This is a genomic window from Staphylococcus equorum (assembly GCF_001747895.1).
GTDB classification, from domain to species: Bacteria; Bacillota; Bacilli; order Staphylococcales; family Staphylococcaceae; genus Staphylococcus; species Staphylococcus equorum_A.
In genome coordinates, this window is the sequence record NZ_LNNB01000020.1 from 1 (window position 1) to 57,671 (window position 57,671).

Annotated in this window: 57 protein-coding genes (1 of these 57 running past the window's edge); 47 read left to right on the forward strand and 10 right to left on the reverse strand. The window is 33.3% G+C overall.

The genetic code is table 11. From position 1 onward, the window contains the following. Positions 1–311: 311 nt before the first annotated feature. The 4 genes from rocF to glmM all read left to right on the forward strand — a co-directional run bounded on the left by rocF (position 312) and on the right by glmM (position 4,480). Positions 312–1,217, forward strand: a complete 906-nt coding sequence (rocF, locus tag AST02_RS09895; protein WP_046466187.1) for an arginase — start codon at positions 312–314, stop codon at positions 1,215–1,217. 137 nt (positions 1,218–1,354) lie between these two features. Beyond that, positions 1,355–2,161: a diadenylate cyclase CdaA gene (gene cdaA / locus AST02_RS09900; RefSeq protein WP_046466186.1), complete on the forward strand. Its 807-nt coding sequence runs from the start codon at positions 1,355–1,357 to the stop codon at positions 2,159–2,161. Between the two features lies 1 nt (position 2,162). Continuing rightward, a complete protein-coding gene (locus AST02_RS09905; protein ID WP_046466185.1) occupies positions 2,163–3,095 on the forward strand; it encodes a CdaR family protein in 933 nt (310 codons plus the stop codon). A 29-nt stretch (positions 3,096–3,124) separates the two neighbouring features. After that, entirely contained in the window at positions 3,125–4,480 is a 1,356-nt protein-coding gene (glmM, locus tag AST02_RS09910; protein ID WP_069817656.1) for a phosphoglucosamine mutase, read from the forward strand. Between the two features lie 98 nt (positions 4,481–4,578). On the opposite strand, the gene AST02_RS09915 is transcribed toward glmM, so the two are convergent. The 4 genes from AST02_RS09915 to AST02_RS09930 are packed head-to-tail and all read right to left on the reverse strand — an operon-like array spanning position 4,579 to position 9,742. After that, positions 4,579–5,682, reverse strand: coding sequence for a mannitol-1-phosphate 5-dehydrogenase (locus tag AST02_RS09915; protein WP_069817657.1), 1,104 nt, complete (start codon positions 5,680–5,682; stop codon positions 4,579–4,581). Beyond that, positions 5,682–6,116: a PTS sugar transporter subunit IIA gene (locus tag AST02_RS09920; protein WP_046466182.1), complete on the reverse strand. Its 435-nt coding sequence runs from the start codon at positions 6,114–6,116 to the stop codon at positions 5,682–5,684. The genes AST02_RS09915 and AST02_RS09920 overlap by 1 nt, the downstream gene beginning before the upstream one ends. A 5-nt stretch (positions 6,117–6,121) precedes the next feature. After that, positions 6,122–8,152: a BglG family transcription antiterminator gene (locus tag AST02_RS09925; protein WP_069817658.1), complete on the reverse strand. Its 2,031-nt coding sequence runs from the start codon at positions 8,150–8,152 to the stop codon at positions 6,122–6,124. Between the two features lie 36 nt (positions 8,153–8,188). Beyond that, positions 8,189–9,742 carry a PTS mannitol transporter subunit IICB gene (locus tag AST02_RS09930; protein ID WP_069817659.1) on the reverse strand — a complete coding sequence of 518 codons (1,554 nt, stop codon included), beginning with the start codon at positions 9,740–9,742 and terminating at the stop codon, positions 8,189–8,191. A gap of 665 nt (positions 9,743–10,407) precedes the next feature. Between AST02_RS09930 and glmS the strand changes: the two genes are divergently transcribed. The 5 genes from glmS to AST02_RS09955 all read left to right on the forward strand — a co-directional run bounded on the left by glmS (position 10,408) and on the right by AST02_RS09955 (position 15,845). Next, positions 10,408–12,213 (forward strand): glutamine--fructose-6-phosphate transaminase (isomerizing), encoded by a 1,806-nt coding sequence (gene glmS / locus AST02_RS09935; protein WP_069817660.1) that lies wholly within the window; start codon positions 10,408–10,410, stop codon positions 12,211–12,213. A gap of 301 nt (positions 12,214–12,514) precedes the next feature. Beyond that, positions 12,515–13,465 (forward strand): DNA/RNA non-specific endonuclease, encoded by a 951-nt coding sequence (locus AST02_RS09940; protein WP_069817661.1) that lies wholly within the window; start codon positions 12,515–12,517, stop codon positions 13,463–13,465. 257 nt (positions 13,466–13,722) lie between these two features. Further along, positions 13,723–14,082: a DUF2200 domain-containing protein gene (locus AST02_RS09945; RefSeq protein ID WP_069817662.1), complete on the forward strand. Its 360-nt coding sequence runs from the start codon at positions 13,723–13,725 to the stop codon at positions 14,080–14,082. Positions 14,083–14,140: 58 nt separating this feature from the next. Beyond that, the gene (locus AST02_RS09950) at positions 14,141–14,923 is read left to right on the forward strand and encodes an ABC transporter ATP-binding protein (RefSeq protein WP_069817663.1); all 783 of its coding nucleotides are present in this window, start codon (positions 14,141–14,143) and stop codon (positions 14,921–14,923) included. Positions 14,924–14,990: 67 nt separating this feature from the next. After that, on the forward strand, positions 14,991–15,845 hold the full coding sequence (locus tag AST02_RS09955; RefSeq protein WP_069817664.1) for an HAD family hydrolase: 855 nt from the start codon (positions 14,991–14,993) through the stop codon (positions 15,843–15,845). Between the two features lie 212 nt (positions 15,846–16,057). On the opposite strand, the gene AST02_RS09960 is transcribed toward AST02_RS09955, so the two are convergent. Further along, positions 16,058–17,197: a hypothetical protein gene (locus AST02_RS09960; RefSeq protein ID WP_069817665.1), complete on the reverse strand. Its 1,140-nt coding sequence runs from the start codon at positions 17,195–17,197 to the stop codon at positions 16,058–16,060. A 131-nt stretch (positions 17,198–17,328) separates the two neighbouring features. On the opposite strand from AST02_RS09960, the gene AST02_RS09965 reads away from it, so the two are divergent. Then, the gene (locus AST02_RS09965) at positions 17,329–18,060 is read left to right on the forward strand and encodes a metallophosphoesterase family protein (protein ID WP_046466173.1); all 732 of its coding nucleotides are present in this window, start codon (positions 17,329–17,331) and stop codon (positions 18,058–18,060) included. A gap of 105 nt (positions 18,061–18,165) precedes the next feature. Here AST02_RS09965 and czrB read toward each other — a convergent pair whose 3' ends face one another. Both czrB and AST02_RS09975 read right to left on the reverse strand, forming a co-directional pair. Beyond that, the gene (gene czrB / locus AST02_RS09970; protein WP_069817666.1) at positions 18,166–19,137 is read right to left on the reverse strand and encodes a CDF family zinc efflux transporter CzrB; all 972 of its coding nucleotides are present in this window, start codon (positions 19,135–19,137) and stop codon (positions 18,166–18,168) included. A gap of 21 nt (positions 19,138–19,158) precedes the next feature. Beyond that, positions 19,159–19,455, reverse strand: coding sequence for an ArsR/SmtB family transcription factor (locus AST02_RS09975; protein ID WP_046466171.1), 297 nt, complete (start codon positions 19,453–19,455; stop codon positions 19,159–19,161). Between the two features lie 152 nt (positions 19,456–19,607). Here AST02_RS09975 and AST02_RS09980 point away from each other — a divergent pair, with 152 nt between their 5' ends. From AST02_RS09980 to AST02_RS10020, 9 genes are all read left to right on the forward strand, one after another. Continuing rightward, on the forward strand, positions 19,608–20,264 hold the full coding sequence (locus AST02_RS09980) for an NAD(P)-binding oxidoreductase (RefSeq protein WP_069817667.1): 657 nt from the start codon (positions 19,608–19,610) through the stop codon (positions 20,262–20,264). A 141-nt stretch (positions 20,265–20,405) separates the two neighbouring features. Next, a complete protein-coding gene (locus tag AST02_RS09985) occupies positions 20,406–21,104 on the forward strand; it encodes a FadR/GntR family transcriptional regulator (RefSeq protein ID WP_046466169.1) in 699 nt (232 codons plus the stop codon). A 775-nt stretch (positions 21,105–21,879) separates the two neighbouring features. Beyond that, complete coding sequence (locus AST02_RS09990) at positions 21,880–22,818, forward strand: type I phosphomannose isomerase catalytic subunit (RefSeq protein WP_046466168.1); 939 nt, start codon at positions 21,880–21,882, stop codon at positions 22,816–22,818. A gap of 20 nt (positions 22,819–22,838) precedes the next feature. Beyond that, a complete protein-coding gene (locus tag AST02_RS09995; RefSeq protein ID WP_046466167.1) occupies positions 22,839–23,069 on the forward strand; it encodes a hypothetical protein in 231 nt (76 codons plus the stop codon). A 247-nt stretch (positions 23,070–23,316) separates the two neighbouring features. Next, positions 23,317–24,297 (forward strand): YeiH family protein, encoded by a 981-nt coding sequence (locus AST02_RS10000; protein WP_141714412.1) that lies wholly within the window; start codon positions 23,317–23,319, stop codon positions 24,295–24,297. Positions 24,298–24,369: 72 nt separating this feature from the next. Continuing rightward, positions 24,370–25,737 (forward strand): EVE domain-containing protein, encoded by a 1,368-nt coding sequence (locus tag AST02_RS10005; protein WP_046466166.1) that lies wholly within the window; start codon positions 24,370–24,372, stop codon positions 25,735–25,737. Positions 25,738–26,060: 323 nt separating this feature from the next. Beyond that, on the forward strand, positions 26,061–26,444 hold the full coding sequence (locus tag AST02_RS10010) for a thiol-disulfide oxidoreductase DCC family protein (RefSeq protein WP_069817668.1): 384 nt from the start codon (positions 26,061–26,063) through the stop codon (positions 26,442–26,444). Positions 26,445–26,463: 19 nt separating this feature from the next. Next, on the forward strand, positions 26,464–27,327 hold the full coding sequence (rbsK, locus tag AST02_RS10015) for a ribokinase (RefSeq protein WP_069817669.1): 864 nt from the start codon (positions 26,464–26,466) through the stop codon (positions 27,325–27,327). Between the two features lie 182 nt (positions 27,328–27,509). Beyond that, positions 27,510–27,959: a Dps family protein gene (locus AST02_RS10020; protein ID WP_046466163.1), complete on the forward strand. Its 450-nt coding sequence runs from the start codon at positions 27,510–27,512 to the stop codon at positions 27,957–27,959. Between the two features lie 372 nt (positions 27,960–28,331). On the opposite strand, the gene deoD is transcribed toward AST02_RS10020, so the two are convergent. Then, the gene (gene deoD / locus AST02_RS10025; protein ID WP_002507045.1) at positions 28,332–29,042 is read right to left on the reverse strand and encodes a purine-nucleoside phosphorylase; all 711 of its coding nucleotides are present in this window, start codon (positions 29,040–29,042) and stop codon (positions 28,332–28,334) included. Between the two features lie 177 nt (positions 29,043–29,219). Between deoD and deoC the strand changes: the two genes are divergently transcribed. The 4 genes from deoC (at position 29,220) to AST02_RS10045 (ending at position 32,804) form a co-directional block, all read left to right on the forward strand. Further along, on the forward strand, positions 29,220–29,882 hold the full coding sequence (gene deoC, locus AST02_RS10030; RefSeq protein WP_046466162.1) for a deoxyribose-phosphate aldolase: 663 nt from the start codon (positions 29,220–29,222) through the stop codon (positions 29,880–29,882). 71 nt (positions 29,883–29,953) lie between these two features. Then, positions 29,954–31,255, forward strand: coding sequence for a pyrimidine-nucleoside phosphorylase (locus AST02_RS10035; RefSeq protein WP_069817670.1), 1,302 nt, complete (start codon positions 29,954–29,956; stop codon positions 31,253–31,255). Between the two features lie 11 nt (positions 31,256–31,266). Further along, positions 31,267–32,451: a phosphopentomutase gene (deoB, locus tag AST02_RS10040; RefSeq protein ID WP_069817671.1), complete on the forward strand. Its 1,185-nt coding sequence runs from the start codon at positions 31,267–31,269 to the stop codon at positions 32,449–32,451. Next, on the forward strand, positions 32,451–32,804 hold the full coding sequence (locus AST02_RS10045) for a DoxX family protein (RefSeq protein WP_002507049.1): 354 nt from the start codon (positions 32,451–32,453) through the stop codon (positions 32,802–32,804). The genes deoB and AST02_RS10045 overlap by 1 nt, the downstream gene beginning before the upstream one ends. Positions 32,805–32,933: 129 nt before the next feature. Here AST02_RS10045 and AST02_RS10050 read toward each other — a convergent pair whose 3' ends face one another. Next, positions 32,934–33,404: an S-ribosylhomocysteine lyase gene (locus AST02_RS10050; RefSeq protein WP_002507050.1), complete on the reverse strand. Its 471-nt coding sequence runs from the start codon at positions 33,402–33,404 to the stop codon at positions 32,934–32,936. Positions 33,405–33,679: 275 nt separating this feature from the next. Between AST02_RS10050 and AST02_RS10055 the strand changes: the two genes are divergently transcribed. The 3 genes from AST02_RS10055 (at position 33,680) to AST02_RS10065 (ending at position 36,845) form a co-directional block, all read left to right on the forward strand. Beyond that, positions 33,680–34,864, forward strand: coding sequence for a M20 family metallopeptidase (locus AST02_RS10055; protein WP_069817704.1), 1,185 nt, complete (start codon positions 33,680–33,682; stop codon positions 34,862–34,864). Further along, complete coding sequence (gene ldmS / locus AST02_RS10060; protein ID WP_046466157.1) at positions 34,861–36,054, forward strand: L-aspartate--L-methionine ligase LdmS; 1,194 nt, start codon at positions 34,861–34,863, stop codon at positions 36,052–36,054. Before AST02_RS10055 ends, ldmS begins: the two co-directional genes overlap by 4 nt. A gap of 125 nt (positions 36,055–36,179) precedes the next feature. Further along, complete coding sequence (locus AST02_RS10065; RefSeq protein WP_046466156.1) at positions 36,180–36,845, forward strand: DUF2750 domain-containing protein; 666 nt, start codon at positions 36,180–36,182, stop codon at positions 36,843–36,845. Positions 36,846–37,021: 176 nt separating this feature from the next. Here AST02_RS10065 and coaW read toward each other — a convergent pair whose 3' ends face one another. Then, complete coding sequence (gene coaW / locus AST02_RS10070; protein WP_069817672.1) at positions 37,022–37,819, reverse strand: type II pantothenate kinase; 798 nt, start codon at positions 37,817–37,819, stop codon at positions 37,022–37,024. 91 nt (positions 37,820–37,910) lie between these two features. Between coaW and AST02_RS10075 the strand changes: the two genes are divergently transcribed. From AST02_RS10075 to atpB, 21 genes are all read left to right on the forward strand, one after another. Next, on the forward strand, positions 37,911–38,279 hold the full coding sequence (locus tag AST02_RS10075) for a VOC family protein (RefSeq protein WP_069817673.1): 369 nt from the start codon (positions 37,911–37,913) through the stop codon (positions 38,277–38,279). A gap of 77 nt (positions 38,280–38,356) precedes the next feature. Then, on the forward strand, positions 38,357–39,217 hold the full coding sequence (locus tag AST02_RS10080) for a GNAT family N-acetyltransferase (protein WP_069817674.1): 861 nt from the start codon (positions 38,357–38,359) through the stop codon (positions 39,215–39,217). A 109-nt stretch (positions 39,218–39,326) separates the two neighbouring features. Further along, positions 39,327–39,866 carry a DNA-directed RNA polymerase subunit delta gene (gene rpoE, locus AST02_RS10085; protein ID WP_069817675.1) on the forward strand — a complete coding sequence of 180 codons (540 nt, stop codon included), beginning with the start codon at positions 39,327–39,329 and terminating at the stop codon, positions 39,864–39,866. A 334-nt stretch (positions 39,867–40,200) separates the two neighbouring features. Then, on the forward strand, positions 40,201–41,811 hold the full coding sequence (locus tag AST02_RS10090) for a CTP synthase (protein ID WP_046466151.1): 1,611 nt from the start codon (positions 40,201–40,203) through the stop codon (positions 41,809–41,811). A 367-nt stretch (positions 41,812–42,178) separates the two neighbouring features. Continuing rightward, positions 42,179–43,039, forward strand: coding sequence for a class IIb fructose-bisphosphate aldolase FdaB (fdaB, locus tag AST02_RS10095; protein ID WP_046466150.1), 861 nt, complete (start codon positions 42,179–42,181; stop codon positions 43,037–43,039). A 316-nt stretch (positions 43,040–43,355) separates the two neighbouring features. Beyond that, entirely contained in the window at positions 43,356–44,615 is a 1,260-nt protein-coding gene (locus tag AST02_RS10100) for a UDP-N-acetylglucosamine 1-carboxyvinyltransferase (RefSeq protein ID WP_046466149.1), read from the forward strand. 87 nt (positions 44,616–44,702) lie between these two features. Next, complete coding sequence (locus tag AST02_RS10105) at positions 44,703–45,026, forward strand: winged helix-turn-helix transcriptional regulator (RefSeq protein ID WP_002511426.1); 324 nt, start codon at positions 44,703–44,705, stop codon at positions 45,024–45,026. A 272-nt stretch (positions 45,027–45,298) separates the two neighbouring features. After that, a complete protein-coding gene (locus AST02_RS10110; protein ID WP_069817676.1) occupies positions 45,299–46,726 on the forward strand; it encodes an aldehyde dehydrogenase family protein in 1,428 nt (475 codons plus the stop codon). A 182-nt stretch (positions 46,727–46,908) separates the two neighbouring features. Further along, positions 46,909–48,225 carry a transcription termination factor Rho gene (gene rho, locus AST02_RS10115; protein ID WP_046466147.1) on the forward strand — a complete coding sequence of 439 codons (1,317 nt, stop codon included), beginning with the start codon at positions 46,909–46,911 and terminating at the stop codon, positions 48,223–48,225. A gap of 143 nt (positions 48,226–48,368) precedes the next feature. Then, a complete protein-coding gene (locus AST02_RS10120; RefSeq protein ID WP_046466146.1) occupies positions 48,369–48,626 on the forward strand; it encodes a type B 50S ribosomal protein L31 in 258 nt (85 codons plus the stop codon). A gap of 205 nt (positions 48,627–48,831) precedes the next feature. Next, positions 48,832–49,431, forward strand: coding sequence for a thymidine kinase (locus tag AST02_RS10125; protein WP_002507065.1), 600 nt, complete (start codon positions 48,832–48,834; stop codon positions 49,429–49,431). Then, positions 49,431–50,507, forward strand: coding sequence for a peptide chain release factor 1 (gene prfA / locus AST02_RS10130; protein WP_069817677.1), 1,077 nt, complete (start codon positions 49,431–49,433; stop codon positions 50,505–50,507). The genes AST02_RS10125 and prfA overlap by 1 nt, the downstream gene beginning before the upstream one ends. Further along, complete coding sequence (prmC, locus tag AST02_RS10135) at positions 50,494–51,330, forward strand: peptide chain release factor N(5)-glutamine methyltransferase (protein ID WP_069817678.1); 837 nt, start codon at positions 50,494–50,496, stop codon at positions 51,328–51,330. Before prfA ends, prmC begins: the two co-directional genes overlap by 14 nt. Before the next feature lie 93 nt (positions 51,331–51,423). Further along, complete coding sequence (locus AST02_RS10140) at positions 51,424–52,467, forward strand: L-threonylcarbamoyladenylate synthase (protein ID WP_069817679.1); 1,044 nt, start codon at positions 51,424–51,426, stop codon at positions 52,465–52,467. Further along, the gene (locus AST02_RS10145; RefSeq protein WP_046466142.1) at positions 52,464–52,886 is read left to right on the forward strand and encodes a low molecular weight protein arginine phosphatase; all 423 of its coding nucleotides are present in this window, start codon (positions 52,464–52,466) and stop codon (positions 52,884–52,886) included. Before AST02_RS10140 ends, AST02_RS10145 begins: the two co-directional genes overlap by 4 nt. Positions 52,887–53,035: 149 nt before the next feature. Beyond that, a complete protein-coding gene (locus AST02_RS10150; RefSeq protein WP_069817680.1) occupies positions 53,036–53,560 on the forward strand; it encodes a TIGR01440 family protein in 525 nt (174 codons plus the stop codon). Positions 53,561–53,583: 23 nt separating this feature from the next. Then, positions 53,584–54,822, forward strand: coding sequence for a serine hydroxymethyltransferase (glyA, locus tag AST02_RS10155; protein WP_069817681.1), 1,239 nt, complete (start codon positions 53,584–53,586; stop codon positions 54,820–54,822). A gap of 18 nt (positions 54,823–54,840) precedes the next feature. Next, on the forward strand, positions 54,841–55,470 hold the full coding sequence (gene upp / locus AST02_RS10160; RefSeq protein WP_002507072.1) for a uracil phosphoribosyltransferase: 630 nt from the start codon (positions 54,841–54,843) through the stop codon (positions 55,468–55,470). 22 nt (positions 55,471–55,492) lie between these two features. Further along, positions 55,493–56,626, forward strand: a complete 1,134-nt coding sequence (gene wecB, locus AST02_RS10165; protein ID WP_046466139.1) for a non-hydrolyzing UDP-N-acetylglucosamine 2-epimerase — start codon at positions 55,493–55,495, stop codon at positions 56,624–56,626. Positions 56,627–56,779: 153 nt separating this feature from the next. Further along, positions 56,780–57,130, forward strand: a complete 351-nt coding sequence (locus AST02_RS10170; RefSeq protein WP_069817682.1) for an ATP synthase subunit I — start codon at positions 56,780–56,782, stop codon at positions 57,128–57,130. A gap of 28 nt (positions 57,131–57,158) precedes the next feature. After that, positions 57,159–57,671, forward strand: the 5' portion of a protein-coding gene (gene atpB, locus AST02_RS10175) for a F0F1 ATP synthase subunit A (protein ID WP_046466137.1). 210 nt of this gene lie beyond the right edge of the window; only the first 513 of its 723 coding nucleotides appear in the window; it begins with the start codon at positions 57,159–57,161; the stop codon falls past the right edge of the window.

Sequence of the window (57,671 nt, forward strand, 5' to 3'; positions counted from 1 at the left end):
TTCGAGCCCACTATGGCTCACTCTATAGCATTTCTCTTATGAGAAATGCTTTTTTTGTGTTGAAAATTAAAACTTCTGAAAATCTTTAAATGGTAATATAATAAAGAAATGTCAAAAAAATTCCTATACATTTTTATGATTAGAATAGTATGTAAAAGGCAATATAAGACCTTTTTATGAATTATAAATCATTATACTGGTTTTATATGTAAAATGACGATTTTATAAAAAAATTATGATATTACATTAACTTGAAACATAAAGCGCTTTCGATTATTCTAGTAACAGATGAAAACAAAGGGGTTTTTAACATGAATAAAAAAATAGAAATAATTGGAGCACCATCAACATATGGTCAAAGGAAATTAGGGGTTAACTTTGGTCCAGATGCTATACGATATGCAGGCATTGTTGATCGTATTAGAGCGATAGGTTTATCCGTTGTAGATTCTGGTAATATTGAAGTACCAGCAATTGATTTAGATAAGTTTAATTCAGAGCAAGAAGGCTTACGAAATTTAGACGAAATTATTACTGTTTCTAACAACTTAAGTGAAGCAGTATCAAATAGTATTGAAAAAAATAATTTTCCATTGATTCTTGGAGGAGATCATTCAATTGCTATAGGTTCAATATCTGGCGTAAGTAAACACTATGATAACTTAGGCGTTATTTGGTACGACGCACATGGAGATTTAAATGTACCCGAAGAATCACCATCAGGTAATATACATGGTATGCCATTACGTGTACTTGCTGGAGATGGGGATGAGCGCTTAGTTAATATTTCAAATTATACACCTAAAGTGAAACCAGAAAACATCGTTCTTATAGGAATGAGAGATTTAGACGATGGCGAACGCCGTTACATAAAAGAAAATAATATTAAAACTTATACTATGGCGGAAGTTGATAGATATGGTATTAACCAAGTTATAGATGAAACGATAGAATATCTAGAACCTAAAACAGACGGTATACATTTATCATTAGATGTCGACGCGTTGGATCCTGTTGAAACGCCAGGAACAGGCACTAGAGTCTTAGGTGGTTTGACATATAGAGAAAGTCATTTTGCATTAGAGTTATTACATAACTCGAAGTGTGTGACTTCTATGGATATAGTTGAAGTTAACCCATTAATAGATCACACCAATGATACAGCTAAACAAGCGGTTGGTTTAGTAGGTAGTTTCTTTGGAGAAACGCTTCTATAATTAGTAATGAAACTGATATGGATTATATCCATATCAGTTTTTTTAATTTTTATTATAAAATTAAATACTAAATATGACAGTTGGCTTTATGATTGGTATAATATATAACATGGGAACAGATAACCGGAGGAGATGTTATGGATTTATCCAACTTTTTTGATGACTGGAGTACAGTAAAAATAATTGCAAGTGTACTCGATTTGCTCATAGTATGGTATGTACTTTATCTTCTCATTACAGTTTTTAAAGGTACCAAAGCCATTCAACTATTAAAAGGAATTGTCGTAATAGTTATTGGTCAACAAGTGAGTAAAATGTTAAATTTAACAGCCACAGCCAAATTGTTTGATGTAGTTATTCAATGGGGTGTGTTAGCTTTAATCGTAATATTCCAACCAGAAATTAGACGTGCATTAGAACAACTTGGTCGTGGAAGTCTATTTAAACGCTATTCAACTAATTTAAATAGTGATGAAGGAAAACTTATATCTTCTGTATCCAAAGCAGTGCAGTATATGGCAAAACGACGTATTGGTGCATTGATTGTTTTTGAAAATGAAACAGGATTACAAGATTATATCGAAACTGGTATTGCCATGAACTCGGAAATATCACAAGAACTTTTAACAAACGTGTTCGTGCCTAATACACCTTTACATGATGGCGCGATGATTATACAAGAAAATAAAATTGCAAGTGCTGCAAGTTATTTACCATTATCAGATAGTGCCAAGATTGCTAAAAGCCTAGGTACAAGACATAGAGCGGCAGTTGGTATTTCTGAAGTATCCGATGCTTTTACAGTTATTGTGTCTGAAGAAACAGGATCAATTTCTGTTACATTTGATGGTAAATTAAGAAAAGATATTTCTAACGAAGCTTTTGAAGAATTATTGGCTGAACATTGGTTTGGCACACACTTTAACAAGAAAGGTGTGAAATAATATGTTAGAAAGTAAGTGGGGATTAAGGTTAATCGCACTTGTATTAGCGTTAGTATTTTTCTTATCAGTTAATAATATGTTTGGTAATATTTTTAATGCTGATAACTTAGGACAGAAATCTTCAGAAACAATTGAAGATGTACCTGTTCAAGTGAAGTATGACAACACATCATTGTATGCTAGTGAAGTTCCAAATAAAGTAGATGTAGAAATATCTGGACCACAATCACAAGTACTGAAGGCTGAAAATGGTGAAAGTATCAAAGCCGTATTAGACTTGAGTGAAGAAAAAGCAGGTAAGCATACTACACAATTCCAAGTGAATGGGTTAAATAAAGATATTGATTATAATGTGAAACCGAAAGAAACAACAATAAATCTGGAAGAGAAAGTAAGCAAAACATTAAAAGTAGAACCAGATGTAAGTAATAATGATTTGGATTCGGAATATAAAGTGAATGAACAGAGCGTATCACCAGAAACTGTTAAAGTGACTGGCGGTAAAAATCAAATTGATAAAATTGCTTATTTAAAAGCAACATATAAAAATAAAAGTAAAATTTCTAAAGACACAACAGATGTTGCACAAATTACAGCATTTGATAGAAACTTAAATAAAATTGATGTGATGGTTCAACCAAATGAAGTCAATCTAAGTGTGAAAGTAGAAGACTATAGTAAAAAAGTGAAAGTAAAAACTAAAGCAGTAGGCTCATTATCAAACGGTCGTGAAGTAGATAATATCGAAGTAGATAATGAGGAAGTTGAAATTTATGGTAATAAAGAAGATCTAGAAGATATTGATGAAATTACAGCCAATATTGATTTGGATAATGTGGCAGGTTCTACTGAAAAAGATATTACATTTGAAGTGCCTGATAAGGTTACTAAAGTAAGTCCTAAAGATACAACTGCAACAATTACAGTCAAATAGATTTTTTTAAAATAAAGGAGATATATATAATGGCAAAATATTTTGGAACAGACGGCGTAAGGGGCGTAGCTAATAAAGAACTTACCCCTGAACTTGCATTTAAATTAGGACGCTACGGTGGTTACGTATTAGCACATAATGAAGGGGAAAAGCACCCTAAAGTACTCGTTGGTAGAGATACGCGTGTTTCTGGAGAAATGTTAGAATCTGCTTTAATTGCAGGACTTATTTCAATTGGTGCAGAGGTAATGCGTTTAGGTGTTATATCAACGCCAGGAGTTGCTTATTTAACTCGTGCAATGGAAGCTGATTTAGGTGTTATGATTTCTGCTTCTCATAATCCAGTTCCAGATAATGGTATTAAATTCTTCGGCTCAGATGGTTTTAAATTGTCAGACGACCAAGAACAAGAAATAGAAACACTTTTAGATCAAGAAAATCCTGACTTACCTCGACCAATTGGAGAAGATATCGTTCATTACTCTGACTATTTTGAAGGTAGTCAAAAATACATCAGTTATTTAAAATCAACAGTAGATGTAAATCTAGATGGTATGAAAATTGGCTTAGATGGAGCGAATGGCTCTACTTCATCATTAGCACCATTTTTATTCGGAGATTTAGAAGCAGATACTGTGACAGTTGGATGTAATCCAGATGGTTATAATATAAATAAAGAGGTTGGTTCAACACATCCTGAAACTTTAGCTAAGGAAGTTGTAGAATCTGAATGTGACTTTGGACTTGCTTTTGATGGTGATGGAGATAGACTTATCGCTATTGATGAAAATGGAGAAATCGTTGATGGTGATCAGATTATGTTTATTATTGGACAAGCGATGTCTAAAAATCGTGAACTTAACAACAACATGATTGTTTCAACAGTGATGAGTAATTTAGGTTTTTATAAAGCTTTAGAAAATGAAGGTATTCAATCAAACAAAACTAAAGTTGGAGACCGCTATGTTGTTGAAGAAATGAGAAGAGGCAATTATAATTTAGGTGGCGAACAGTCTGGTCATATTGTGCTTATGGATTATAATACGACTGGTGACGGCTTATTAACAGGTGTACAGTTGGCAAGTGTTATTAAAATGACTGGTAAGAGTTTAAGTCAACTTGCAGGCCAAATGAAAAAATATCCTCAATCATTAGTCAATGTGCGTGTTACAGATAAATATCGTGTAGAAGAAAACATTGATGTTCAAGAAGTAATGACAAGAGTAGAAGTAGAAATGAATGGAGAAGGCCGTATATTAGTAAGACCTTCAGGTACAGAACCACTTGTTCGTGTAATGGTTGAAGCTTCAACTGATGAAGATGCACAACGTTTCGCGCAAACAATTGCAGATGTTGTACAAGATAAAATGGGATTAGACGAATAAACAAATTCCAATTTTGATAAAAATAAAAAAGCTTGGAACAAGGTTTTAACCCTTGTTCCAAGCTTTTTTTGTTACTATTTTACAGCAATTTCAAAATATTACAGTACGTTGTATGCTTGAACAATTTCTGTAGTTAATTGATCATCGATTTTAGCATAATCTTTTAAGAATGATTCAACACCGTGTGCTTTAATATAATCATTTTTCTCCACTGTTTCTGAATCGTTTGTGTCATCATATTTTAACAACAACGCAGCTGCTTTAACTAAACCGTCATGGGCTAAATTATTTTGATATAAATAATTTAATGGCTTAATGATACGATCTTGAGGCCCTATTTTACGAATTGTGCCACGACCGACACGTGTAACTTCGTCCGATAAGTTAGGATTTTTAAAACGACCAATAATTTTTTCAACGTACTGTGCTTGTTCATTTTCTGTGAAATCAAATTGACTTGTAATATACTGGCTTGTTTCTTTAAGAACTTTATCTAAATCATGTTTAATATGCTCATCGTTAATAGCATCTAATACTGTAGGTTGATTAAAGTATCGACCTGCATAAGCTAAGTAAGCATGACCAGTATTTACAGTTAGCAGTTTTCTTTCAATATATGGTGTTAAGTTATCTACATATTTAATGTGATTTAATTCTGGACCGAACCATGCATCTTTTTCGATAACCCACTCATAAAATGGTTCAACTACGACATCTAAAATATTTTCATTCTTTTGCATTGGTACGATTCTATCAACTGCTGAATTAGCAAAATGGATATGGTCGTCTAAAGGACCAGTTATATCTAGAATCGCTTTTTTCAAAGTGTTCGTAGCCATAATAGCATTTTCACAGGCCACAATATTTACAGGCGTTTCTTTTTCTTTTAAATAGGGCGCAAATGATTTAGCAATAATTGGTAAGATATTAACGCCAACAGCAGTTGTAATTAAGTCTGCTTCTAAGACTGCTTCTTTCAAACTTTCGGAAAGGGAACCTGAATCAATTGCATCAACGTTATGCACGCGTGTTGTTGTTTGAGCTTCATCAGCTAAAATGACATCATACTCTTGTTTTTCATCTAAAGCATTGATAATATCAGCGTTCACATCTGCAAATGTTACTTTAACGTCATTATCTGCTAAGATGTAACCGATAAAACCTCTGCCTATGTTACCTGCACCAAAGTGTAATGCTTTCATTATGCATCAGCCTCCTCAAAGACTTGTTTAATTTCTTCTGCAGATGAAGCTTTAACAATACGCTCCACATTTTCTTCTTCACTAAACGTAATGGCAATTTTAGAAAGTAAGTCTAAATGTTCACCATCTTTACCTGCAATTCCGACCACGACTTTAACTTCTTCGCCATCCCAATCGACACCTTCAGGAATTTGAATTAATGTCAAACCTGATTTTAAGACGCTTGCTTTAGCTTCGTCAGTACCATGTGGAATTGCTAAGCCATTACCCATGAAAGTCGTAACGACTTGTTCACGGTCTTTCATTGCTTGAATATAGGCTTCTGTCACGGCACCACTTGAAACTAAGGCTTGTCCCGCTTTTTCGATTGCTTCGTTTTGGTCTTTCATTGATTGGTTAATAAAAATGTTTTCGTTACTGAATAATTCGCTCATTTTCTTCACTCCAAGTTTAATAGATTTTGTAATTGTATAAGATAACTCTGCTTTAAAATATCTAACAATTGTTCTGGATGTTGCATAAATTCATCAATATTGTCTAAATGTTCAACCATTTTTCCTGATATGTCACTGACAAGTTGTGACATCGTATCATCATGCGGTACAAACATATTTAATAAATAATTTACTGATAGATCGTCATTTTGATTACTCTTTAGCATGATAGGCTCATTTAAAATCGTAATTAAGATAAAAGGTTGTTGTATTATTTCATTCTTTAAATGAGGTATGGCTATCGGATATGGTTCCAAGACAAATCCTTGAGTATCCATATGATGCTTAAGGAGTTCAGCGAATGACTGACCATCTGTAATAATTTGATGAGATAATAAAGTTTCGGTTAAATAGGTGGTCCAATTAGAAACGCTTATATAGTCAATATATACTGAATCAATAAGTTCTAAACCTTTTCTGATATAAGATAGTTTAGCTTCAGGGTCCGGTATATTTTGATGTGTATAATCTAATGTGTCGCTTGGTTGTACGTCTTTTTGCATGTTTAGAAATGCAGCAACATGATTAATATCTGAATCAGGCAGTAGTGGATTTACAGTGATATAAGGTGTTGTAATGTCCAAATCTACCGTCGTGATAATCGCATCAAATTGTGTTGGATCTAATTCATTTAAATCTCCAACAGAAGCTTGTGTCGTTTTTTGAATCTCACTGAATGTTTGCTGTAATCGTGTAGCGAGTAAGCGACTTGTGCCAATACCACTACTACAAACAACTAAGACGCTATAAAATGGACTTCCTTGATTTTGAATAGCGCCACCAAAGTGCAACACAATAAATGCAATTTCACTATCTGGAAAATTAAAATCTGGCCAAATATGTGATAAACCTCGATGTACACTTTCAAAAAGTCTAGGGTATTTATGTTTAATCATTTCTGTTAATGGATTATATGTCTCAATGTTTGCGTTCAATCGATTAATTGCAGGGATAAGATGCAATTTCAAACCTTCACTCAGTGTATCCCAATCTTTAAAGTCTTGTTGTGAATATTTAGCAACAGAGTGAATAAGTTGATCTATACGAGCTTCATCCTTATTATCTTTAAAGACTTCTACAGATTCCTTACGTTTCGCACCGCGTAAATGGATTGTAATAAAGGTTACTTCTGCTTGATTGAACTGCACGCCATAAATATGTTCTAAATGTAAGGCGAGTGCAGCAGCTACTTTATGTTCAAATGAATCTTTAACATTATTATAGATATCATTATTTAGCGCAACGTATTCACCATTGAGCATACGATCGATACTTAATACGATATGCACAGTCAATGTGAGATAACTAGATTCAGTCAATGAATAGGGGAGTTGATCTAAATGATCCATAAGTATACGTTCTACTTGGAAAATCTTATCCATATCTACCATTGCCAGTTGAGATTGGTTAATGGATTGGTAGACAAAATGATTTTCAATCACTGAATAGACACTCGTACTATTTAAATTATTGACCATAAGTTGACTTAATAATTCACGTTTTTTTGATTCAGCACCATTTAAATGAATACCTTCACCGCGTTTTTTCTGTAATTTTAATTGATATTGATCAAGCTCGATGTCTAATTCATCCAAAAGTTTGGTTAACGTCTGTGTAGATACACCAATTTCATGTGCTAAGCCATATTGCTTGATAGGTTCTTTAGCTTGAATCAAAGCATATAAAATAATAACTTTTTGTTCTTCTTGAGATAAATCAATTGTATTTTGTTGTGACAGTACATTTTTCAGTGAGGTCACTGCATGCTCATCTGCATCTAGTTGTATACCTTTTTTAGTTACACGTTCTAATTTAATATTAAAAGTATTTATAAATGACTCAATTGATTTTAACTCTCTATGAATAGTACGAGAGGATACAGCTAGATGTTGAGCAATGTCATAAATCGTGACATATTGACCGTGATACTTAATTAACATTTCGATAATTTCTTTTTCACGTGTACTCAAAAACATAGTCATACCCTCCAGTATTATTCTATATAATTTTAATTAATTTTCGTCTCGCTTAAGATTTTCAAGTAATTCATCATATCTAGGTGAATTTAAGAAATTGTCTACTGAAATATGAATTGCATTAGGTGCTTGTTTAATTGCTCTATCAGTAAGTTTTTTCTGTGTAATAACAAGTTGTGCATCCTCAGGTAATTGATTGATTGCGGTATTTGAAACATCCACATCTTGGATACCTGCTTTTTTAAATTTATTGCGTAACATACTTGCACCCATAGCACTTGAACCCATACCAGCATCACAAGCGAATATAGCATGGTTTACTTTACTATAATCATGCGCATGTACATTTTCTGTATCATAATTATCTAATAAGTCTTCTTCAGATTGTGCTTCACTACTTTCAGTATCTGCAGATGTAGCTGCAGCACCAGAGCCAGTCGTTCCAACAGTATTATTATCTTTATTCCCTGTTAGTTTAGAAGATACACTTGATTTTTTACCTTTAGTAGATTCCATTTTTTCTGTCGCAGCTTCTAAATCTTCATCAGGTTCTTTTGTGAATTTCAAGATGATGGCAGCAACGATGAATGAAACTAAGGCTGCGAGTACTACACCGATAAGCATGTGTAAAAATTCGCCTTTAGGTGCGTTCAGAACATAGACAATAAAGGAGCCGGGTGAAGCTGGGCTCTTGAATCCAAAGTCAAATAGTGAATAAGTAGCAACGCCTGTCATACCACCTAAAATTACAGCTACGAATAGTAACGGACGCATTAATACGTAAGGGAAGTAAATTTCATGAATACCACCTAAGAAGTGGATAATACCAGCACCGTAAGATGTTGCTCTTGCAGTTCCAGTACCAAAAATCATATAAGCAACTAAAATACCTAAACCAGGTCCAGGGTTAGATTCAATTGTATATAAAATGGATTGACCAGCAGAAGCTGCCTGATCGGCACCAAGTGGCGTAAACACGCCATGGTTGATTGCATTATTTAAGAATACGATTTTTGCAGGTTCTACTATAATACTCACTAATGGAAGTAAATGTGCATGTACTAACGTTTCAACTGCTAATGAAAGGATGTACATAATGAATTCCATAATTGGTGCTAAAAGTTTGAAACCTAGGATAGTCATTATAAAACCTAAAATACCAGCAGAGAAGTTATTGAATAACATTTCAAAGCCTTGTGGTGTTCTCGGTTGAATAAATTCGTCAGTTTTTTTCATTAACCAACCAACGAGAGGCCCCATAATCATTGCACCAAGTAACATTGGTGTATCCGGTAAAGCAACGATAACCCCCATTGTTGCTACAGCAGCAATAATACCGCCACGCATTTCATGAATTAAACGTCCACCACTATAAGCAATAAGTAATGGAATCAAGTATGAAATCATTGGTCCAGATAATTCACTTAAATCTTTATTTGGCCACCAACCACCATCAATGAAAATAGCAGCGATAAAACCCCATGCGATAAATGCGCCAATGTTTGGCATGATCATACTACTAAGAAACGACCCAAATGCCTGGACTTTGCGTCCAATACCTTTGTTTTCTTTAGTCTCTGTTTGTGACATAAATTGCACCTCTTTTTCTCTTTTTATTTATAAGTTCATTGTATGGCTGTTCACATTAATAAACAACTTAAAGTAATTTCAATTTTGTCATAGAGTTTTTGACAACTTTACGACAGTTATCTAATATGAAAAACAAAGTGAAATACGTAGTGTAACAACATATAAAAAATTTTTTAAGTGGTTGTAAAAATAATGTTAATAAATGATTTGCAATCAGTATTGTTTACATTGTACAATAAGAATTATTGAGGGAAAGGAGGACAGTTAAATCGTTTAGTTCAATTATAGCGCCTGTGCAAGTGAAGTGATGAAATGTTAATTATTTAAGGTTTATAACAGAAATCTTAATAGACATGATATCAGTACTTGTAGACGAGGAGGATAGTTATCGAACCATCGGCGGATGCTATCCCGGATGTGGCTCATTCGTGAACTTATTAAGGAAAACATTAGGGCAACCTAGTGCACAAAGTTAATAAGATAGCCAAAAATAAAATAAAAATAATATTATAAGGTGTATGGGACTAATATGCCTATCTTAGACATGGATTCGCTTTTAAATAAACAAAGGCATCAGTCCGTCTATGATGGCATATACGCAATTGAACAGGTTCGTACACGCTGAACGTTCGTTCCCCATCACCATTACATTGGAGGAAAATTAAATGTGTGGAATTGTTGGATATATTGGGCATGATAATGCCAAAGAATTGTTATTAAAAGGTTTAGAAAAATTAGAATACAGAGGTTATGACTCTGCCGGTGTTGCAGTAGTGAATGACAAAGGTAATTCAGTATTTAAATCTAAAGGACGTATTGCTGAGCTTAGAAAAGTTGCAGATAGTGATGATACAGACGGTAATGTAGGTATCGGACATACACGTTGGGCGACACATGGTGTGCCGAATCATGAAAACTCACATCCGCATCAATCAACATCAGAACGATTTACACTTGTGCATAACGGTGTAATTGAAAATTATGAAGAACTTAAAAACGCATACTTAAAAGATGTTTCGTTTATCTCAGAAACAGATACAGAAGTGATTGTGCAATTAGTAGAATATTTCTCAAATACAGGACTTGCTACTGAAGCTGCATTTACAAAAGTAGTTTCTTTATTAGAAGGTTCTTATGCACTTGGCTTAATCGATAGTGAAGATAAAGATAAAATTTATGTAGCTAAAAACAAATCACCATTATTAATTGGCGTAGGCGATGACTTCAATGTGATTGCATCTGATGCAATGGCTATGTTACAAGTTACGAACCAATATAAAGAAATTCACGATCATGAAATTGTAATCGTTAAACGTGATGAAGTTATTATTAAAAATCAAGATGGCACTGTTCAAGAAAGAGAAGCTTATACAGCACAAATTGATGCAGCTGATACTGAAAAAGGTGTTTATGACCACTACATGCTAAAAGAAATTCATGAACAACCAGCAGTAATGCGTCGTATTATTCAAGAATACCAAGATGAAGAAGGTAACTTGAAAATGGATGAAGACATCATCAAAGATGTTGCAGCAGCGGATCGTATTTATATTATTGCTGCAGGTACAAGTTATCATGCAGGTTTAGTAGGTAAAGAATTTATTGAAAAATGGGCTGGCGTTCCTACTGAAGTTCATGTTTCTTCAGAATTTGTGTATAACACGCCGTTACTTTCTGAAAAACCATTATTTATTTATATTTCACAATCGGGTGAAACAGCAGACAGTCGTGCGGTATTAGTTGAAATGAACAGATTAGGTCACAAATCGTTAACAGTTACGAATGTTGCAGGATCAACGTTATCACGTGAATCTAACCATACATTACTATTACATGCAGGTCCGGAAATAGCTGTTGCTTCAACAAAAGCATACACAGCGCAAATTGCAGTACTTTCTATTTTTGCAAAAATCGTAGCAAGAGAACGTGGTAAAGAAGTAGATGTAAGTTTATTACGTGAATTAGCTAAAGTAACAACTGCAATCGAAGCGATTGTAGATGACGCAGATGTTATGGAACAAATTGCAACAGATTTCTTAAGAACTACGCGTAATGCATTCTTTATCGGTCGTACAGTAGACTATAATGTGAGTCTAGAAGGTGCTTTAAAACTTAAAGAAATTTCATATATCCAAGCAGAAGGATTTGCTGGTGGAGAATTAAAACATGGTACGATTGCGTTAATTGAAGAAGGCACACCTGTGATTGCATTAGCAACACAAGAAAAAGTTAACTTATCTATTCGCGGTAATGTGAAAGAAGTTGCAGCACGTGGCGCAAACCCATGTATTATTTCAATGGATGGTTTAAACAAAGACGGCGATACTTACGTTATTCCAAAAGTATATGAACTGTTAACACCATTAGTTTCTGTAGTAACAATGCAACTCATTTCTTATTACGCATCATTACACAGAGATTTAGACGTAGACAAACCACGTAACTTAGCAAAATCAGTTACAGTAGAATAAATAAAAATCAAATTATAAATCTTTGTTTATATAACAAAAAGGCTGAATCTATTAGTGATTCAGCCTTTTTATTATGTAGTAAATTTAGTGAAATATATTGATCTTTTTCAAAAGAATTAGGCATAAAATAATTATAAACAATTGTAGCATAACTAAAACAAAAGTAATGTTATTCCTGTATAATAGGAAATAAATAATATCATACAAAAATACATAAAAAGTTGTAAGTACTACAATGTTCGAGATTATAATTTTGAGGGTTTTGAATGATTAACAAGTAACATAATAGGAGCGAACTAAAATGAAAAAAATAAAATATTTAGTCTTACTTTTAATGTCTGTTTTTATTGTTGGTTGTGCCAATGGAGAAAATACATCTTCTGCCGATAAAGAGACAGATGCTAAGGTAGTCACAGATTTAAAAAGTGAAAAAGAAGAAACAACTACCAAGGTAAAGAATGAAAACAAATCAGAAGAACCTCAAGTAGAAGGTGAAACGACAACTGAAGCTAGTGATGATACGTTTCCAGGCTACAAAAAAATTGAAGTCGATGGTGGTGATTTGTCTGGGAATCGTGACGCGAATGTCGTTGTAGATATCGGTTATGGCGATCGAAAATATTGGGCGTTCACTAACGAACACGGGCAATTGACACGAGTTATCGCAGATGAAATTAAAATACAAGATGATGAGACAGAGGATGTGTTATCCTCTGGTAGATATTATGCTGATGAGGCGAAGGTACCTGGTGTTGAAAGTGATGACTTAGACGAAGGACACATTATTGCTGACTCACTTGGTGGCGTGTCGAATGCTTATAATATTACTCCACAAGATAGTACGCTAAACCGACATGGTGATCAAGCTTATCTCGAAAAGACTATCCGAGAAGCGGGTGGAGCTACTAATTTTGAAGCTAATATTACTTATCCCGATACCGAAACCCAAATCCCTTCTAGCTATCAATTTACTTATACTATAAATGGAAACGAAGTAACAGATTCATTTGATAATGTGAACCCTGATGAATTAAATGAGTCACTTGGGTTAACTGGTAATAAGGAACCTGAGTCCGAGCCAGCAACTTCAACGGGGGATGAAGGAGCAGTTGCGGACGTTGATTCTGATGGTAATGGACAAGTGACAATTGCAGAGGCAGAAGCTGCAGGGTTCAGTATGCCAATAAATAGTGATCATTGGTTGTATGCACATATGGACGATCGAGATAATGATGGGGTCGTAGGTGAATAGTATTTCATTGTTTTAGTGAAATACTAAATAAATGATATAAGTTTAATTCTATACTGATATTATAGTGACGATTAAAGAAAAGTTTGTTGCTGTATATGCATTACTTTCATAAAAGGCTGGTTGCTTTTGCAAACCCGCCTTTTATTTTTGATTTTGAAAGGTATATAGTATTCATATTATTTTCAAATTATAAGTCGTTCTATTATGCTAAGATTACTATAAAATTTATTAAGAGAGACTAAGCGAGGTTGTTTAATATGACGAAATCGAAAATATATACGATGGCTTTCGGCTCTGTATATCCGCATCTGATTAAAAAAGTTGAAAAGAAAGCAAGAACTAAAGCTGAAGCAGATGAAGTTATTCGTTGGATGACAGGATATACGCAAGCACAAATAGATAAACTTGTTGTTGATGGTACGGATTATGAAACATTTATTTTACAAGCACCAGAGTTAAATCCTAATAGAACTAAAATTACAGGTGTCATATGTGGTACTAGAATTGAAAATATGGAGCCGTCAGTTATGAAAGAAATTAGATACTTAGATAAAATGATTGATGAACTTGCTAAAGGCAAAACTATTGAAAAAATATCTAGAGTCTCTCAATCATAAAGTGATTTAAATAAGTGTTTTAAAAATCAGTTGAAGTAATTAGAATAGGGGTGATTTCATGCTTGTTGACTTGAAAAACGTTGCAAGAAGAAAACAAGGGAAAGAAATAATTGAAAATGTGAGTTGGCAAATAAACGAAGGTGAAAAATGGATGTTATACGGTTTAAATGGCGCAGGTAAAACAACATTACTAAACATCTTAAATGCTTATGAACCACATACATCAGGGACGCTATCATTGTTTGGTATGCAACCAGGGAACAAAGGTTATTCTGCAGATAATGTACGTGATCAAATAGGGTTTGTTTCAAGCAGTTTAATGAATCGATTTCAAGATGGTGAAATTGTATTAGATGTAGTCATCAGCGGTATTTTTAAATCAATAGGCGTTTATAAAGAAGTGAAACCGACTCATATTGAAATGGCTAAGCGATATTTAGAGCAAATGGGCATGCGTCAATTTGAAAATCAATATTATGGTTATTTATCAACGGGTGAAAGACAAAAAGTATTGATTGCTAGAGCATTAATGGGTGATCCTAAATTACTGATTTTAGATGAACCTGCTTCAGGATTAGACTTTATAGCACGCGAAGATTTGCTCAGTGCACTTGATAAATTATATAAACAAAATCCAAAACTTGCGGTGATTTATGTTACACATTTTGTTGAAGAAATCACACAAGATATTCAACGCGGTTTTTTATTAAAGGATGGTACATGTTATAAGCAAGGAGAACTACAGTCTGTATTAAATAGTGACACTTTAAGTGATTTTTTCAATAGAGATGTGAGTGTGGTGTATCAAAATCACCGCTACTCACTATTTTTAAAACGATAACGCGTTGCGGAAAAGGAAATATAATGCCATAATTTAATACGATAACATGTGATGGAGGATTATTTTAATGGATAATGTGAGAGCAATATTTTTAGATATGGATGGTACGATTTTACATAAAGATAACCGAGTAGATACGGAAACAACTGAAGTGATTCAACAATTACGAAACCTTGGTTATAAAGTGTTCTTAGCAACTGGTAGAGCACATGACGAAATTCATTATTTGGTGCCCGAAACTTTTGAAGTAGATGGCATTATAAGTTCGAATGGAACGTTAGGTGTAGTGGAAAAAGAGACTATTTTTAAACATAGTCTTTCATATAATACAGTAAGTGAAGTTATTAAACGTGCAAAACAAGAAGCAATATATTATGAAATTTTCCCATTTGGTAGTGACCGTGTCGTGCTTAAAGAAGACGAAGCATGGGCGAAGGCATTATTTGAACCAGCAACACCACCAGGCAAAGTAGGAGAAAGTGAATGGACTTCTAGAAGAGAGTCTCTAAAAGGCAAAGTAGATTGGGAAGATGCTATTCCTGATACGTCATTTTCAAAAATTTATTTATTCTCACCTGATTATGAGAAAATTACTAATTTCCGTAACCAATTAATCGAGGATAAAACAGCATTACAAATCAGTGTATCAAATTCATCACGCTTTAATGCAGAGACTATGGCATTTAATACAGACAAAGGTACAGGCATTAAAGAAATGATCGAACACTTTGGTATTAATCAGGAAGAAACTTTAGTTATTGGTGATAGTGATAATGATAGAGCGATGTTTGAATTTGGACATTATACTGTTGCTATGAGAAATGCGAGACCTGAAATTCAGGCTTTAGCAAAAGATGTAACATCTTTAACAAATGAAGAAAATGGTGCGGCAGCATATTTAAAAGAACATTTCATAAAATAATTAACATAAAACTGATAGGTTTTCCTGAAAAAGGTTATCTATCAGTTTTTTAATATGTTCAAGAACTTTATAATAAATGATATAGATAGAGCGTACATAATAGGGGTTTAAAACTCTGCGGATAAATAAGCGGTATGAATGTATCGAAATATAAAAATTGCCAATGTAGACATTTAAAATGCTACATTGGCAATTCGTGTTTGTGAAATATATTATTTATCTGTTTTGTTAATTTGATCTTTTAAATCTGAAGTTTTATCTTTTGTAGTATCTTGAATATTATTACTTTTATCGTTTAAGTTATCTTTTGCATTTTCTTGGATATTATCTCTTTTATCACTTAGATTAGACTTCGTTTTTTCAGTAGTATTATTTACACTGTTTTCTATTTTTGAATCGTTGTTTGATTGTTTTTTAGAGTTCTTTTTATCTTTTTTAATTTCAGCTTTATCTATACCTTCACCATTGCGGTTATAATATTGAATAATCGCTAAAATATTCATATAGTAAACGGCTAATCTTACGATAATTACGATAATAGATACAATGTAAATTAAAATCATTGCGATAGTTTGTGAAATACCACCTGTTGAAATTGAAATTAATTGACTCACAGGGTTAGCAAGGATAATTACGATTAAGTTTAATAGTAATATACCAAGGTAGAATTTAAACCATGTTTTCTTACCATTTTTAACGCCCTTGAATCCACGTTTAACAGCTGCCCAAGCACCAACACTAGGATCTTTAACAAATGCTACAGTAAAGTTAATAATTACAATAGCAAAGAACCAGTAAATAAATGATTGAATAAAGACAGTGATTGTTGCTGCAATAATTTGGAATGTTAGTGAAAGACCAAGTGCATGATCAGAACTACTTAATGGACCTTGTAGTGCTTGGAATAATTGCATAATTCCTAAATTAAGCACTTGAGATATGAGTAAATTGAGCGCGAATAAAATTAGAATAAATAATAAAGTGAATAAAGCTAATTTTAAACTTTTAAGATATTTACCTTTTTTAAAGACAGAGAATAAATCTTTTAATTTAACCTTGTCTTTATTTAATGCTTTGTCTATAGTGTATATAGTTCCAGCTATTAAAGGGTAACCAATGAATACAAAAATCAACAGTGGAATCAGAATTGTTAGTATCAACATAAATATTGAACCACCAATTGGTTGTTGCATTGCCATCGACATTGCGAATTTATAAATTGCGGGTTGAACGGGTATAAACGATAAAATTGTTAAAGCAAATAATATGATAAAACTTACAATTGAAAACAGTATTGTTTTAGCATTTTGGGGTTTTACATTTTGCAAAGCTAGTTTATGATATTTAAACAAATTTTAAGCACTCCTTTTTAGTGATAACAATACGATATCAAAAAAATGAAGATTTTAAAATTAATAGGTAACAAATTGGCTATAAAATGTTAGAATATCCTAATGAGAAAAAGTTGAAAGGAGATATCATCATGAAATTTGCAATTATTACTGATGTACATGGAAATTTTGATGCATTAGAAACCGTTTTGGATGATATTGATAGAAGAGAAGGAATCAATAAAATATTTAATCTAGGCGATAATATCGGAGTTGGGCATGAAACAAATAAAGTGCTTGATGAAATTTTCGATAGAGATGATATGGAAGTCATTGCAGGTAATCATGATGAAGCGGTTATGTCGATCGTAAATGATACTCCTTATCCAGAAGACTTAAAGGATAAATTCTATGAGCATCATCAATGGATTGAAAGTCATTTAGATGAAGACTATTATGAGAAATTGGATGAATTACCACGCGTAATTGAGAAGACTTTTAATAATAAAAAAGTGTTGTTTATTCATTACGAAATCGCCAATGAGAAATTAAATACACCTATTGATGGGCAACCTTATAGTCCAATTGTTGAGCCGAGTGAAGAAAACGTTAAAGCATTATTTGAAGACAAGGATGCTGATTTAATTGTTTTTGGACATAATCATACAGTACATTTTTATGACGACAAATCTACTGTGTACTTTAACCCTGGTTCTGTAGGACTTAATAATGGCCCTTATGCAGTTTATGGTATTATAACGATTGATGAAAATGAATGCTCATGTGAACGTGTTAAAGTTCCATATGATAATGAAGAATTTATAAGAGGATTTAGTGAAAAGCAAGTACCAGCAAAAGATTTAATTTTTGATAAGTTCATTTAAATTATCAACGGTCTATTAAAAAATATAAGGTTTCATAAATAAAAAAGTGATTTTCCAATCGTATTTGGAAAATCACTTTTTTTAAATATTATTTAATATGAAAATTTAATGTGAGTGTGAATGATCAGTTGTTTGTTTTGAATAAATTGCAGAACATAAAATATTATTATCATGCAGATGATCAGTTGTTTCTAGTTGTATGGTCATATGTTGAATATTTAAGTGTTCTAATTTATGTTCTAATCTGTTTAAGAGCACTTCGCCTTCTTCAATAGTCATCGTATTTGGCACTACAGCATGACAACTTAAAGCATTCATTTCGTTTGAAATTGTCCAAATATGACAATCGTGGATATTTTTAATTTGTTCTTCTTCCGTAATCATAGAAAAGACTTGATTCAGATTAACATCACTTGGCGTACCTTCCATCAAGATATTGAGAGAAGACTTTGTGATGCCCCAGCTACTTCTAATAATCAGTACAGATACAATGATACTTGCAATAGGATCTGCGATTGTTAGGTTGAAACTCCATATAAGTACAGCAGCTATAATTGCACCAACTGACCCTAATAAATCTCCGAGTACATGGAGAAATGCGCCACGCATATTAATATTATGCGATGTGTCTCCGCCCTTAAACATTAAATAAGCGACTATTAGATTCACTATTAGTCCAGTAACACTAATTATAAACATTTCTGTGGATTGAACTTCTTGTGGGTTAAAGAAACGACCAATAGCTTCAACAATAATAATAATTCCTATAACGAATAATGTGACTCCATTAAATAACGCAGCCAATATTTCAAATCTTTTATAACCAAATGTTTTATGACGATTAGCGTGTCTTTCAGCATAAATAAATGCAAGAAGCGCTACACCTAAAGAAATCGTATCACTAAACATGTGTAGACCATCGGAGAGTAATGCCAAACTATTAGAAACAAAGCCGCCAATAATCTCAACAATCATAAAGATTCCAATAATTAGAAAACTAATAAGTAATATTTTTTTGTTATTTGTGTGTACATGACCATGTGCATGATTGTGTCCATGGTGTTCAGATTCAGACATGTCAAACGCCACCTTTCCTTACTATTGATGTGTTGCGTGATGTATCGCTTGTTTTAATAGGGTAGTAACATGCGTATCATCTATGGCGTATATCATAGATTGACCATCACGATTTGCTTTCACTAAATGCGCTTGCTTCAGTACACGCAATTGATGAGAAACATTAGATTGGCTCATTTCTAATTTGTGAGCAATATGACCGACACTATTTTCGCCATGCGATAATAAGTGCATAATACGTAAACGATTGCCTTCACTTAATGCTTTGAAAATTTCAGTCACGTTATCAATTGTTTGAGAATCTAAGGATTCATTCATTATGTAACGCCTCCTTATATTAATATATGAACATTTATTCATATATTAATATAAGGAGGCGTTATTGTCAAAGTATAAATCGCTTTAGTTTTAAAATCCTACAGAAGTGGTAAACTTTTAAGTAGTAACTACCTTTAAGGAGGCAATAATTTATGAGTATATTAGTAATTGGAGCAAATGGTGGCGTTGGCCAACATCTAGTAAATCAATTAAAAGAACGTGGTGAAAGCTTTACAGCTGCTGTGAGAAAGCAAGAACAAGCAGACGCGTTAAAAGATAAAGGCATAGATGCAACTTTAATAGATGTAGAAACGGATGATATCAAAACATTGACTGAAAAGGTTAAAGGATTTGATAAAGTTGTCTTTTCTGTTGGATCCGGTGGTAACACAGGTGCAGATAAAACAATCAGTGTGGATTTAGATGGTGCAATTAAATCAATTAAAGCAAGTGAAGCCAACAACGTAAAACAATATGTGATGGTTTCAACTTATGATTCTAGAAGAGAGTCGTTCGAAGCAAGTGGAGGTTTAAAACCATATACAATTGCGAAGCACTATGCGGACGAATATCTTAAACAAGCAGATGTAGGTTATACAATTGTGCATCCAGGCGGTTTATTAGATGATGCAGCTACGAATAAAATTGAAGTAGGTGCATTCTTTGAAGGTAGAGGATCAATTCCTCGTGAAGATGTAGCGTCAGTATTAACAGAAGTTTTGACTTCAGGTGACTACTTAAATACTGAGTTCCAAATAGTTAGTGGCGATGAAGAAATTTCAAAAGCTTTATCAAATTTTAATAAATAATTATCAAAAATAGTACGGGTTTTAGAAGACCAATTTACATAAAAGTGTAAATTGGTTCTTTTTTTATTTGAAATATATAGCTTATAATATAAATATATAGCAAAAATTTGATACAATAATAGATATCGTTTGGAGGTAATTATGAAAATTTCAAACACGAAAATCTATGAACAAATCGCTGACATTATTTTAGAGAGTATAAAATCAGGGGAGTATCAAGTGGGTGATAAGTTACCTTCTATACAAAAACTTGGTCAACAGTATGGTGTAAGTGTTGCATCAGTGAGAGAGGCGTTAAATGCTTTAAGAACGATTGGCATTATAGAAATGAAACAAGGATATGGCACATTTATTAAGCAAATAGAACCTACCTTTTTTGAATTAGGTGATAAGTTCACGTCGTTAGATCAAATTACAGAACTTTTAGAGTTAAGAGAAATCGTAGAAAGCGCTACGGTAGAAAAAGCTGCCATACATCGCAATGAAGCAGATTTAGTAAGTTTAAAAAAAGCATTGGATGAAATGGGTGAAGCGGTAACGGATGGCACATCTGGTGAAAAAGCAGATTTACAATTTCATCTTTCGATTGCAAAGGCAGCAAAAAATTCATTGCTAGTTGAGCTACTAAATAACATTTCTGAATTAATGCAAGATTCAATGGAAGAAACAAGGAAGATATTTATTTATAGCAAACAAAAAACAATGAATAAATTACATGAAGAACATGTAATTATTTATAATGCAATCGTAGAACAAAATGCTACCAACGCAGTCAAAGCTATGGAATCTCACTTATTTGAAGTTAAAGAAACAATTTTAGCTAATTTTAAAGAGCAATAATATTTGATAAGTATCTGAGAGTGGGACAGAAATTTAATTTTTTAACCAGCTTTTGTTGTGTCAGTTTAGGTCGGCAAAGATGACTAAAGATAAGAATACAAGAATTGAAATTTTTTAAATGCTTTAATATAGGCATATTTTCAATTTAGTCAGCTACTGCCAATATAACAATGTGGCTGAGACATGTATTTATGTTTCAATCTTATTGAAAAAGCGCCAATTTCAATTTAAAAAATGAAATGGTGCTTTTATTATTTATTAAGTTTATAGCACATGTTTTTCACTCTAGGTTGTTGAGCAATAATAAAAGCCCAAACTTCCGTAGTTTGGACTTTATCGCAAATTTTATATTTTTGAAAAAGTAATCAGCTTTTTCAAGTACATCATAACAATCTTTTAATAACCTTATATGTAAAACAGATAGAGTCCGTTTCCGTAACTCTATAGTAATTATAATATTTTTAGGTATATCATGGCAAGTATTTTTGTAAAAAATTTATAACAATACTATAAGTGTTCATTAATATGACTGAAAATGTAATTGAGTCAAACAAAATAATCTATTATGCTTTATAAAAAGTTGATATAATAACAAGTGATTTTAGTATCGTTGAACGCTGAATTAGTCGTTTATAACGCGCATCGTTATATGATACAATCTTTATAGTTCAAATAAAAAATACAAAACTATACATAAAAATTTCCGTTGAAAGTATTTTATATAGAAAGACTTAAAATTTAAATGAAGCAACTTAAGAATTTGGAGGTGTGATTCATGCCATTATTTTTAAAACCAATTTTCCATGAAAAAATATGGGGTGGCAATAGATTAAAAGAATTAGGATATGATCTACCAAGCGATTGTATTGGAGAAGCATGGGGGATATCAGCGCACCCAAATGGCAAATGTGAGATATTAAATGGACCCTACCAAGGTCAGACTTTAGACCAAGTATGGAATAACCACAGAGAATTGTTTGGCGATTTTCCAAGTAAGGAATTCCCGTTAATGACTAAAATTGTCGATGCTAAAGAAGCATTGTCAGTACATGTTCATCCAGATGATGCATATGCTTATGAAAAAGAGAATGGTCAATATGGAAAGTCTGAGTGTTGGTACATCATCGACGCTAAAGAAGATTCAGAAATTATCTATGGACTTTCTGCAGAGACGAAAGAGCTGGCCATAGATAAATTAAATGACGAAGCGTATAATGGATTATTTAATAAAGTTAAAGTTAAACCAGGAGAATTTTATTTTATTCCTGCAGGTACAATCCATTCCATAGGTGCAGGAATTCTTGTGTATGAAACGATGCAATCATCAGATGTAACGTATCGCGTGTATGATTTTGATCGTGAACATGACTCAGGTAATAAACGCGAACTTGACCAAGGAAAAGCTAAAGACGTCATTGAAATAGCCAATGAAAATATAAACATTTCTACAGATACTGAAATCATAGAAAATCACAAACGTACACAACTCGTATCTAACGATTTTTTCACAATTGTGAAATGGCAAATTTCAGGCACACTAAATTATATGAAACCGAGAGAGTTTGTTCTCGTATCAGTACTCAAAGGTGAAGGACAAGTGATTATTGATGGTGAAGTCTATGATTTAAATCACGGACAAAACTTTATTCTAACTTCAGACGACTTAGATACGATATTTGAAGGAGACTACGAACTAATAGTAAGCTACTTATAGAAAAAATGGAGTGTTTTGAAATGTATAAATTTTTGTATATCTCATTAGTTTGTGGAATGTTAGCAGGTGCAGGCATATTTTTAAAACTACCAATTTTTCCTTCTATGACATTTCCAGTAATTATAGGGGTAATTGGGATAATTTCAGCATTGATTACGATTCCTAATAAAGAGATAAGCGGATTATTAAAGCTTGGCGGGGTTATGATTAATATCATGCCGATTATGGCTGCGTTTGCAGTAGCGCAATAACCAGTAAGTTCAGTATCTTTACATTATTGTAGAAGATACTTTTTTTGTGTAATTTTATGAAAAGTATAAACATTTTAAAATTATTTTGAAATATACTTTAAGAAGCATCTTATGATTAGTTGTTTTTGTGGCTGTGAAAATTTAGCTAAAAATATTTAAATAAACATTATAAAATATAATATTTGTTTTTCCAGTTTTATGTTAAAAGAAATATGCTAAAATGGAACTAAATTAGGAGGTGGCAAGTGTGCACAATGTGCGAGGTATCATGATGACCTTGGTAATTGCAATGGTTGCAACAATATTAGGAAGTGAATTTCCAGTCATTGGCGGTGCAATTTTTGCTATTATTATAGGAATTATTATCAATAATATAATTTTAATTCCCAAAAAATATGAAGCTGGTATTAAGTATAGTAGCAAAAAGATTTTGCATTACAGTATTATCGTGCTTGGTTTTACATTGAGCTTTCAATCTATTGGAGCAATTGGATGGAAATCTTTACCAATCATTATCATTACTTTACTTGCTGCCTTTATAACTGTGTTCTTGTTAATGAAGTTATTTAAAATTAATGAACATCTAAGTATTTTAATAGGGGTTGGAACAGCTATATGTGGTGGATCAGCAATTGCTGCAACAAGTCCAGTAATTAAAGCGAAAGAAAGTGAAGTAGCATTCGCTATTTCTACGATATTTTTGTTCAATTTAATAGCAGTATTTATATTTCCACCATTAGGTCACGTATTAAATATGGGGCAAACTGCATTTGGATATTTTGGAGGTACAGCTATTAATGATACTTCAAGTGTGATTGCTGCAACTTCAAACTATGGCAATACGGCCTTAGAAACAGGCGCAGTTGTAAAGTTAACGCGTACGTTGATGATTATACCAGTGGTACTCTTTTTTACATATAGAACGATACGCAAAGAAAAAGCGAAACAAACTGATACATCTATCGCTAAAATATTTCCATGGTTTATTGTATGGTTTATCTTAGCATCTTTAATCAGTACTATTTTTAATTTTTCACCTACAGTGATACATGTATTCCAACAAATTTCATTGTTTTTAATTACAATGGCAATGGCTGGCATTGGATTAAGTGTTGATTTTAAACAATTTAAACAAGCAGGTATGAAACCAGTAATGCTTGGGCTAGTAACATGGATTGTCGTCATTATTTCAAGTTTAATTACGATGAAGTTAATAAACTTATTGTAATGTTTGTTCAGAAAGAATTTTTTGCATATAATAGGTAAGGTAGAATTTTTATATGAGATAAGGAGTATCTAAATGGCAGAGGAAACAAGTTATTTTTGGTTAAACTGCGGATATAATCGCTGGAACCATAATGAACTATTAGTAGGTCAAACGACATTATTTGAATCAGGTGCACAATTTAATCCTTCACAAGGTTTCCGATCATTTAAACAAGCTAAAGTAGGAGACCGTGTTATCTTTTATCAAGTACAGATGGATACTGGTTTATTAGGTTTTGGTGAAATTACAAGTGTACAAACAGGTGCTCAAAATAAAATTCGTGTTCATTTTCAATTACAAGAACAGCTTAAACCATTAACTGCGGATTATTTGAAAAGAAGCGAACAATTAGAATTTAGAATGAGAAATATGAAAGAAACTTTATTTAATCAAATGACACAAGATGAATTTGAGTTAATTGTTAGTTTAGGTAAAGGAGAAACCAAAATTCCTCGATACTTTTTTATATCTGAAGAACAAGAGTTTGAACCTGAATCATACAATACAATATATACGCACACATATAACGGGATTAAACGAAATGGTTATCATTTTTACACGCAACTTGAAATAGGTGATCAACTTATTTTTTATAATAAAAATAGAGATCAGTCCGTCATTGGTGTAGGAGAAGTCAGCAAGCATATACATGAAAAAGCACCTATACCTGGAAGAACAAACAGTACTGCAATTGAGGTCTATTTTGAAAAAGAAATTGACCCTGTCTCATTGGGTACATTAAACAAACATCCTAAATTAAAAAATTTATATTATCTTCAAGAAAACGCAAAACAAGCTATTGCTAGCATGTCAAAAACACAATTCGATGCGATTCGTGAAATAAGTGAAAATGATGGTATGAAATCACAATTTGAAACTGTTAAAAGTGGACAGATGATTGATGAACATACTGAAGATTTAAAGCCGTTTATCTTACTCGTAGTTGATAAAGGAGAAGGCTTAAAGGCAGCTGAAGATTTATTACAAAAAACAAACGCGAAACCAGTTATAACTTCTGGTCATCCTGACTTTTCCGAAGATATGCTGTATGGTAAATATTTACCAAATGAAACAGGTGCACTGTACTATAGAGAAGGATTCATAACGAATCTCATGCCACGTACAGATAAAAGCTATCTTGTTATAGATAACTTTAATCGCATTGATCCAGATATCTTCCAAACATATATCAATGTGCTAGAAGGTTATGAAATAACATTACCACGCTATAATAGAGACGGTAGTATGGTTAAATGGTCTAGAAAAAAAGATTCATTTTATCATTTTAATCCAAATTGGCATATTGTGGGTATCACATATGATGACTTAAATGAAATTAAGCAAAAATATACTGAGCAATTTTTGAAATACACAAGAATCGTGAAAGTAAATCAAGATTAATCTATCTTTAACTCATAGTGTATTTAAAGTAAATAATATAACAAAAGCGATGGGCGTGCCCATAGCTTAAAATATAAGCATCAATTCATTACGTTTGATTAATGGATTGGTGCTCTTTTAAAATTCTTGGAGTTTTTAAGTGTTAGTCCAATTTAGTTTAAAATGTCCACATCGGTTATAATTAGAGTATAAATGACAATCAAATTGTAGAACGAGTGATATAATGATTTAATTTTATAATTTTAGGATATAATAATAGTGTGGAGAAATCATATTCACTTATGAAGTGACAATAAAATATTTTACTGTTAGGGGTGAAGTATATGCCAATAATATATTATGATGCCAATTGTGTATATTGTTATAATTATGCAATTTGGTTAATACAAAATGGTTTATCAAGACGTTATCAATTTGCTGAATTACAAGGTGAAACAGCACAAAATTTATTTGAAAATTATCCTGAAACGAAACAATATGACAGTGTTATATTGCAAGAAGGGAATCATTTCGAATATAAATCTGATGCAATCACAACACTAATCACAACACTGACAAATTATAAATGGATCGGTATATTGCTACATTTGACGCCTAAACCACTTAGAGATTTAGGATATCAATTGTTTGCTGATAATAGAGATAAAATGTGGAAAACGCATTGGCATCAGCCTAATGCTTATGAGCAATCATTTTTTATTGAATGAATAGACGGAGGAAGCAAATATGGAGAACATTGTTGTAATAGGTAGTTCATCAATTGATTTAGTAGTGAAAACAGACGTTTTACCACAAGCAGGTGAAACAGTTATGGGTAATTCATTTTTTACAACTACAGGCGGCAAAGGTGCTAATCAGGCTGTTGCAGCAGCCCGTTTGAGTAATAAGGTCTACATGATAGGCGCTGTAGGTGATGATGATAATGGTAAACAGATTATTCAAAACTTAGAACAAAACAATGTAGATACAAGTTTTATGGACAAAATTGAAAATGAAACTTCTGGAACAGCGCATATTACACTGTTTGAAGATGATAATCGAATCATCGTTGTGCCTGCTGCTAATAATCATGTAACGCCTGAAAAAGTGTTGCCAAAACTCGAACACTTTGGTGCAGGAGATATTATTTTGATGCAACATGAAATACCAGAACAAACGATTAAAGAAGTGACAGACTATGCTGTGAAGCATGATATGAAAATAATATTAAACCCAGCACCATATCGTAATATTGATAAAGACATCATAGATAAAGTGACTTGGATTACGCCAAATGAATCAGAAAGTGAACTACTATTTGAAAACGGAGTAGATGAAGCACTGAAAGCATACCCGCGTAAGCTTATTGTAACTAAAGGCGCAGCAGGTGCTATGTTTTACAATGATTCTCAACAGCTTGTCAAAGGTTATAAAAAGAAAGTTGTTGATACTACAGGTGCTGGTGACACCTTCAATGGTGCTTTAGCTGTTGCACTAATTGAAAATAAACCTTTAGAAGAAGCTGTTGATTTTGCTAATTTAGCAGGTAGTTTTTCTGTAACTGGATTAGGTGCTCAAGGTGCAATGCCATACAGAAAAGAACTAGATTAACCCCCATTAATTTGGGTATAATATAGTAAGGTTATGAAATGATGACCTAGATTAAAATAATTCTAATTTAGGTAGCGAAATTGCTTTACAGATTGTAATTATTATTATATAATAATAAATGTAATCAAGAACTCGAGTAGTCATTTTATAATGATAATTAAACTTAAAGGAGAGGTTTTAGCATGACAAACAGTAATAAAGACGTAGTAAAAGTATTAAATGAACAAGTAGCAAACTGGACAGTAGCATTTACTAAATTACACAATTTTCATTGGTATGTAAAAGGACCTAATTTCTTCTCACTACACACTAAATTTGAAGAATTGTATGATGAAGCAAGTCAATATATCGATGACTTAGCTGAACGTATTTTAGCAGCAGGTGGAAATCCAGTTGCAACATTAAAAGAAAGTTTAGACCTTGCAATCATTGATGAAGCTGGTAAAGGCTATAAAGCTGAAGAAATGGTAGAAGAACTATCTAAAGACTTTGAAAATATTACAAAACAATTAGAAGAAGCAATTGAAGTTGCATCAGCTGCAGAAGATGATGTAACAGAAGATATGTTCATCGGTATGAAAACAAATATAGATAAACATAACTGGATGTTAAAATCTTATTTAGGTAAATAAGAGAATTCAGTCACATATATGAATGAATATTATATTTTGATTGAGCAATAGGCTAGTGTATAACTGGCCTATACTCAGATTAAAAGCAGTAATCTGTTGTTTTTAGTGGATTGCATAGTAGCTGTCTGTATCCAGTCAGTATAATGAGAGCGGAAATAAGAAATCAAATTTTGATTTTTTTCGCTCTTTTTCTATTTAAATAATCTGTACAATTATATAAAGGCTATGCATATAATTACTATCACAGTGAATCTATTTATTATTTATTCGAAATTTTTATGTTTATCAATTTTTTCATTAAAAAACAGGTCCTCCAAAACAACGTATGTTTTGGAGGACCTGTTTTATTTAAATAATGATTTGAAATATCAATTACTCAGCCATTTCGAGTGCGACTTCCATCATTTGTGTGAAAGAATTTTGACGTTCTTCAGCTGTAGTTGCTTCATCGCGTAATATATGATCACTCACTGTAAATATACCTAACGCTTTTTTACCAGCGTAAGTTGCATTTAAATATAATGCAGCAGATTCCATTTCTATACCTAAGATGCCCATACGTTGCCATCTTTCATTAAACGTTGGATCAGCATTATAGAATGTATCAGATGATAATATGTTCCCTACATGTGTAGTTGCCCCAATTTCATCTGCTTTTTGTTTTGCTTTTAAAACTAAATCGAAATCAGCTAATGGTGCGTAATGACCTGGAATATTATATTGTTCTACATAACTAGAGTTTGTAGAAGCGCCTTGAGCAATAATTATATCGTAAAGGTTAACGTTTTCTTGTAATGCACCACAAGATCCAATACGGATAATTGTTTCAACATCAAAGAAATTATAAAGCTCATAAGAATAAATTCCAATACTAGGTACGCCCATGCCTGATCCCATTACTGATACTTCTTTCCCGTTATAAGTACCAGTATATCCAAACATATTTCTAACTTCGTTGAATTGTTCAACGTTTTCTAAATAGTTGTCAGCTATGTATTTTGCTCGAAGCGGATCTCCCGGCATTAATACTGTTTTTGCAATTTTAGTTCCATTGGGTTGAATATGAGGTGTAGATTTTGTCATAATCATCTTCTCCTTTATGTTCTTTTATCAATTTAAAGATAACATTTGTTTATTATTTTTGCGAATTTTTGTAATATAGCTAATAAGAGAGTGTTTATAAAGATATATATTCAATTTTGCTTTATAATAATAAGTGAAATGAATGTTTATTGTAAACAAAAATTAGGAGGATTTAATATGAATTATGCAAAATATATAGATCATACATTACTTAAACCGGAGTCGACTAGAACTCAAATCGACAAAATTATCGAGGAAGCTAGAGAATTCAATTTTAAATCAGTGTGTCTTAATCCTACACATGTAAAATATGCAGCTGAAAAACTTAAAGATACAGAAGTATTAGTTTGTACAGTAATTGGATTCCCTTTAGGCGCGTCTACTACAGAAACGAAAATGTTTGAAGTTGAAGACGCTGTGAAAAACGGTGCTTCAGAACTTGATATGGTTATCAATGTTGGTGCCCTAAAAGATGGACGTTATGAAGACGTACAAAAAGACATTGAAGGCGTTGTTGGCGCTGCGAATGGTAAAACAGTTAAAGTAATTATTGAAACATGTCTATTAACAGACGAAGAAAAAGTTAAAGCAAGTGAACTAAGTAAAGCAGCAGGCGCTAACTTCGTTAAAACGTCAACAGGCTTTGCTGGTGGCGGTGCCACTCCAGAAGACGTGAAATTAATGAAAGATACTGTTGGAGATGACTTAGAAGTGAAAGCTTCTGGTGGCGTGAGAAACCTTGAAGATTTCAACAAAATGCTTGAAGCTGGTGCAACACGTATTGGTGCGAGTGCAGGCGTTCAAATTATTCAAGGTTTAGAAAGCGATTCTGACTACTAGAATAGTTAGTATGCAAAAAAGGGATAAACTATTAAGTTTGTATGATAGACAAACAGGGGAGGCCAACTCATATGAGAATGGTAGATATTATTGAAAAAAAGCGTGACGGACAAGTACTTACAAAAGAGGAAATTGAATTTTTTATAACTGGTTATACAAATGGTGATATACCGGATTATCAAGCTTCTAGTTTAGCGATGGCTGTATTCTTTCAAGATATGAATGATGAAGAGAGAGCTGCGTTAACTATGGCAATGGTTAATTCAGGTGATGTTATTGATTTATCAGATATTCACGGTACTAAAGTGGATAAGCATTCTACTGGTGGAGTTGGAGATACAACTACATTAGTACTTGCACCTTTAGTTGCAGCTGTAGGTGTACCTGTAGCTAAAATGAGCGGGAGAGGACTAGGCCATACAGGCGGAACGATTGATAAATTAGAATCAGTTGAAGGTTTCCATGTTGAAATCAGTGAAGAAAAATTCGTTAAGTTAGTTAATGAAGCAAAAGTTGCTGTCATTGGACAAACTGGTAACTTAACACCAGCAGATAAAAAATTATATGGTCTTCGTGATGTTACTGGTACCGTCAATTCTATTCCACTTATCGCTTCATCAATTATGAGTAAAAAAATTGCAGCAGGTGCTGATGCAATTGTACTTGATGTTAAGACAGGTAATGGCGCATTTATGAAGACGCTTGAAGATGCTGAAGCTTTAGCACATGCTATGGTAAGCATCGGTAATAATGTAGGTAGAAATACAATGGCTATTATTTCAGATATGGGTCAACCTTTAGGACACGCTATAGGTAATGCCTTAGAAGTAAAAGAAGCAATTGAAACATTACAAGGTAAAGGTCCTGAAGACTTAACCGAACTTGTAATGACTTTAGGTTCACAAATGGTTGTAGTGGGCGGCAAAGCAAAAGATTTAGAAGAAGCACGTGCATTATTAGAAACAGCAATACAAGATGGTTCTGCTTTAGAAAGTTTCAGAACATTTTTAGAGAATCAAGATGGAGATGGCTCAGTAGTAGACGACGTATCAAAATTACCACAAGCTAAATACCAAATAGAATTGCCAGCAAAATCATCAGGTTTCGTGACTGAAATTGTTGCGAATGAAATGGGTGTTGCCTCGATGATGTTAGGCGCAGGTAGACAAACAAAAGATGATGATATTGATTTAAGTGTTGGTCTTGTACTGCATAAAAAAGTAGGAGACAGAGTCGATGAAGGCGAACCACTATTAACAATACACAGTAATCGCGAAAACGTTGATGATGTAATAGAGAAATTGAACGAAAGTATCACAGTAAGTGAACAAGGTGCAGAACCAACATTGATCCATAAAATTATTACTGAATAGGAGTTGAGACAATGACTACACCATTTAAACGAGTACACTTAATTGTGATGGACTCAGTAGGCATAGGGGAAGGTCCTGATGCAAAAGCTTTTAACGATGAAGGCAGTCATACATTAAAACACACATTAGAAGATTTTAATCAGTCATTACCTAATCTTCAAAAGTTAGGTTTAGGTAATATTGAACCATTACCTGTAATTGAAAAAGAAGCAAAACCACAAGCATTTTACACTAAAATGAGTGAAGCTTCAGTAGGTAAAGATACCATGACAGGGCATTGGGAGATTATGGGCTTAAATATCATGCAACCTTTTAAAGTATATCCTGAAGGTTTCCCTAAAGAATTGATAGATGAAATTGAGTCTATAACAGGTCGCAAAGTAGTGGCTAATCGTCCTGCTTCTGGAACGCAAATTATAGATGAATGGGGAGAACATCAAATGAAGACTGGAGACTTAATTGTCTACACTTCAGCTGATCCAGTACTCCAAATTGCAGCACATGAGGATATTATTCCGTTAGAAGAACTTTATGATATCTGTGAAAAAGTAAGAGAATTGACTAAAGATCCAAAATATTTAATTGGTAGAATTATTGCCAGACCTTATCTTGGTGAACCAGGTTCCTTTACAAGAACATCTAATAGACACGACTATGCTTTAAAACCTTTTGGTAGAACAGTTATGAATGAATTACAAGATGGCGGCTATGATGTTATTGCTTTAGGAAAAATAAATGACATTTTCGATGGTGAAGGTGTGACTGAAGCGGTTCGTACAAAAGATAATATGGACGGTATGGACAAATTAATAGAAACAGTACAACGTGATTTTAATGGACTAAGCTTTTTAAATCTTGTGGATTTTGATGCCTTATACGGACATCGTCGCGATAAAGCAGGTTATGCACAAGCAATTAAAGATTTTGATGAGCGTTTACCGGAACTTATGGAGCATTTACAAGAAGATGATTTAGTCATTATCACTGCTGATCATGGTAATGATCCAACTGCTGAAGGTACAGATCATACAAGAGAGTACATCCCAGTTTTAATGTTTAGTCCGAAAATTGGTGAATATCATGAATTATCGGTAGATACTACATTTAGTTCGCTAGGTGCAACGATTGCTGATAATTTTAATGTGAAATTACCAGAGTACGGAAGAAGCTATTTAAAAGAAATGGGCATTGAGTAATGAAGAAAATAATTAGAATTTTATTTGGCATTGGTTTTAGCGTAGCTGGCGTGCTTCATTTTAAAGATGAAGAAAATTTTAGAAATATTGTACCTGAATATTTACCATTTAGAAAAGCTGCAGTTTTAATCACAGGTGTGTTTGAAATCGTGTTTGGTTTATTATTATTAATCAAGCAGCCTTCAACATGTTTGAAAAAAACGATAAATGCTTTTTTATGGGCTGTATTCCCAGCTAATATTTATATGGCACGTAAAAATTTACCGCTAGCTGGTAAGCAATTACCTAAATGGGCTTTGTATGGCCGTTTACCATTACAATTTATCATGATAAAAATGATTAGTAAGCTATAATAGGTTAAATAAAGAAAGTGGCTGTTAGTATCCTTATTGGAAATCTAACAGCCACTTTTTTATGCAACATAGTTAAGTTTGGAATAAATGAACTCACAGTTATCTTAAGTTAATTATAGGATAGTATGATTATTTGTTTTCTCCGTATACATCTTGCCATACTGATTTTTGATCTAAGAAAGTTTGTGCAATTTCTTTAGCGCCTTCAAGAGAGTGACTTGCTGCCCAGCCACATTGTACTTCGTTACAAGCAGGTACTTCTGTAGCGTTTAATACATCATTGATTGTCTGTTCGATGATGTTTAAGACATCTTCATAATCATCATGGTTAATGAATGAAACATAGAAGCCAGTTTGACAACCCATTGGGCTAATATCAACTACTTTATCTGAATGATTTCTGATATTCTCGGCCATCAAATGTTCTAGGGAGTGTAAACCAGGCATCTCCATATGCTCTTTGTTCGGTTGTTTGAAACGGATATCATATTTATGAATAACATCACCGTTAGCGCCTTCCATTTTACCAGCTAGTCTGACAAATGGTGCAGATACTATCGTATGATCTAAATTGAAGCTTTCAACGTTCATTTTTGGCATGTCATATCCTCCTAATATTATAAGTAAGTTAATTGTAACAAGACCGCAATGTATTTACAATTTCTGAAACGGGTATAAATATAAAGTGGTAAATACTAATTTATTTTAAAATTCAGAAAAGGAATGACAGAAGACGACAAACCCGATAGAATAAATAATAATTAAACACGATATAAATATTTAGCATGATATGTGGTGTTATCTATAAAATTACTTAATGCATAGCGTTTGGAAGTTGATAGTGTTTTGGTAATTCAGGAGGTAGAGTGCAAACGATGGAGAAAAAACAAATTATTTTAGATTATATAGAAAATGAAAATCATAAATACTTAGAAATGAGTCATCAGATACATCAAAGACCAGAATTAGGAAATGAAGAGATTTTTGCTTCGAGAACTTTGATTGAAGATTTAATAGCGCATGATTTTGAAGTAGAAACCGATATAGCAGGTCATGCAACAGGATTTATTGCACGATACGACTCAGGTATAGAAGGGCCGACAATTGGATTTTTAGCAGAATATGATGCTTTGCCAGGCTTAGGACATGCTTGTGGTCACAATATTATTGGCACTGCCAGTGTACTAGCGGGTGCTGCTTTGAAACAAGTGATTGATAAGATTGGTGGTAAAATTATCGTCTTAGGTTGTCCGGCAGAAGAAGGCGGTGAAAACGGCAGTGCTAAAGCGACTTATGTTAAAGCAGGTGTTATAGATGAGTTGGACATTGCGCTCATGGTCCATCCTGGGAATGAGACATATCGAACGATAGATACATTAGCAGTCGATGTTTTAGATATAAAATTTTATGGTAAAAGTACACATGCATCTGAAAATGCAGATGAAGCAAGAAATGCTTTAGATGCGATGATTTCTTATTTCAATGGGATAGCGCAATTAAGACAACACATCAAAAGCCGCCAACGTGTGCATGGTGTGATACTAGATGGTGGTAAAGCAGCGAATATTATACCTGATTTTACACATGCACGTTTTTATACGAGGGCTACGTCTCGAAAAGAGCTAGATGTTTTGACTGAACGTGTTGGACAGATAGCAAAAGGCGCAGCGCTACAAACAGATTGTGACTTTGAATTTGGACCAATACAAAATGGAGTCAATGAATTTATTAAAACTTCTAAATTAGATGACTTATTTGCGAAATATGCCACTGAAATGGGTGAAGCAGTTATAGATGATGATTTTGGATATGGTTCCACGGATACTGGTAATGTCAGTCATTGTATACCAACGATTCATCCTCATATCAAAATTGGTTCACGAAATTTAGTTGGTCATACACATCGTTTCCGTGAAGCAGCAGGTAGTACCCATGGTGATCAAGCATTAATTAGAGGTGCCAAAATCCTCGCTTTAATGGGGCAAGAACTCATAGAAAACAAGCCATTGTTTGAAGAAATCATCGAACAATATCAATATACAAAGGGGCACAAAAAATGACAAATCAAAGCTCTCTAAGACCTACATTAACACTTAGTGATCTTTACGATTCACATATTGTTTATACTTCTAGACCATCTTATATATCAAATCCTTGGTTGGAACCCGAAGTACATCAATCTAATTTTTTGACTGGTAGAGAGCTGATTATTGCTAATGAGATGCCTGTAATCGTACATGAAGCAAGCGTAACGGATAAATTAAAAATGCTATTTGAAGCAATTGGTAAAGGTATGCCAACAAATATTCTTAAGTTTGAAGATCAAAGTAGCTATGAACAATTGATACAAGATTTGGCGCATGATTATAAAAAAGTTTATTTTCAATACATTCATGGTGAAGATATTTTGAATAAAAAGTATTATGCCTTAGATAAGGATATTTTTGTAGCTTTAAATAATAAAGCACGTATACCAGAATGGACAAACCATAAATATCTACCTACAAGAGAAGTTGTTGATATAGATAATTTTGTAGAAGCTGTAGCAAAATGGGAGTATCCATTTGTATTGAAACCTGGAGACGACCTACCAACAGCGGGTGGATATGGTGTGATGATTTGTTATAATGACGCTGATTTAGAACAAGCAAAGTTGCGCATTGAAAATGCTAAAAAAGAAACTGATACGATGATTATCGAACAAAAAGTTGAAGCAGTTGCAAATTATTGTGTTCAATATGCATATTCAAAGTATACTGGTGTGCGTTATATTGGTACTTCTGAACAGTTAACCAATGAATATGGACATTATAATGGAAACGAAAATGTACAAGATGTGCCTGACGCTGTAATTCAAGCAGGGAAAGAGATTATGGAAGTCGGTGTGTCGAAAGGATATTTTGGAATAGCTGGTTTTGACCTTTTGGTAGATAGCAATGGTGATATTTTTGCGATAGATTTGAATTTTAGACAAAATGGCTCAACAAGTATGTTGTTGCTAGAACCGTTTCTTCAAGAAGGGTATCATAAATTTTATAGTTATTTGTCACATGTAGATAATTCAAAATTTTTCAACACAATTATGAAATATGTTAATAAAGGTGTATTATTCCCGTTATCTTATTATGATGGAGATTGGTTTGATAATGAAGTTGTTAAATCAAGGTTTGGTTGCATATGGCATGGGGAAAATAAAGCAAGTGTAGAAAAAATGGAGCAGCAATTTTTAAAAGATTTAGAATCAAATTAGAACAACTACTCACAAATATAATGAATATCTCTAGTGAATTGCATTAGACGTTAATTGACTAGAGTATAAGAGTCATTTATATTTTAAGTATAGGTAAATATTATAAATGAATTGAAGGTGCTATGATGTCTTATAAACAAAATTCATTTTTCCAAGAAATTTTAGTCAATGAAGTCTTTTACGTAGCTACAAAATCAAAAGAATTAATTAGACATGAAGTATTGGGAAAAAACGTAGTATGTGCGTGGTCAGAAAAATCTAAAGCGGAAACTTTTTTGAAGAAGCTTAATATTGACTACAGCCATATAAAGAAAATTGATATAGACCGTTTTGTAACATACGAAATGGATAACTTATTTGAAGAAGGTGAAGAAGTACTCATTGATGCTACTGGTACTACTGATGGGGAATTGATTAATATTGTAGAAATTACAAATGAGTTAATGTCTGATTTAGACAATATTCGATTGAAAGAATTTGTAAAAGATGTCTCTAAAGAGGATGCAGTATTTGGTTTATCTAATCAAAAAGAAAAACATTTTATATTGATTAGTGATGATGAACATCAAAGACCACAAATTATGCCTGTTTGGAGCATTAAAAGTAGAGCTGAAAAGGTAAGGGACGAAGACTTTGAAGAATGTGAAATTATCGAAATCGAAGGGGAAGTATTCGCTGAATGGTTGGATAATTTACGAGATGATGATAAAGCTGTAGCGATAGACTTAAAATCTGGGGTCGTAGGTACAGTTGTATCTGCTCAAAAAGTGATTGATCAACTTACATTTTAATTATTTCTAAATGCGTTTGAATACGCTAGTATTTTGTTTTTATATTATTTGAATAATGGTAATTATGATGGTTTGTTTTGAAAGTATAAATAGGAATTTGAGCCTAAATATTTTGAATTACTAATAAAAGCAGTTTTCTACTGAAAAAGTAGGAAACTGCTTTTTTATGTTTAAATTTATAAATGAATTGCACCTAATGCACCAGAGAATGCACCATGTTCAATATAATAAGGTTTAAATCCACGAAGAATTGTATAATCTGTAACAACTTTTTTTAATAGATCGTTATTATGAAAAGATGAGCCAATATAAGCTACATTTTCAGTATTGTTTTCTCTAGCAACGGTAATAGACATTGTAGTAATAACTTCCCCGACAACACCTATAACTGAGGCTAATTTATCAGCATCTGTAAAATCAGCGTCCAAATTATGTAGGACATGGCCAAAGTTTGCTGCTGTAAGATCACCTGAGATTGGCGGTTCGCTGTCTTTATAAATATGTTTAACCTTCAAATCAATAATCTCTCTATTGCCGCTTTGAGCTGTGTCAGTTAATTGCTTATAATCTTTAATACCAGTTAATAAATAACCAAGCCCTTGAATCATTCCGCCACCAGCGCCAACACCACCTACTCGTTGTTGATGCTTACCGTCTGAAAAGTGTAATGAAGTGCCAGTACCGACGTTAGTGAAGATGTAATCATCTAATAAGTGCTCTTGTTCTACTAAAAGTATTTCTAAACCTTTTGCAGCCGCATCAAATTCGACAAAAATACGCGAAGGACAAGTCAAGTGTTCTTGTATTACTGCAGCTTGTCCACCGGTTAAACTAATGCTTTCACAATCTTGTTGATTTAACCATGAGATAACATCATCAATTTCAGTTGTTGATTTTGTTGTGTATACACGTTCCCCGTTATTGTCTTGAACTATTTTAATTAGAGTTCCACCAGCATCAATGCCAATCTTCATCTCTATTTCCCCCCAAATAAATTTACATTATAACTAATATTATAATAAAATGGGGGAAAATCAAATATGAAATTAAAAGGAGCATTATTTTATGATGCAATTAAGCCCATTTATTAAAGTAGACGACGTTGATGAAGCTGTAAAATTTTATAAAAATGCGTTTGGTGGAGAAGAAAAAATATTAAACGAAACGAATGGACGACGACTACATGTAGAATTGCATGTGAATACAACAGTGATATTACACATATCAAGTACATACGGAAAAGAATGGCATAATGATAATACTAATATAATTTTGACCTTTGACGATTTAGAAGCACAACAACAAGTGTTTGAAGCTTTGAGTCAATCAGGTGACCCTCATATGCCACTTGAAAAAACATTTTTCAATGCCATGCATGGTCAAGTTAAAGATCAATTTGGTGTGAATTGGCTCATGAATTGCTTTTTAAACTAAACTGTTGAATATAGGTTATAATTAGTTAGAAAGTGGTATTAATAAATAATTACTAAGTTTTAAATAGGGGATTAGATATGTTTATTAAAAAACAATTTGAAGGAATTACAGTTCAAGTATATGAAGATAAATATAAAGATGCACTTTATAATTTTAAATTGAACGAGCGCCAACAAATTTATTCATCTTTACCGAGTGAAGTATTGGAAGATGCATTGCAAGATAAAGATAGAATTGCAAACATTGCATTGAATAAAAAAGGGGAAGTTGTAGGATTTTTCGTTTTACATCAGTATTATCAACATGAAGGTTACGATACACCAAAGCAAGTGATTTATGTTAGATCATTATCTGTTAACCAAAATTTTCAAGGTTATGGTTATGGTACTAAAATGATGATGTATCTGCCACAATATGTACAATCTTTATTTCCGGATTTCAATCACTTATATTTAGTTGTTGACGCAGAAAATGAAAGTGCGTGGAATGTTTATGAACGTGCTGGTTTTATGCATACTGCAACTAAAGAAGAAGGGCCACTTGGGAAAGAAAGATTATATTATTTAGACTTAGATTCAAACCATGTATCGTCATTGAAGTTAAAGCCAAATACGGAAGATGTGCCTTTCAATATTCATATTATTGATTTATATAAAGATGGAAACAAAGTAGGATTTATGGCAGTAGAAAAACATGAGCAACGTATGAATATTTCTTCTGTAGAGGTTAATAAAGCAGAAAGACATCATGGTATTGCGGAAAGTGCTTTGAGACAACTTTCGACATATATTAGAAAACATTTTGACGATGTCAGTTTATTGACAATTACGTTATATGGTGAGAATAATGAATTAAAACCGTTATGTATCAATAGTAATTTTGTTGAAATTGAGTCTGCGGATGATTTTAAGGTATTTGAAAAACATATAAATTATTAATAGAGATTGCGAAATCACGAATTGTCATTTATAATTTACATTTGTTATTATTACTTAAGATGAACTTAGTACGGATTTGGATAAATGCCTTTGAAAGGAAGAATAAATAATGAGAATTCAAGATTATACAAAAGAAATGGTTGATGAGAAATCATTTATCGATATGGCCTATACGCTATTAAATGAAAAAAACAGTACTATGAATTTATACGATATCATCGATGAATTTAAAGCACTTGGACATTATGAAGACCATGAAGTAGAACAGAGAATTGTACAATTCTATACAGACTTAAATACTGACGGTCGTTTTTTAAACGTTGGAGAAAATATTTGGGGATTACGCGATTGGTATTCAGTAGATGATATTGAAGAAAAAATTGCGCCAACGATTCAAAAATTCGATATTTTGGATGATGATGCAGAAGAAGATAAAAATTTAAAATTACTTGGTGAAGATGAAGCTGATGACGATGATGACATCCCTGCTGTAACTGATGATCAAGAAACTTTAAATGATCCCGAAGAGCCAAAAGAGGACGAAGTTGAAGAAGAAGGCATTGTTATTGATGAAGAAGATGAGGACTTCGATGATGATGACGAAGAAGATGAAGAAGACGAAGAGACCGAAGAAGAAACTAAAAAATAATTATTAGAGATTTAATTGACTTTTCTCGTGAAAATGATAAAATTTTATTCGGGCTCCTTTAATTAGGACGACGTGTATAAATATTATACGCTCCCCCTTACAACGATGTGAGAGGGAGCGATTTTTTTATTTAAATGACTATAAAAAATTTATGAATTCTTTGAAATTTGGTAGTTGCATAGAGCAACAATTTATACATATGAAAATAATAAATGATAATTATAATATGTAAAACACGCTATTACACAAAAAAATTAAGCAATTGAGTTTAAAAATTCGATGTCAATATCGGTATTGATTGAAAAAAACTGTTTTAATAACTAGGAGGCAGAACATGACAAAATTTATTTTTGTAACTGGTGGAGTTGTTTCTTCATTAGGAAAAGGTATCACAGCAGCATCTTTAGGAAGACTATTAAAAGATAGAGGGTTAAAAGTAACAATTCAAAAATTCGACCCATATTTAAACGTAGATCCTGGGACGATGAGTCCATATCAACATGGTGAAGTTTTTGTTACTGATGATGGTGCAGAGACAGACTTAGACTTAGGACACTATGAACGATTTATCGATATTAACTTAAATAAATATTCTAATGTTACAGCTGGTAAAGTGTATTCTCACGTATTGAAGAAAGAACGTCGTGGTGATTATTTAGGAGGAACAGTACAAGTTATCCCTCATATCACAAATGAAATTAAAGAACGTTTACTTTTAGCAGGAGAAAGCACAAATGCTGATGTTGTTATCACTGAAATCGGTGGAACAACAGGGGATATAGAATCATTACCATTTATTGAAGCTATTAGACAAATTCGCAGTGACTTAGGTCGCGAAAATGTAATGTATGTACACTGTACATTATTACCGTATATTAAAGCTGCTGGAGAAATGAAAACGAAACCAACACAACATAGTGTAAAAGAATTACGCGGTTTAGGCATTCAGCCTGATTTGATTGTGGTTCGTACAGAATATGAATTAACACAAGATTTAAAAGATAAGATCGCTTTATTCTGTGATATCGACAAAGCAAGTGTAATAGAGTGTCGCGATGCTGAATCACTATATGAAATTCCTTTACAGTTAAGCAAACAAGATATGGAAAACATCGTGATTGATCGTTTAGAGTTAAATCCAAAATACGAAACACAGTTAGATGAATGGCAATATTTACTAGATACAGTGAATAATTTAGATGGCAAAGTGACAATTGGCTTAGTAGGTAAATATGTTAGTCTTCAAGATGCTTATTTATCAGTTGTTGAATCATTAAAACATGCAGGTTATCCATTTAAAAAAGATATTGAAGTAAGATGGATTGATTCTAGTGAAGTGACAGACGAAAATGTCTCAGAAATATTATCAGATGTAGATGGTATTTTAGTGCCCGGCGGATTTGGCTTCCGTGCAAGTGAAGGAAAAATTTCTGCGATTAAATATGCACGTGAAAATAACGTACCATACTTTGGTATATGTCTAGGTATGCAATTAGCAACAGTTGAATTTGCTAGAAATGTACTTAACCTTGAAGGTGCACACTCAGCAGAGTTAGATCCAAACACGCCTTATCCAATTATTGATTTACTACCTGAACAAAAAGATATTGAAGATCTAGGCGGTACATTACGTTTAGGACTTTATCCTTGTCATATTAAAGAGGGTACATTAGCACACTCAATTTACAATGAAACTAATATTGAAGAAAGACATCGTCATCGTTATGAGTTTAACAATGAATACAGAGAACAGTTAGAAGCAAACGGTATGGTATTCTCAGGTACAAGCCCTGATGGTCGCTTAATTGAAATGGTAGAAATTCCTGAAAATGACTTCTTTGTAGCTTGCCAATTCCATCCTGAATTTTTATCAAGACCTAACCGTCCACAACCAATTTTCAAAGCATTTATTGAAGCTTCTTTAAAAAATAAACAATCTAAATAAAAACTTAAAATAAAAATGACGCATGTTAGCTAAGTAATTAAAGGTTACAGTTAGCAATGCGTCTTTTTTATATTACTTAATTGTTGAATAGCATTATGCATTAATAATTGAAGTTTTTATAAATAGTTCAAAATTCATGTTATTTATTTTAAATGATTTCATAATTATATTTTTATAATTACTGTAAAATAAGATGTATACTATAACAAATTCACAAAAGTCAGCAGAAAAACGTCTATTTTTATGGTTTTAAAAAGAAAAAATAATTAAAAGCGCTTACAATTGTTTAGAATAATGCAAAAGCTTTCTAATTTTGATATAATTAGATTGTAAAAATATGTGCTTAAAGCACCAAGGAGGAACTTTCATGCCTTTAGTTTCAATGAAAGAAATGTTAATAGACGCAAAAGAAAATGGTTATGCAGTTGGTCAATACAACTTAAATAACTTAGAATTTACACAAGCTATCTTAGAAGCTTCACAAGAAGAGAATGCTCCAGTTATTTTAGGTGTATCTGAAGGTGCTGCTCGCTATATGGGTGGTTTCTACACTGTAGTTAAAATGGTTGAAGGGTTAATGCACGACAAAGAAATCACTGTTCCTGTAGCAATCCACTTAGACCATGGTTCAAGCTTTGAAAAATGTAAAGAAGCGATTGATGCTGGATTTACATCAGTAATGATCGATGCTTCTCATGGTTCATTTGAAGATAACGTTGAAATCACTTCAAAAGTGGTTGAATATGCGCATGAACATGGCGTATCAGTTGAAGCTGAATTAGGTACTGTAGGCGGACAAGAAGACGATATTATCGCTGAAGGTGTTATCTATGCAGATCCTAAAGAGTGTCAAGAACTTGTTGAAAGAACAGGCATTGATACATTAGCACCAGCATTAGGTTCAGTACACGGGCCATATAAAGGTGAACCTAAATTAGGATTTAAAGAAATGGAAGAAATTGGTGCTTCTACAGGATTACCGTTAGTATTACACGGCGGTACTGGTATCCCAACTAAAGATATCCAAAAAGCTATTCCTTTCGGCACAGCAAAAATTAACGTTAATACAGAAAATCAAATCACTTCTGCTAAAGCAGTACGTGAAGCATTAGATAAAGATAAAGAAGTGTATGATCCTCGTAAATATTTAGGACCAGCACGTGAAGCAATCAAAGCAACGGTTATTGGTAAAATTAAAGAGTTTGGTACATCTAACCGAGCAAAATAATTTAATCTATATTACAAATGAGGCTGAGACATGTAATTATGTCCCAGTCTCATTTTTTTATGTTATAATTGCTATCGTTTGGTAAAGAGGTTATTATTAAAGCCAAACTATTTACATAAATCTCAAACAAAATATATATAATTATGATTTAAAACATAAAATAATGGGAAATAAAAACTATAGTAAATAATTTATATGTAACTTGCATCACTTAATTTTAATTTTAAAAAGTTTTAGTAAACTGATGTACTTTGCAAACTGGAAAAAAGTAATTTATAATGCAAATAATGATTGCAAGTCAAAGGAGAACAAGCGAATGGCTCAAGAAGTGATAAAAATTAGAGGTGGACAAACACTTAAAGGTGAAGTGGACATCCACGGTGCTAAAAACAGTGCAGTAGCAATTATACCTGCAGCAATCCTGGCTGAAGAAAAAGTAACAATTGAAGGTCTTCCAGAAATTTCTGATGTAGAAACATTGGTTAGTCTATTAGGGGATTTAAATATTAAAACAGAATTAGATGGTATGACATTAAAGGTCGATCCTACTGACATTGAAAATGCACCATTACCTAATAATAAAGTCGAGTCTTTACGTGCCTCTTATTATATGATGGGTGCAATGTTAGGTAGATTTAAAAAATGTGTCATTGGTTTACCTGGAGGTTGTCCATTAGGACCAAGACCGATTGATCAACATATCAAAGGTTTTAAAGCTTTAGGAGCGAAGATTGATGAATCTAGTGAGACTTCTATGAAAATTGAAGCTGACAAATTAACTGGTGCAAATATCTTTTTAGATATTGTGAGTGTTGGTGCCACAATTAATATTATGCTTGCAGCTGTACGAGCTGAAGGCCATACTGTCATTGAAAACGCAGCTAAAGAACCAGAAGTTGTTGACGTAGCAACATATTTAATTGGTCTAGGTGCTGATATTAAGGGCGCAGGTACAAGTACGATTAAGATTAATGGTGTGGATCATCTTCACGGTTCTCATCATCAGGTTATCCCAGATAGAATAGAAGCTGGAACGTATATGTGTATCGCTGCAGCTTGTGGTGAGGATATTCAAATTAATAATATTATTCCAACACATGTTGAACCATTAACTGTAAAGTTAAAAGAATTAGGCGTTGATATTCAAGTTGGAGACGATAGTGCTAAAATTAAACGTAGTACGCCTTATTCAAGCGTTGACATTAAAACTTTAGTCTATCCTGGATTTGCTACAGACTTACAACAACCTATTACGCCGCTATTATTTATGGCAGATGGTGTATCATTTGTGACTGAGACTATATACCCAGCGCGTTTTAGACACGTTGATGAATTAAAAAATATGGGTGGCAATATCAATGCAGATGATGGTACAGCAACTATTAAGCCATCTAAATTAACAGGAGCAGAAGTATATGCAAGTGACTTACGTGCAGGCGCATCTCTTATTGTTGCTGGTTTATTAGCAGAAGGTGTTACCACAATTTACAACGTAAAACATATTTATCGTGGCTACACTAATATTGTGAGTACTTTAGAATCATTAGGTGCAGATATTTGGACTGAAGAAATTTAGAAAATGTGGTATACTTAATATACTAAGTACTTGAAACATATTATAGTAACTCAGATTATAGAATAAAAACGATATGAGGTGATGACCATGGAGGTTTGCCCTTATCTTGAAGAGACCTTTAAAATAGTAGGTAGAAGTTGGAATGGTCTTATTATTAATTATTTGTCTAGGTGTCCAGAAAAATCTGCTCATTTTTCGGATATGAAACGTGATTTGAAAACAATTACACCACGTGCACTTAGCATAAAATTAACAGACCTAAGTGAATGGGGTCTTGTAGAGAAAAAAATAGTTTCTACAAGCCCGATGAACATATTATACCAACTTACGGATAAAGGTGATGCACTAGCGGCAGCATTAGTACCAATGGAAAAGTGGGCGCAAGATTTTATTGAACTTGAAAATCAATAATATCAAAGTCTATGAATGAAGATTTAAAGCGTTATAAGAGAAGTCTATGACATGTCATAGACTTCTTTTTTTGTTTCCAAAAAAGAAAAAATATTTTGTAACTTATAAATTGTGAGGTTCAAGGTTATTGTTGAGACTAATCATTAATGAAAAATGATTAGAAAACGCTTAATAACAACGTTTGTAGTCATATAGCGTGAGCAGTAATGTTTAAAAATATAGAATCTCGGTTAGAATATAATTATCACCACAAATTAGGGAGTGAATTATTGATGAGAAATTTCACTAAACAATATATTAACGGAGAATGGATTGAAAGCACTAGTGGAGAAACACTAGAAGTGATTAATCCAGCAACAGAAGAAGTAGCAGGTACAATTGCGAAAGGTAATAAAGAAGATGTTGATAAAGCAGTAGACGCTGCAGAAAATGTGTATCTAGAATTTAGACACAGCTCAATAGAAGAAAGAAGAACACTATTAGATAAAATAGTACAAGAATATAAAAATAGAAAAGATGATCTTATAGAGGCAATTACTGACGAATTAGGTGCACCTCTATCAGTATCAGAAAAAGTACATTATCAAATGGGACTAGATCACTTTGAAGCAGCACGTGATGCATTAGATAATTTTGAATTTGAAGAACGTCGTGGCGATGATTTAGTTGTGAAGGAAGCAATTGGTGTTTCTGGCTTAATTACACCTTGGAATTTCCCGACAAACCAAACTTCATTGAAATTGTCTGCCGCTTTTGCAGCAGGTAGTCCAGTCGTATTAAAACCATCTGAAGAGACGCCGTTTGCCGCAATTATTTTGGCTGAGATTTTTGATAAAGTAGGCGTGCCAAAAGGTGTGTTTAACTTAGTGAATGGTGATGGACAAGGTGTAGGTAATCCATTAAGCGAACATCCGAAAGTAAGAATGATGTCATTCACTGGCTCTGGCCCAACTGGTTCAAGCATTATGAAAAAAGCAGCTGAAGACTTCAAAAAAGTATCACTTGAATTAGGTGGTAAATCACCATATATTATTTTAGATGATTCAGATATTGAGGGCGCAGCAAGTGCAGCAACTGGTAAAGTTGTTAGCAACACTGGTCAAGTTTGTACTGCAGGTACAAGAACATTAGTACCTGCAAGTCTAAAAGAAGAATTCTTAACAGCTGTAAAAGAAAAATTCAGCCAAGTTAAAGTCGGTGATCCACGCGAAGAGGGCACTCAAGTTGGTCCAATCATAAGTAAAAAACAATTTGACCAAGTACAATCATATATCGATAAAGGTATTGAAGAAGGTGCAGAATTATTCTATGGTGGACCTGGTAAACCTGAAGGCTTAGAAAAAGGTTACTTTGCACGCCCAACAATATTTAATAACGTTGATAATAGTATGACAATCGCACAAGAAGAAATTTTTGGCCCAGTAATGTCAATTATCACTTACAATGATTTAGATGAAGCAATTAAAATTGCAAATGATACTAAATATGGCTTAGCTGGATATGTTTACGGTAATGACAAAGACACATTACACAAAGTAGCACGTTCAATTGAAGCTGGTACAGTAGAAATTAATGAAGCTGGTCGCAAATCAGACTTACCATTTGGCGGTTATAAACAATCTGGTATTGGACGCGAATGGGGCGACTACGGCATCGAAGAATTCCTAGAAGTTAAGTCTATTGCTGGCTATTACAAATAATAAATTTTAGCAGTAATTAAATAATTTAAATGAAGCAAGGCAGTTTAACTGTCTTGCTTTTATAATTTATAAAAACTGAAATACATTTTGTAATTAAATAAGAAATTTGCTATAGTTATAAAAGTAAGTAGCGTAGCACGCTGCGTTATTTAAAAACTTATTTATGAAATGGGTGCAAGATAATGCCTGATAAAGTACGAACATCACCTCAGTATGAATCGTTCCACGAATTATACAAAAATTACACTACTAAAGATCTCACTCAAAAAGCAAAATCTCTAAAACTAACAAATTATAGTAAACTTAATAAAAAAGAACTTGTTCTTGCCATTATGGAAGCACAAATGGAAAAAGACGGTAATTATTATATGGAGGGTGTATTAGATGACATCCAACAAGATGGTTATGGTTTCCTTAGAACAGTTAATTATTCAAAAGGTGAAAAAGATATTTATATCTCTGCCAGCCAAATACGTCGTTTTGAAATCAAACGCGGCGATAAAGTTACTGGTAAAGTAAGAAAACCCAAGGATAATGAAAAGTATTATGGTTTACTACAAGTTGATTTTGTAAACGACGAGAATGCAGAAGAAGTTAAAAAAAGACCTCACTTTCAAGCGTTAACACCATTATATCCTGAAGAGCGAATTGTATTAGAAACAACGAAACAAAATTTTTCGACTCGTATTATGGATTTAATTACGCCAATTGGTTTGGGCCAACGTGGACTTATTGTTGCACCGCCAAAAGCTGGTAAAACGTCTCTATTAAAAGAGATTGCTAACGCTATTGCTATCAACAAACCAGATGCAGAATTATTTGTATTATTAGTCGGAGAACGTCCAGAAGAAGTAACAGATATTGAACGCTCTGTTGAATCTGCTGAAGTTGTGCACTCTACATTTGATGAGCCACCACAACACCATGTTAAAGTTGCAGAGCTTTTATTGGAACGTGCAAAAAGACTTGTTGAAGTAGGGAAAGATGTCATTATATTAATGGATTCAATTACAAGGTTAGCTCGTGCATACAACCTTGTCATACCGCCAAGCGGACGTACATTATCCGGTGGTTTAGATCCTGCGTCATTACACAAGCCAAAAGCATTTTTCGGTGCTGCTAGAAATATTGAAGCTGGTGGCAGTATGACGATATTAGCTACAGCGTTAGTTGATACAGGGTCACGTATGGACGATATGATTTACGAAGAATTTAAAGGTACTGGTAACATGGAATTACATCTAGACCGTAAATTGGCAGAACGTCGTGTATTTCCAGCTATTGATATCGGTCGTAGTTCAACGCGTAAAGAAGAATTACTTATTTCTCCAAAAGATTTAGAGTCATTATGGCAATTACGTAATATGTTTACTGATTCAATTGATTTTACAGAAAGATTTGTACGTAAATTAAAACGTACAGAAAATAATGCAGAATTTTTTGAGCAATTACAAAAGGCTGCTAAAGAAAGCACTAAAACAGGCAAACCAATTATTTAAGTTGAAATTAGCGAAGTGTTATCAAGCTAATATATGATTTAGGGTTGCGTTTTGGTTTTAAAGCAATTATAATTATCAAGTATTGGGTAAAAACTCACAAACAACTCTGTTCCAGATGGTTCAGGGCAAAGGAGCTGAAAATAATGAGAAAAAATATTCATCCTGAATACCACAATGTAATCTTTTTAGATACAACTACGAATTTTAAATTCCTAAGTGGTTCAACAAAATCTTCAAAAGAGACTATGGAATGGGAAGATGGCAACGAATACCCAGTTATTCGTTTAGATGTTTCATCTGATTCACATCCATTCTACACAGGACGCCAAAAATTCGCTGCTGCGGATGGCCGTGTGGAACGTTTCAACAAAAAATTCGGAATCAAATCAAGCGACGAGTAATCGTTGTTATAAGGCATTCTCATTATATGAGAATGCTTTTTTGTTTTAGTTAGCGTTTTATAAATATAAGTCCCTAATTGAGAACATTACAATTTTAATAATTTTTATACATAAAATAACTCAATATCTTGAAGAAATAGCATATTTCAAATTAAAAAATATGCTATAATGAATCGATTATGTTTTGAAAAAGGTGGAACGCATAATGTATGAAACTTATCATTCCGGGTGGATTGAATGTATTACTGGAAGCATGTTTAGTGGTAAATCTGAAGAGTTAATTCGTCGATTAAGACGAGGCCTTTATGCTAAGCAAAAAGTAGTTGTATTTAAACCAGCTATAGATGACCGCTATCATAAAGATAAGATTGTTTCTCATAATGGCAACGCTATTGAAGCAATTAATATTTCGACAGCGGCTGAGATACTTAAGCACGATTTGTCAGATACAGATGTTATAGGCATCGATGAAGTGCAGTTTTTTGAAGAAGGTGTAGTTAATATTGTTGAACAATTAGCTAAAAAAGGCCATAGAGTCATTACAGCGGGATTAGATATGGATTTCCGAGGGGAACCGTTTGAACCTATTCCACACCTACTAGCAGTAAGTGAAGAAGTGACTAAACTACAAGCTGTTTGTGCTGTTTGTGGTGCATCTTCAAGCCGCACGCAAAGGTTGATTGATGGTAACCCAGCAAAAATAGATGATCCAGTTATATTAGTTGGTGCAAATGAAAGTTATGAACCAAGATGCAGAGCGCATCATATTGTCGCACCAAGTAATAATATGAAGGAGGAAATGTAGTGTTTGATCAATTAGATATCGTAGAAGAAAGATACGAACAATTAAATGAATTGTTAAGTGATCCAGATGTAGTAAGCGATCCAGATAATTTAAGAAAATATTCAAAAGAACAATCAGATCTACAAAAAACTGTAGAAGTATATCGCAATTATAAACAAGTTAAAGAAGACATTGTTGAAATAGAAGAAATGTTGAAAGAAACAAAAGATAGTGATGAAATTGAGATGTTAAAAGAAGAACACCAATCACTTAACACTCAAGTTCCTGCACTAGAAGAGAACCTTAAATTTTTACTTATTCCTAAAGATCCTAACGATGAGAAAGACGTTATTGTTGAAATACGTGCTGCTGCTGGTGGAGATGAAGCCGCAATTTTTGCAGGGAATTTATTTAGAATGTATTCTAAATACGCTGAAGCACAACGCTATAAAACAGAAATTGTAGAAGCTGCTGAAAGTGACCATGGTGGTTATAAAGAAATCAGTTTCTCAATTTCAGGATCAGGCGCATATAGTAAGTTGAAATATGAAAATGGCGCCCACCGTGTACAACGCGTACCTGAGACCGAATCTGGCGGACGTATCCATACATCAACTGCTACAGTAGCAGTATTACCAGAGGTCGAAGATGTAGAAATTGAAGTGCGTAACGAAGATATTAAGGTAGATACTTATCGTTCAAGTGGCGCGGGTGGACAACATGTCAATACTACGGATTCAGCTGTACGTATTACACATATTCCGACTGGAATCATTGCAACATCTTCAGAAAAATCACAAATTCAAAACCGTGAAAAAGCTATGAAGGTTTTGAAAGCACGTTTATTTGATATGAAATTACAAGAAGAACAACAAAAATATGCAGCGCAACGTAAATCGGCAGTAGGTTCTGGTGATCGTTCAGAGCGTATTAGAACGTATAATTATCCTCAAAGTCGAGTGACTGACCACCGTATTGGTTTAACGATTCAGAAGTTAGATCAAGTAATGGAAGGGAAATTAGACGAAGTGATAGATGCATTAACATTAGCTGAACAAACTGATAAATTGAAAGAACTTAACAATGGTGAATTATAAAACACGACTGACTAATGCAAAAAAGAAATGCATTGAACTAGACATTGAAACTACTCGAGCAGAATGGTTAATGTTAGATCTATTGCAATGGAGTAAAGCAGATTATTTGATGTATAAGGATGAGGTAATGTCGGATATACATTTAAAATTATATGACGACGCTGAAGTTCGAATGTTAAAAGGTGAACCGATTCAGTATATTGTTGGAAGCCAATCATTTTATGGTGAAACATTCAAGGTGACTGAAGATTGTTTAATACCTAGACCTGAAACTGAGGAAGTCATGTTACACTTTTATCACGAAATTCATTCGAATGATACAATTGTTGATATTGGTACAGGTAGTGGCAATATTCCAATTATACTCAAGAAGATGAATCGTTCATTAACTGTCTATGCTACAGATTTATATGATACGGCATTAGCTGTAGCGCAAGAAAATGCGCTTAATCATCAAGTAGATATTCACTTTTTGCAGGGTGATGCATTAGCACCTTTAATAGAACAAGGTATAAAAGTGAATGGTTTAATTTCTAATCCGCCTTATATTGATGATAGTGAAGCTGCACTGATGGATGACACAGTATTGAAGTATGAACCACATTCTGCATTATTTGCAGAAGATAATGGATATAAGGTCTATGATGCAATATTAAATCAATTACCGGAAGTACTTCTGCCGAATGCAAAGGTCGTTTTTGAAATTGGTTATAAACAAGGTCAAACATTGAAACAAAAAATACAATCTAAATATCCTTCATTAGATGTTCAAATTATAAAAGATATTAATAATAACGATAGAATTATTTCTTTCGAGTGGTAATAAGAAGTTATGTACTGAACATGATAAATCATGAGAGTGCATAACTTTTTATTTTATTCTAAAATGAATCATGAGAAGAAAGGGCGGGGCTAAATGGAAACGAAGATTTGGGATTTACGACAGTATAAAAATGAAATCAATCAATTTCCAGATATAAATGAAATCAAGCACATCTTCGAACAAGGAGGCTTGATTGCAATACCAACAGAAACAGTATATGGTCTTGGTGCAGACGCGAGAAATGCTGAAGCAATCAAAAAGATATATGAAGCAAAAGGTAGACCTTCAGATAACCCGTTGATTGTACATATACATGACTTAAAACAAATAGAGCATTTTACACAAGATATAACAGACGAAATTAAATTATTGATGAAACATTTTTGGCCTGGACCAATTTCTTTTATATTACCGCTTAAAAAAGGATACTTATGTGAAAGTGTAAGTGGTGGTTTATCATCAATTGCTGTTAGAATGCCAAGCCATTCAATCGGCAGACAAATTTTACAATTTGTAGACATACCAATAGCAGCACCGAGCGCAAATTTAAGTGGTAGACCCTCTCCTACAACATTTGAGCACGTTTATTCAGACTTAAATGGTCGCATCGATGGCATGATAAACGGTGATCAAAGTGAAGAAGGTTTGGAAAGTACTGTGTTAGATTGCACACAGTTTCCATTTAGAATTGCTAGACCGGGTTCAATAACAAAACCGATGATTGAAGCGGTGTTACCTCATAGCGTATCTACAGCAAACACTTTTGATAACGATAAACCAATCGCACCAGGAATGAAATATAAACATTATGCGCCAGATACACCGTTACAAATTGTTCAAGCATTTAATGTAAAGCCTTCAGAAGAAAGAGATTGGAGTCAAACAGCATTTATCGTTCCAAGTGATAAGCGAGCGCTTGTACCTGAGGGGTCCGTTTTTATAGAATTGTGTAAAAATGAAAATGATATTAAAGGTGCGAATCATAACCTTTATAAAATATTGCATCAAATCGACCAAAATGAACAAATTAAAACAGCATTTATTTATGGCTTTGATATCACTGATCGTACCGTAGCGATTATGAATAGAATGATGAAAGCTGCAAGTCAAACCATTGTTAAAGGAGATCAACTATGAGAATAATTTTTGTTTGTACTGGTAATACGTGTAGAAGTCCAATGGCTGAAAGTATTGCCAAAGCAAAAATGCCTGAATATATCATAGAATCACGAGGTGTTTTTGCTCAAGATGGTCAGCCTACGTCTCAGAACACACTGAGCATTATAAATGAACATCATTTACCATTACCGAATAATGCTAAACGTTTTACTGTAGAGGATTTAAATGCTGATTTAATATTAACAATGTCACAATCGCACAAAGAAGCGATACAACAAATATATGGAGAAACAGGAAATGTGTATACAATCACGGAATATGTTCAGCAAGAAGGAGAAATCACTGATCCATATGGTGGAACGTTATATGATTATAATAAAATATATAATGAATTAAATTTGTTGATAGATACTTTAAAAAATAAAATATTAAAGTAATAATTTTGTTAAAGTAGTATGAGTGAGTAGTTAAATACGTTATAATAATATACGTATAGCGAAATTGCTATCGTCTAATCTTGTATGTCTCATAGCATCAAGGTGTTTAAATACTTTTTTTAAATCATTATTTTAAAAGGGGTGGGAGAATGGAAGATCTAAAGTTATTGTTAAATGAGTTAAAGACTAAATCTTTCTTTAAAGCAGATGAATTATGTGTGATTGGTTGTTCTACATCCGAAGTAATTGGTGAGCGTATAGGTAGTGTAGGTTCTATGGATGTAGCACAAGAAATATTTGAAGCATTAAAGGAAATTGAGAATGATACAAATGTTTCTTTTGTATTTCAAGGCTGTGAACATATTAACAGGGCAATAACGATAGAAAGGTCTAAGTTCAATCCCCTTACAATGGAAGAAGTGTCTGTTATACCAGATGTTCATGCAGGTGGTAGCTTAGCAACTTATGCTTACCAACATATGCAAGATCCAATGGTTGTTGAACAAATAACAGTGCCAAAAGGTATTGATATAGGTCAAACATTAATTGGCATGCATATTGCGCATGTAGCCATTCCAGAACGTACAAGTATTAAACAGATTGGTGAGGCAGTTGTTACAATCGCTTCTTCAAGACCTAAGAAAATTGGTGGCGAAAGAGCAAAATATAACTAATACAGAACGAGGGGGATTTACCTATGTCATTTATTCAAGAGCAAGATAAAGAAATATATGAAGTGATTCAAAATGAATTTAACCGTCAAAATAACAATATCGAGCTGATTGCTTCAGAGAACTTTGTTTCTGAAGCAGTTATGGAAGCGCAAGGTTCAGTATTAACGAACAAATATGCTGAAGGCTATCCAAACAGAAGATACTATGGTGGATGTGAATACGTGGATGTGTCTGAAACATTAGCTATCGAACGTGCCAAACAACTTTTTGGTGCTGAACACGTTAACGTACAGCCACACTCTGGGTCACAAGCAAATATGGCTGTTTATCTAGTAGCATTAGAACACGGTGATACTGTATTAGGTATGAATTTAAGTCATGGTGGTCACTTAACACATGGTTCGCCTGTTAACTTTAGTGGACAATTTTATAACTTTGTTGAGTATGGCGTAGACAAAGAAAATGAACAAATTGATTATGATGAAGTGTTAAGAGTAGCTAAAGAAAATAAACCTAAATTAATTGTCGCAGGCGCATCGGCTTATTCTCGAACTATTGATTTCAAACGATTCAAAGAGATTGCAGATGAAGTAGGGGCAAAATTAATGGTAGATATGGCGCATATTGCAGGTTTAGTTGCGGTTGGTTTACATCAAAACCCTGTTGAATATGCAGATTTTGTAACTACTACAACACATAAAACATTACGCGGCCCTCGTGGTGGAATGATTTTATGTAAAGAAGAGTACAAAAAGCAAATTGATAAAAAAATCTTCCCTGGTATTCAAGGTGGACCGTTAGAACACGTTATTGCTGGGAAAGCAGTTGCTTTTGGTGAAGCACTACAAGACGACTTCAAAACATATCAGCAACAAGTAGTTAATAATGCTAAAACGTTAGCAGACACATTAACTAAAGAAGGCTATAGAGTCGTTTCAGGCGGCACAGATAATCATTTAGTATCTGTAGATGTTAAAGGTTCAGTAGGTATCACTGGTAAAGTAGCTGAAGAAACATTAGATGCTGTAGGTATTACATGTAATAAAAATACAATTCCGTTTGATCAGGAAAAACCATTTGTAACAAGTGGTGTTCGTTTAGGTACGCCTGCTGCAACAACACGCGGATTTGACGAAGCTGCTTTTGAAGAAGTTGCAAAAATCATCAGTTTAGTTTTAAGAAATCCAGAAGATGAAAAAGCATTAGAAGAAGGAAAAGAAAGAGTTAAAGCATTAACTACAAAACATCCTTTATACAATTAAAATTGGAGGAAGTAAATTATGGGCAAAGTACATGTTTTTGATCACCCACTTATTCAACACAAATTAAGTTACATTCGAGACGTACATACAGGGACTAAAGAATTCAGAGAATTAGTAGATGAAGTAGGTATGTTAATGGCATACGAAGTAACAAGAGATTTAGAATTACAAGATGTAGAAATAGATACACCGGTAACTAAAATGGTAGCTAAAAGATTAACGGGTAAAAAATTAGCATTTGTACCAATTTTAAGAGCTGGGTTAGGTATGACACAAGGTATTTTAAACTTAGTACCAGCAGCGAGAATAGGTCACGTGGGTCTATATAGAGATCCTGAAACACTTGATGCAGTTGAATATTTTGTGAAATTACCCCAAGATATCGAAGAAAGAGAAATTGTAGTCGTAGACCCAATGTTAGCGACAGGTGCTTCAGCAATTGAAGCAATCAATTCTCTTAAAAAACGTGGTGCGAAAAACATTCGTTTTATGTGTTTAGTTGCTGCGCCTGAAGGTGTAGAAAAATTACAAGAAGCACATGAAGATGTAGATATTTTTATAGCTGCATTAGATGAGAAATTAGATGATCATGCATATATTACACCTGGTTTAGGTGATGCTGGAGACCGTTTATTCGGAACAAAATAGTTTTACCCAGGAGTGGAGTAGAATGAAGAAAATAATGACTGTGTTCGGGACACGTCCTGAGGCAGTGAAAATGGCGCCGCTTGTATTAGCATTGCGAGATGATGCTGAGTTGGAACCGATAGTAGTAGTTACTGCACAGCATAGAGAAATGTTAGATTCTGTATTGGAAAGCTTTCATATTACGCCAGATTACGATTTGGATATTATGAAACAAGGCCAATCATTATCTGAAATTACTTCTCGTATTTTGACTAAATTAGAGGACGTTATTAAGGAAGAGCAACCAGATATGATACTTGTGCATGGTGACACCATGTCAACTTTCGCTGGAAGTTTGGCAGCATTATATAATCAAATTCCTATTGGCCATGTGGAAGCAGGGTTAAGAACTTGGGATAAATATGCTCCATTTCCTGAAGAAATGAATAGACAAATGGTAGGGGTAATGGCAGATTTGAACTTTGCCCCTACTAATAATGCTGCAGAAAATCTTATTGCGGAAAATAAACCATCAGATACTGTAGTAGTTACTGGAAATACTGCAATTGATGCCATGAAGACTACTATACATGAACATTATCAATCTGATATTATCGACAGACATAAAGATAAACGTATTATTTTACTAACTGCGCACAGACGTGAAAATATTGGAGCGCCAATGGAACACATTTTTAAAGCAGTAAGAGATATTGTCGATAAATATGAAGATGTAGTAGTCGTTTACCCTGTACATAAAAATCCAAAAGTAAGAAGCATTGCAGATTTATACTTATCTAACCATGATCGAATTGAATTGATCGAACCATTAGAAGTAGTTGATTTTCATAATTTTGCGCATCATTCTTATTTGATATTAACGGATTCAGGTGGAGTTCAAGAAGAAGCGCCATCTCTAGGTAAACCGGTACTAGTTTTAAGAGAAGCAACTGAAAGACCAGAAGGTGTAGAAGCAGGCACACTGAAAATTGTTGGTACAAATGCGCAAATGATTTTTGATGCTACGCAAGCATTATTGGAAGACAAGCAATTGTACAAATCAATGAGTGAAGCACGCAACCCTTATGGTGATGGAAATGCATCAAATAGAATTTGTGAAAATATAAAGTATTATTTTCATCTAATTCCTCAAAAACCTAGTTTTTTTAAATATTAATAGTGGTAAATGTGTCGTTTTTGTGACAAGTGTATAAAAAATTAAACTACATTTTGAATAGAATTGACACCTTTACCGCCCTATATTATTATTAAAACTGTATGATTGAAATGGTTTTCATCATTGAATGAAAAAATGAAGTGAGGCACAGTAATGAAACGTTTCAACATCATTTTTCAACAGTATATACAATTTTATTTATATGGTATAGTTGTACTGTTATTTGTGTTTATTTTCACAAGTTCGCCATTTATTTTAGGACTTATCATAGGCATGATTGGATCACTTATTAATACTTTTACTTTCGAGTTTTACTTAGCGAAAGCTAAACAAAAAGATAATATACATATTTCAACGGGCAACGTTTGGAGATATTTGATTGTGATTCTTGCATGTTGTATTTGGTATTTTTATAAGGACTATATAAATATAATTGGTGTGGTTATTGGTTTAATGATTTCTTATGTGTTAATAGTTTTGAAACCGTTTTTACACAAGGAATAAAATCTTAATATGAAAGAGGTGAGAAAGCATGGATCATAAAGACCCTCTAGTCAGTTGGAATGTATTCGGTCTAGACATCGTGTTTAACCTATCATCAATTATGATGTTGGTTATTACAGCGCTTATTGTTTTTGTCATAGCTATTATTTGTACACGCAACCTCAAGAAACGTCCATCTGGTAAGCAAAACTTTATAGAGTGGGTTTTTGACTTTGTAAGAGGAGTTATCGAAAGTAACATGGCATGGTCTAAAGGTGGTCAATTCCATTTCCTTGCTGTTACATTAATATTCTTCATATTTGTCAGTAATATGATTGGATTACCTTTTCAATTAATTTCAGGTCATACACTGTGGTGGAAATCACCAACAGCTGATGCAACTGTTACTTTGACATTGTCAACTTTAGTTATCCTTTTAACACACTATTACGGTGTTAAAATGAAGGGTCCAAAAGGATACTTCCAGAACTATACTAAGCCTATATTCTTATTACCTATTAATATCTTTGAAGAATTCACTTCAACATTGACATTAGGTTTA

Bases quoted from the DNA above. Each gene is read 5' to 3' on its own strand.
- rocF (WP_046466187.1), top strand. From the start codon at position 312: ATGAATAAAAAAATAGAAATAATTGGAGCACCATCAACATATGGTCAA.
- cdaA (WP_046466186.1), top strand. From the start codon at position 1,355: ATGGATTTATCCAACTTTTTTGATGACTGGAGTACAGTAAAAATAATT.
- AST02_RS09905 (WP_046466185.1), top strand. From the start codon at position 2,163: ATGTTAGAAAGTAAGTGGGGATTAAGGTTAATCGCACTTGTATTAGCG.
- glmM (WP_069817656.1), top strand. From the start codon at position 3,125: ATGGCAAAATATTTTGGAACAGACGGCGTAAGGGGCGTAGCTAATAAA.
- AST02_RS09915 (WP_069817657.1), bottom strand. From the start codon at position 5,682: ATGAAAGCATTACACTTTGGTGCAGGTAACATAGGCAGAGGTTTTATC.
- AST02_RS09920 (WP_046466182.1), bottom strand. From the start codon at position 6,116: ATGAGCGAATTATTCAGTAACGAAAACATTTTTATTAACCAATCAATG.
- AST02_RS09925 (WP_069817658.1), bottom strand. From the start codon at position 8,152: ATGTTTTTGAGTACACGTGAAAAAGAAATTATCGAAATGTTAATTAAG.
- AST02_RS09930 (WP_069817659.1), bottom strand. From the start codon at position 9,742: ATGTCACAAACAGAGACTAAAGAAAACAAAGGTATTGGACGCAAAGTC.
- glmS (WP_069817660.1), top strand. From the start codon at position 10,408: ATGTGTGGAATTGTTGGATATATTGGGCATGATAATGCCAAAGAATTG.
- AST02_RS09940 (WP_069817661.1), top strand. From the start codon at position 12,515: ATGAAAAAAATAAAATATTTAGTCTTACTTTTAATGTCTGTTTTTATT.
- AST02_RS09945 (WP_069817662.1), top strand. From the start codon at position 13,723: ATGACGAAATCGAAAATATATACGATGGCTTTCGGCTCTGTATATCCG.
- AST02_RS09950 (WP_069817663.1), top strand. From the start codon at position 14,141: ATGCTTGTTGACTTGAAAAACGTTGCAAGAAGAAAACAAGGGAAAGAA.
- AST02_RS09955 (WP_069817664.1), top strand. From the start codon at position 14,991: ATGGATAATGTGAGAGCAATATTTTTAGATATGGATGGTACGATTTTA.
- AST02_RS09965 (WP_046466173.1), top strand. From the start codon at position 17,329: ATGAAATTTGCAATTATTACTGATGTACATGGAAATTTTGATGCATTA.
- czrB (WP_069817666.1), bottom strand. From the start codon at position 19,137: ATGTCTGAATCTGAACACCATGGACACAATCATGCACATGGTCATGTA.
- AST02_RS09975 (WP_046466171.1), bottom strand. From the start codon at position 19,455: ATGAATGAATCCTTAGATTCTCAAACAATTGATAACGTGACTGAAATT.
- AST02_RS09980 (WP_069817667.1), top strand. From the start codon at position 19,608: ATGAGTATATTAGTAATTGGAGCAAATGGTGGCGTTGGCCAACATCTA.
- AST02_RS09985 (WP_046466169.1), top strand. From the start codon at position 20,406: ATGAAAATTTCAAACACGAAAATCTATGAACAAATCGCTGACATTATT.
- AST02_RS09990 (WP_046466168.1), top strand. From the start codon at position 21,880: ATGCCATTATTTTTAAAACCAATTTTCCATGAAAAAATATGGGGTGGC.
- AST02_RS09995 (WP_046466167.1), top strand. From the start codon at position 22,839: ATGTATAAATTTTTGTATATCTCATTAGTTTGTGGAATGTTAGCAGGT.
- AST02_RS10005 (WP_046466166.1), top strand. From the start codon at position 24,370: ATGGCAGAGGAAACAAGTTATTTTTGGTTAAACTGCGGATATAATCGC.
- AST02_RS10010 (WP_069817668.1), top strand. From the start codon at position 26,061: ATGCCAATAATATATTATGATGCCAATTGTGTATATTGTTATAATTAT.
- rbsK (WP_069817669.1), top strand. From the start codon at position 26,464: ATGGAGAACATTGTTGTAATAGGTAGTTCATCAATTGATTTAGTAGTG.
- AST02_RS10020 (WP_046466163.1), top strand. From the start codon at position 27,510: ATGACAAACAGTAATAAAGACGTAGTAAAAGTATTAAATGAACAAGTA.
- deoD (WP_002507045.1), bottom strand. From the start codon at position 29,042: ATGACAAAATCTACACCTCATATTCAACCCAATGGAACTAAAATTGCA.
- deoC (WP_046466162.1), top strand. From the start codon at position 29,220: ATGAATTATGCAAAATATATAGATCATACATTACTTAAACCGGAGTCG.
- AST02_RS10035 (WP_069817670.1), top strand. From the start codon at position 29,954: ATGAGAATGGTAGATATTATTGAAAAAAAGCGTGACGGACAAGTACTT.
- deoB (WP_069817671.1), top strand. From the start codon at position 31,267: ATGACTACACCATTTAAACGAGTACACTTAATTGTGATGGACTCAGTA.
- AST02_RS10045 (WP_002507049.1), top strand. From the start codon at position 32,451: ATGAAGAAAATAATTAGAATTTTATTTGGCATTGGTTTTAGCGTAGCT.
- AST02_RS10050 (WP_002507050.1), bottom strand. From the start codon at position 33,404: ATGCCAAAAATGAACGTTGAAAGCTTCAATTTAGATCATACGATAGTA.
- AST02_RS10055 (WP_069817704.1), top strand. From the start codon at position 33,680: ATGGAGAAAAAACAAATTATTTTAGATTATATAGAAAATGAAAATCAT.
- ldmS (WP_046466157.1), top strand. From the start codon at position 34,861: ATGACAAATCAAAGCTCTCTAAGACCTACATTAACACTTAGTGATCTT.
- AST02_RS10065 (WP_046466156.1), top strand. From the start codon at position 36,180: ATGTCTTATAAACAAAATTCATTTTTCCAAGAAATTTTAGTCAATGAA.
- coaW (WP_069817672.1), bottom strand. From the start codon at position 37,819: ATGAAGATTGGCATTGATGCTGGTGGAACTCTAATTAAAATAGTTCAA.
- AST02_RS10075 (WP_069817673.1), top strand. From the start codon at position 37,911: ATGATGCAATTAAGCCCATTTATTAAAGTAGACGACGTTGATGAAGCT.
- AST02_RS10080 (WP_069817674.1), top strand. From the start codon at position 38,357: ATGTTTATTAAAAAACAATTTGAAGGAATTACAGTTCAAGTATATGAA.
- rpoE (WP_069817675.1), top strand. From the start codon at position 39,327: ATGAGAATTCAAGATTATACAAAAGAAATGGTTGATGAGAAATCATTT.
- AST02_RS10090 (WP_046466151.1), top strand. From the start codon at position 40,201: ATGACAAAATTTATTTTTGTAACTGGTGGAGTTGTTTCTTCATTAGGA.
- fdaB (WP_046466150.1), top strand. From the start codon at position 42,179: ATGCCTTTAGTTTCAATGAAAGAAATGTTAATAGACGCAAAAGAAAAT.
- AST02_RS10100 (WP_046466149.1), top strand. From the start codon at position 43,356: ATGGCTCAAGAAGTGATAAAAATTAGAGGTGGACAAACACTTAAAGGT.
- AST02_RS10105 (WP_002511426.1), top strand. From the start codon at position 44,703: ATGGAGGTTTGCCCTTATCTTGAAGAGACCTTTAAAATAGTAGGTAGA.
- AST02_RS10110 (WP_069817676.1), top strand. From the start codon at position 45,299: ATGAGAAATTTCACTAAACAATATATTAACGGAGAATGGATTGAAAGC.
- rho (WP_046466147.1), top strand. From the start codon at position 46,909: ATGCCTGATAAAGTACGAACATCACCTCAGTATGAATCGTTCCACGAA.
- AST02_RS10120 (WP_046466146.1), top strand. From the start codon at position 48,369: ATGAGAAAAAATATTCATCCTGAATACCACAATGTAATCTTTTTAGAT.
- AST02_RS10125 (WP_002507065.1), top strand. From the start codon at position 48,832: ATGTATGAAACTTATCATTCCGGGTGGATTGAATGTATTACTGGAAGC.
- prmC (WP_069817678.1), top strand. From the start codon at position 50,494: ATGGTGAATTATAAAACACGACTGACTAATGCAAAAAAGAAATGCATT.
- AST02_RS10140 (WP_069817679.1), top strand. From the start codon at position 51,424: ATGGAAACGAAGATTTGGGATTTACGACAGTATAAAAATGAAATCAAT.
- AST02_RS10145 (WP_046466142.1), top strand. From the start codon at position 52,464: ATGAGAATAATTTTTGTTTGTACTGGTAATACGTGTAGAAGTCCAATG.
- AST02_RS10150 (WP_069817680.1), top strand. From the start codon at position 53,036: ATGGAAGATCTAAAGTTATTGTTAAATGAGTTAAAGACTAAATCTTTC.
- glyA (WP_069817681.1), top strand. From the start codon at position 53,584: ATGTCATTTATTCAAGAGCAAGATAAAGAAATATATGAAGTGATTCAA.
- upp (WP_002507072.1), top strand. From the start codon at position 54,841: ATGGGCAAAGTACATGTTTTTGATCACCCACTTATTCAACACAAATTA.
- wecB (WP_046466139.1), top strand. From the start codon at position 55,493: ATGAAGAAAATAATGACTGTGTTCGGGACACGTCCTGAGGCAGTGAAA.
- AST02_RS10170 (WP_069817682.1), top strand. From the start codon at position 56,780: ATGAAACGTTTCAACATCATTTTTCAACAGTATATACAATTTTATTTA.